Annotated in this window: 49 protein-coding genes and 1 pseudogene; 24 read left to right on the forward strand and 26 right to left on the reverse strand. The window is 70.4% G+C overall.

Going from position 1 to position 44,665, the window contains the following annotated elements; translation table 11 throughout:
- Positions 1 to 130: 130 nt before the first annotated feature.
- From M1L60_RS07350 to M1L60_RS07395, 11 genes are all read right to left on the reverse strand, one after another.
- On the reverse strand, positions 131 to 1,246 hold the full coding sequence (locus tag M1L60_RS07350) for an alpha/beta fold hydrolase (protein WP_253236548.1): 1,116 nt from the start codon (positions 1,244 to 1,246) through the stop codon (positions 131 to 133).
- A 149-nt stretch (positions 1,247 to 1,395) separates the two neighbouring features.
- Positions 1,396 to 2,580 carry a serine hydrolase domain-containing protein gene (locus tag M1L60_RS07355; RefSeq protein WP_253236549.1) on the reverse strand — a complete coding sequence of 395 codons (1,185 nt, stop codon included), beginning with the start codon at positions 2,578 to 2,580 and terminating at the stop codon, positions 1,396 to 1,398.
- On the reverse strand, positions 2,577 to 3,467 hold the full coding sequence (locus M1L60_RS07360; protein ID WP_253236550.1) for a hypothetical protein: 891 nt from the start codon (positions 3,465 to 3,467) through the stop codon (positions 2,577 to 2,579). Before M1L60_RS07360 ends, M1L60_RS07355 begins: the two co-directional genes overlap by 4 nt.
- Positions 3,468 to 3,599: 132 nt before the next feature.
- A complete protein-coding gene (locus M1L60_RS07365; RefSeq protein WP_253236551.1) occupies positions 3,600 to 4,472 on the reverse strand; it encodes a class I SAM-dependent methyltransferase in 873 nt (290 codons plus the stop codon).
- A gap of 72 nt (positions 4,473 to 4,544) precedes the next feature.
- Complete coding sequence (locus M1L60_RS07370; RefSeq protein WP_253236552.1) at positions 4,545 to 4,775, reverse strand: hypothetical protein; 231 nt, start codon at positions 4,773 to 4,775, stop codon at positions 4,545 to 4,547.
- Between the two features lie 111 nt (positions 4,776 to 4,886).
- Entirely contained in the window at positions 4,887 to 5,225 is a 339-nt protein-coding gene (locus tag M1L60_RS07375) for a helix-turn-helix domain-containing protein (protein WP_253236553.1), read from the reverse strand.
- A gap of 55 nt (positions 5,226 to 5,280) precedes the next feature.
- A complete protein-coding gene (locus M1L60_RS07380; protein ID WP_253236554.1) occupies positions 5,281 to 5,757 on the reverse strand; it encodes a GNAT family N-acetyltransferase in 477 nt (158 codons plus the stop codon).
- Positions 5,751 to 6,482, reverse strand: coding sequence for a 3-keto-5-aminohexanoate cleavage protein (locus tag M1L60_RS07385; protein ID WP_253236555.1), 732 nt, complete (start codon positions 6,480 to 6,482; stop codon positions 5,751 to 5,753). The genes M1L60_RS07380 and M1L60_RS07385 overlap by 7 nt, the downstream gene beginning before the upstream one ends.
- Positions 6,479 to 7,264, reverse strand: coding sequence for an isocitrate lyase/PEP mutase family protein (locus M1L60_RS07390; RefSeq protein WP_253236556.1), 786 nt, complete (start codon positions 7,262 to 7,264; stop codon positions 6,479 to 6,481). Before M1L60_RS07390 ends, M1L60_RS07385 begins: the two co-directional genes overlap by 4 nt.
- Complete coding sequence (locus M1L60_RS48230; protein WP_369077214.1) at positions 7,261 to 7,698, reverse strand: PIG-L deacetylase family protein; 438 nt, start codon at positions 7,696 to 7,698, stop codon at positions 7,261 to 7,263. The genes M1L60_RS07390 and M1L60_RS48230 overlap by 4 nt, the downstream gene beginning before the upstream one ends.
- A 64-nt stretch (positions 7,699 to 7,762) precedes the next feature.
- Positions 7,763 to 8,209, reverse strand: a complete 447-nt coding sequence (locus tag M1L60_RS07395) for a hypothetical protein (protein WP_253236557.1) — start codon at positions 8,207 to 8,209, stop codon at positions 7,763 to 7,765.
- Positions 8,210 to 8,262: 53 nt separating this feature from the next.
- Between M1L60_RS07395 and M1L60_RS07400 the strand changes: the two genes are divergently transcribed.
- The gene (locus tag M1L60_RS07400; protein WP_253236558.1) at positions 8,263 to 8,703 is read left to right on the forward strand and encodes a diguanylate cyclase domain-containing protein; all 441 of its coding nucleotides are present in this window, start codon (positions 8,263 to 8,265) and stop codon (positions 8,701 to 8,703) included.
- Here the strand turns inward: M1L60_RS07400 and M1L60_RS07405 are convergent.
- Positions 8,681 to 10,117: a nitroreductase family protein gene (locus M1L60_RS07405; RefSeq protein ID WP_253236559.1), complete on the reverse strand. Its 1,437-nt coding sequence runs from the start codon at positions 10,115 to 10,117 to the stop codon at positions 8,681 to 8,683. The two genes, M1L60_RS07400 and M1L60_RS07405, sit on opposite strands and share 23 nt — an antisense overlap.
- A gap of 63 nt (positions 10,118 to 10,180) precedes the next feature.
- On the opposite strand from M1L60_RS07405, the gene M1L60_RS07410 reads away from it, so the two are divergent.
- Complete coding sequence (locus M1L60_RS07410; RefSeq protein WP_253236560.1) at positions 10,181 to 10,582, forward strand: HIT family protein; 402 nt, start codon at positions 10,181 to 10,183, stop codon at positions 10,580 to 10,582.
- Between the two features lie 10 nt (positions 10,583 to 10,592).
- Here the strand turns inward: M1L60_RS07410 and M1L60_RS07415 are convergent, their stop codons facing one another.
- From M1L60_RS07415 to M1L60_RS07430, 4 genes are all read right to left on the reverse strand, one after another.
- Entirely contained in the window at positions 10,593 to 12,167 is a 1,575-nt protein-coding gene (locus tag M1L60_RS07415) for an MDR family MFS transporter (RefSeq protein WP_253236561.1), read from the reverse strand.
- Positions 12,164 to 12,778, reverse strand: coding sequence for a TetR/AcrR family transcriptional regulator (locus M1L60_RS07420; protein WP_253236562.1), 615 nt, complete (start codon positions 12,776 to 12,778; stop codon positions 12,164 to 12,166). Before M1L60_RS07420 ends, M1L60_RS07415 begins: the two co-directional genes overlap by 4 nt.
- Before the next feature lie 66 nt (positions 12,779 to 12,844).
- Entirely contained in the window at positions 12,845 to 13,378 is a 534-nt protein-coding gene (locus M1L60_RS07425; RefSeq protein WP_253236593.1) for a GNAT family N-acetyltransferase, read from the reverse strand.
- A gap of 13 nt (positions 13,379 to 13,391) precedes the next feature.
- Positions 13,392 to 13,964: a substrate-binding domain-containing protein gene (locus M1L60_RS07430; protein WP_253236563.1), complete on the reverse strand. Its 573-nt coding sequence runs from the start codon at positions 13,962 to 13,964 to the stop codon at positions 13,392 to 13,394.
- A 666-nt stretch (positions 13,965 to 14,630) separates the two neighbouring features.
- Between M1L60_RS07430 and M1L60_RS07435 the strand changes: the two genes are divergently transcribed.
- A complete protein-coding gene (locus M1L60_RS07435; protein ID WP_253236564.1) occupies positions 14,631 to 15,902 on the forward strand; it encodes an NHL repeat-containing protein in 1,272 nt (423 codons plus the stop codon).
- Between the two features lie 63 nt (positions 15,903 to 15,965).
- On the opposite strand, the gene M1L60_RS07440 is transcribed toward M1L60_RS07435, so the two are convergent.
- Positions 15,966 to 16,976, reverse strand: coding sequence for a hypothetical protein (locus M1L60_RS07440; RefSeq protein WP_253236565.1), 1,011 nt, complete (start codon positions 16,974 to 16,976; stop codon positions 15,966 to 15,968).
- Positions 16,977 to 17,092: 116 nt separating this feature from the next.
- On the opposite strand from M1L60_RS07440, the gene M1L60_RS07445 reads away from it, so the two are divergent.
- Genes M1L60_RS07445 through M1L60_RS07455 form a run of 3 tightly spaced genes read left to right on the forward strand, consistent with a single transcriptional unit; the run spans position 17,093 to position 18,099 of the window.
- On the forward strand, positions 17,093 to 17,305 hold the full coding sequence (locus M1L60_RS07445; RefSeq protein WP_253236566.1) for a VOC family protein: 213 nt from the start codon (positions 17,093 to 17,095) through the stop codon (positions 17,303 to 17,305).
- Positions 17,306 to 17,309: 4 nt separating this feature from the next.
- Entirely contained in the window at positions 17,310 to 17,489 is a 180-nt protein-coding gene (locus M1L60_RS07450) for a VOC family protein (protein WP_253236567.1), read from the forward strand.
- Positions 17,490 to 17,544: 55 nt separating this feature from the next.
- The gene (locus tag M1L60_RS07455; protein ID WP_253236568.1) at positions 17,545 to 18,099 is read left to right on the forward strand and encodes a P-loop NTPase family protein; all 555 of its coding nucleotides are present in this window, start codon (positions 17,545 to 17,547) and stop codon (positions 18,097 to 18,099) included.
- Positions 18,100 to 18,260: 161 nt separating this feature from the next.
- Here M1L60_RS07455 and M1L60_RS07460 read toward each other — a convergent pair.
- Positions 18,261 to 19,027, reverse strand: a pseudogene (locus M1L60_RS07460) (SAM-dependent methyltransferase).
- 94 nt (positions 19,028 to 19,121) lie between these two features.
- On the opposite strand from M1L60_RS07460, the gene M1L60_RS07465 reads away from it, so the two are divergent.
- Positions 19,122 to 19,511 carry a hypothetical protein gene (locus tag M1L60_RS07465; RefSeq protein ID WP_253236569.1) on the forward strand — a complete coding sequence of 130 codons (390 nt, stop codon included), beginning with the start codon at positions 19,122 to 19,124 and terminating at the stop codon, positions 19,509 to 19,511.
- 13 nt (positions 19,512 to 19,524) lie between these two features.
- On the opposite strand, the gene egtD is transcribed toward M1L60_RS07465, so the two are convergent.
- Genes egtD through egtA form a run of 4 tightly spaced genes read right to left on the reverse strand, consistent with a single transcriptional unit; the run spans position 19,525 to position 23,721 of the window.
- On the reverse strand, positions 19,525 to 20,484 hold the full coding sequence (gene egtD, locus M1L60_RS07470) for an L-histidine N(alpha)-methyltransferase (protein WP_253236570.1): 960 nt from the start codon (positions 20,482 to 20,484) through the stop codon (positions 19,525 to 19,527).
- Positions 20,481 to 21,224, reverse strand: a complete 744-nt coding sequence (gene egtC, locus M1L60_RS07475) for an ergothioneine biosynthesis protein EgtC (RefSeq protein ID WP_253236571.1) — start codon at positions 21,222 to 21,224, stop codon at positions 20,481 to 20,483. Before egtC ends, egtD begins: the two co-directional genes overlap by 4 nt.
- Positions 21,224 to 22,525, reverse strand: coding sequence for an ergothioneine biosynthesis protein EgtB (gene egtB / locus M1L60_RS07480; protein ID WP_253236572.1), 1,302 nt, complete (start codon positions 22,523 to 22,525; stop codon positions 21,224 to 21,226). Before egtB ends, egtC begins: the two co-directional genes overlap by 1 nt.
- Positions 22,522 to 23,721 carry an ergothioneine biosynthesis glutamate--cysteine ligase EgtA gene (egtA, locus tag M1L60_RS07485; RefSeq protein ID WP_253236573.1) on the reverse strand — a complete coding sequence of 400 codons (1,200 nt, stop codon included), beginning with the start codon at positions 23,719 to 23,721 and terminating at the stop codon, positions 22,522 to 22,524. The genes egtB and egtA overlap by 4 nt, the downstream gene beginning before the upstream one ends.
- 295 nt (positions 23,722 to 24,016) lie before the next feature.
- Here egtA and M1L60_RS07490 point away from each other — a divergent pair, with 295 nt between their 5' ends.
- From M1L60_RS07490 to M1L60_RS07515, 6 genes are all read left to right on the forward strand, one after another.
- Positions 24,017 to 25,270, forward strand: a complete 1,254-nt coding sequence (locus M1L60_RS07490) for a pyridoxal phosphate-dependent aminotransferase (RefSeq protein ID WP_253236574.1) — start codon at positions 24,017 to 24,019, stop codon at positions 25,268 to 25,270.
- Between the two features lie 134 nt (positions 25,271 to 25,404).
- Positions 25,405 to 25,617, forward strand: a complete 213-nt coding sequence (locus tag M1L60_RS07495; protein ID WP_253236575.1) for an SNARE-associated domain-containing protein — start codon at positions 25,405 to 25,407, stop codon at positions 25,615 to 25,617.
- 185 nt (positions 25,618 to 25,802) lie between these two features.
- A complete protein-coding gene (locus M1L60_RS07500; protein ID WP_253236576.1) occupies positions 25,803 to 26,732 on the forward strand; it encodes a diacylglycerol/lipid kinase family protein in 930 nt (309 codons plus the stop codon).
- A gap of 64 nt (positions 26,733 to 26,796) precedes the next feature.
- Positions 26,797 to 27,315 (forward strand): SigE family RNA polymerase sigma factor, encoded by a 519-nt coding sequence (locus tag M1L60_RS07505; RefSeq protein WP_253236577.1) that lies wholly within the window; start codon positions 26,797 to 26,799, stop codon positions 27,313 to 27,315.
- On the forward strand, positions 27,312 to 28,130 hold the full coding sequence (locus M1L60_RS07510) for a hypothetical protein (RefSeq protein WP_253236578.1): 819 nt from the start codon (positions 27,312 to 27,314) through the stop codon (positions 28,128 to 28,130). Before M1L60_RS07505 ends, M1L60_RS07510 begins: the two co-directional genes overlap by 4 nt.
- Entirely contained in the window at positions 28,127 to 29,188 is a 1,062-nt protein-coding gene (locus tag M1L60_RS07515; protein WP_253236579.1) for an amidoligase family protein, read from the forward strand. Before M1L60_RS07510 ends, M1L60_RS07515 begins: the two co-directional genes overlap by 4 nt.
- On the opposite strand, the gene M1L60_RS47730 is transcribed toward M1L60_RS07515, so the two are convergent.
- Positions 29,185 to 31,473, reverse strand: coding sequence for a putative bifunctional diguanylate cyclase/phosphodiesterase (locus M1L60_RS47730; RefSeq protein WP_308208434.1), 2,289 nt, complete (start codon positions 31,471 to 31,473; stop codon positions 29,185 to 29,187). The two genes, M1L60_RS07515 and M1L60_RS47730, sit on opposite strands and share 4 nt — an antisense overlap.
- A gap of 85 nt (positions 31,474 to 31,558) precedes the next feature.
- On the opposite strand from M1L60_RS47730, the gene M1L60_RS07525 reads away from it, so the two are divergent.
- The 3 genes from M1L60_RS07525 to M1L60_RS07535 all read left to right on the forward strand — a co-directional run bounded on the left by M1L60_RS07525 (position 31,559) and on the right by M1L60_RS07535 (position 34,130).
- The gene (locus tag M1L60_RS07525; RefSeq protein WP_253236580.1) at positions 31,559 to 32,176 is read left to right on the forward strand and encodes a class I SAM-dependent methyltransferase; all 618 of its coding nucleotides are present in this window, start codon (positions 31,559 to 31,561) and stop codon (positions 32,174 to 32,176) included.
- A gap of 24 nt (positions 32,177 to 32,200) precedes the next feature.
- On the forward strand, positions 32,201 to 33,196 hold the full coding sequence (locus M1L60_RS07530) for an LLM class flavin-dependent oxidoreductase (protein ID WP_253236581.1): 996 nt from the start codon (positions 32,201 to 32,203) through the stop codon (positions 33,194 to 33,196).
- A gap of 265 nt (positions 33,197 to 33,461) precedes the next feature.
- Positions 33,462 to 34,130, forward strand: a complete 669-nt coding sequence (locus M1L60_RS07535; protein WP_253236582.1) for a YceI family protein — start codon at positions 33,462 to 33,464, stop codon at positions 34,128 to 34,130.
- Positions 34,131 to 34,253: 123 nt separating this feature from the next.
- Here the strand turns inward: M1L60_RS07535 and M1L60_RS07540 are convergent, their stop codons facing one another.
- The gene (locus tag M1L60_RS07540) at positions 34,254 to 35,198 is read right to left on the reverse strand and encodes a GlxA family transcriptional regulator (RefSeq protein ID WP_253236583.1); all 945 of its coding nucleotides are present in this window, start codon (positions 35,196 to 35,198) and stop codon (positions 34,254 to 34,256) included.
- 86 nt (positions 35,199 to 35,284) lie between these two features.
- On the opposite strand from M1L60_RS07540, the gene M1L60_RS07545 reads away from it, so the two are divergent.
- The 6 genes from M1L60_RS07545 (at position 35,285) to M1L60_RS07570 (ending at position 39,885) form a co-directional block, all read left to right on the forward strand.
- The gene (locus M1L60_RS07545; protein ID WP_253236584.1) at positions 35,285 to 35,707 is read left to right on the forward strand and encodes a hypothetical protein; all 423 of its coding nucleotides are present in this window, start codon (positions 35,285 to 35,287) and stop codon (positions 35,705 to 35,707) included.
- 5 nt (positions 35,708 to 35,712) lie between these two features.
- The gene (locus tag M1L60_RS07550; RefSeq protein WP_253236595.1) at positions 35,713 to 35,979 is read left to right on the forward strand and encodes a DUF3817 domain-containing protein; all 267 of its coding nucleotides are present in this window, start codon (positions 35,713 to 35,715) and stop codon (positions 35,977 to 35,979) included.
- A gap of 321 nt (positions 35,980 to 36,300) precedes the next feature.
- Positions 36,301 to 37,818: a diguanylate cyclase domain-containing protein gene (locus M1L60_RS07555; RefSeq protein ID WP_253236585.1), complete on the forward strand. Its 1,518-nt coding sequence runs from the start codon at positions 36,301 to 36,303 to the stop codon at positions 37,816 to 37,818.
- A gap of 529 nt (positions 37,819 to 38,347) precedes the next feature.
- On the forward strand, positions 38,348 to 38,899 hold the full coding sequence (locus M1L60_RS07560; RefSeq protein WP_253236586.1) for a hypothetical protein: 552 nt from the start codon (positions 38,348 to 38,350) through the stop codon (positions 38,897 to 38,899).
- 142 nt (positions 38,900 to 39,041) lie between these two features.
- Entirely contained in the window at positions 39,042 to 39,485 is a 444-nt protein-coding gene (locus M1L60_RS07565; protein ID WP_253236587.1) for a VOC family protein, read from the forward strand.
- 58 nt (positions 39,486 to 39,543) lie between these two features.
- A complete protein-coding gene (locus M1L60_RS07570) occupies positions 39,544 to 39,885 on the forward strand; it encodes a DUF1330 domain-containing protein (RefSeq protein ID WP_253236588.1) in 342 nt (113 codons plus the stop codon).
- A gap of 1 nt (position 39,886) precedes the next feature.
- Here the strand turns inward: M1L60_RS07570 and M1L60_RS07575 are convergent, their stop codons facing one another.
- Entirely contained in the window at positions 39,887 to 41,503 is a 1,617-nt protein-coding gene (locus M1L60_RS07575; RefSeq protein ID WP_253236589.1) for a RecQ family ATP-dependent DNA helicase, read from the reverse strand.
- 102 nt (positions 41,504 to 41,605) lie between these two features.
- On the opposite strand from M1L60_RS07575, the gene M1L60_RS07580 reads away from it, so the two are divergent.
- Positions 41,606 to 41,791, forward strand: coding sequence for a Flp family type IVb pilin (locus tag M1L60_RS07580; RefSeq protein WP_253236590.1), 186 nt, complete (start codon positions 41,606 to 41,608; stop codon positions 41,789 to 41,791).
- 134 nt (positions 41,792 to 41,925) lie between these two features.
- The gene (fdhA, locus tag M1L60_RS07585; protein WP_253236591.1) at positions 41,926 to 43,167 is read left to right on the forward strand and encodes a formaldehyde dehydrogenase, glutathione-independent; all 1,242 of its coding nucleotides are present in this window, start codon (positions 41,926 to 41,928) and stop codon (positions 43,165 to 43,167) included.
- Positions 43,168 to 43,308: 141 nt separating this feature from the next.
- Here fdhA and M1L60_RS07590 read toward each other — a convergent pair whose 3' ends face one another.
- Entirely contained in the window at positions 43,309 to 44,541 is a 1,233-nt protein-coding gene (locus M1L60_RS07590) for a YndJ family transporter (protein WP_308208435.1), read from the reverse strand.
- Positions 44,542 to 44,665: the final 124 nt, after the last annotated feature.

Here is a 44,665-nt window from a genome sequence, read left to right on the forward strand (position 1 = left end):
GGCGGCGGGGCCGAGCGCCTGGAACCGGGTGCTGCCGGTCAGGTGAGGCGGCGGGGCCGAGCGCCTGGAACCGGGTGCTGCCGGTCAGGTGAGGCGGCGGGGCCGAGCGCCTGGAACCGGGTGGTGGCGGTCAGCTGAAGCGGCCCGTGATCCAGTCGGCGACGAGCGTCGTGCTCTGGAAGACTGCGCCGTCGTGGGTCGCGCCGTCGAGCTCGACGAACTGGACCGGTTGGTTGTACGCGCTGAGCTGGGTCAGCAGCGGCCCGGCGGTGATCACGTACGGGACCGCCTCGTCGGCCGTGCCCTGGATCAGCAGGATCGGCGCGCTCGGCGCCTTCTGGGCCGGGTTGGCGTACTTGGACAGCTTCGTGATCACCGACTGCGGCAGCGCCCCGCCGACCAGCAGCTCCGAGGCAGTCAGCGACTCGTACGCGGCCAGGATCTCGTTCAGGCAGCCGCTCTGGAGCACCCCGGTGCGCTGCCGGGCCGGCGCCGCGAGCAGCGTGTTCGGGTTGACCGTGGGGTCGACCGCCTGCAGCCCGTACAGCGCCATCACCAGGTAGCCCTGGGCCGGCGTGCCCGGGATCAGCGGCGCGAACAGGTCGGCGTTCGAGACCGGGGCGATCGCCGAGACCCCGCGCAGCGTCAGCGCGCCGTCGTACGAGGGCGCGAGCTCGTTGGCGAACAGCGCGCCCTGCCCACCCTGCGAGTGCCCGTCGATCACGTACTGCGGGCTCAGCGCGCTGTCCAGGTTGCGGGCGGCCTTGACGCTGTCGATCATCGAGCGCCCGGCGCTGGCCCCGACCAGGTACGGGTGGGCCTGCGGCGTGCCCAGCCCCGGGTAGTCGGGCGCGGCGACCGTCCAGCCCCGCTGCAGCAGCACGGCGATCGCGGCCCGCGCCTCGGGCCAGAACACGGCCTGACTGGCCGACGGCGCACATTGGTCGGCCAGCCCGGTCGTCCCGTGCCCCCACACGACCGTACGGTTCTTCTTGTTCGTCTTCGGCGTCAGAATCAGCCCGGTGGCGGTGATCGGCAGACCGCTCACGTTGGACGACACATACGAAATGCGCTTACCGTTCGCGAGCGGCGCCAATTCGGCCGGAAGGGTGGCCGTGGCGCTGGTCAGTACGACTCCCGCCAATACGGCGGCCCGGGCCGGCTTGACGGGCAGGAATACCGCCGAAATGGCCAGCAGAACGGCCAGAACGGACGCGAGAAAGTTCCTTCTCAGGGCAGGGTTCACCGATGGTTCCTTTCGAGGGTGAAAAACGCAGGCAGAATCGCTCGCGCCACCCGGGTGGGCGGCGCGAGACACCGTGCGAGGGGGTCAGAAACCGGCCGGACCTGGCCGCGAGGGGCCAGGTCCGGAAGACCGGTCTAATTCAGGGGGAGCTAGCGCGCCGTGGCGAAATGGTCGGCCACGCGGCGGAGGGCGGCGACGGTTTCGGCGTCACGGCGCTCGTCGTCCTGCGTGGGCCACGCGCTGCATTTCACGATGACGACCTCGGCCGTCGGATCGACGAAGAGATATTGTCCGTGCACGCCCAGGCCGGTGAAGGCGTGGTACGCCGACGGGCCGAGGGTCCACCACTGGTTGCCGTACCCGTAATGGGCGTACCCGCTGGGGCCGAGCGCGCCCACGGCGAGATGCGGGCGGTCGTCGCCGCGGCTGCGGCGCACCCACTCGCTGGGGGCGATCCGCTCGCCGTTGAACACGCCGTCGCCGGCCATCAGCAGGCCGACGCGGGCCACGTCACGGGCGGTGGCGTTGAGCGAGCCGCCACCGATCGCGGTGCGCGGGCGGCCGCGGGTGAGCCAGTAGTACGCGTCGCGTTCGCAGCCCAGCTTCTGCCAGAGCCGTTCCGAAGCGTACGCCGCAAGGGTCTGACCGGTGGCCGCCTCGAGCACCCAGCCCAAGATCTGGGTGTCGAAGGTGGAGTAGTTGAAGCGCTCACCAGCCGGCGCGGTCCGCGTTGCCGCGCGGACCACGTCGGCGATGTCGCCCCCTCCCATGATCGTCTGCTCGAAGCGTTTGATCCCGCTGTCGGACACCTCCCAGGTCTCCAGGTCGCCGACGCCGGTCGTCATGTCGAGCAGTTCGGCGATCGTGTTCTCCTCGTAGGCCGTACCGAGGAAGTCGGGGCGGTAGTCGGTGATCCGATCCTTCTCGCTGCCGATCGCCCCGTCGTGCAGGGCGATGCCGATCAGGATCGACGTGACCGACTTGGACAGCGAGAACAGCTGCATGCGGGAGCGCGGGCCGGTAAAGGCGCCGGGGTAGGTCTCGTGCACGATCGTGCCGCGGTGCAGCACTACGAACGCGGTGGTGTGGGTGTGGCGGTGCAGGTCGGCCAGGGTGTGGTCGTGGCCGTCGAACCGGTAGGTCAGGGGAAGCGGCTGGTTGTCGACGGGCAGGGGGATCGCGGTTCCCCCGCCGGCGACGCGTTCCGTCGGCATCAGCCAGTTCATGTGGGTGAAGGTCCACTCGTTGAACGGCCGGCGCATGATCAGATCGCCCTGCTTGTCCCACCAGGAGGGCTCCCGGCTGCCGGCGGGCCGCTCCGTGGTACTCGTCATGTTGGTCCCCCGTTATTGTTCTTGGCCGACCGGTTGAACAGTTCACGCAGCGTCAGGCCGGATGGTTCATCGATGGGCTCGAGGTAGGCGGCCATCAGGCCGAGCACACCCTTGCCGACCAGGTTCTCGGTCGGTCCGTGGTCGGCGATGTCCACACTCGGATCGCCCAGGTGCCGGACGGCCAGACCCTCCGTGACCGCGGCCAGCAGGTTGCTGAACTCCTGGATCGTGATGCCGGGGCGCAGCCGGTAGCCGCGCGCGGCGATCGTCTCCTCGTAGATCTTCATCCACGGCTCGAGGGCGCCCGCGTAGTTGTTGGCGATCGAGTTGCGGATGCCGTCGTTGCGGTGGGCCGTCGCCACCATGATCAGTTGCAGCTTGAACAGCGGCATGCGGCACAGCGCCATCAGCTCGTGGTAGCTGGACCGGTCGACCGCGTCGACGAAGCTCTCGTCGGTGGCCAGCCAGTCGCCGCGCGTCTCGACATCGGCCCCGTACTGCGGGTCGTAGTTGATCGCGTGCAGCATGAACGCGAGCAGGTCGTTGAGGTAGTCGTCGTGGCTGGCCCAGGTCGACCGGTAGGGACCGGCGCCTTTCTGCCGCAGGAACGGCAGCTCCAGCTCTTCCACCTCGGCCGAGAGCGCCCGCTCGGTCAGGAAGCTCAGGCCCGACCAGTACTGCTTGCGGCCGTCGCCGGTGGCGGTGGCGGGCCGCTGGGCGCCGAGGTTGCGCTCGATGAGGTTGGCGCCGGCCTTCAGGTACGACGCCACCTTGAGCGAGTTGACCAGGGCGGCCCGGGTCGACTCGCGCACTCCCTTGACGCGGGTCACGATCCCCGAGAAGTCCGCGCAGTACGGGTAGGGCAGATCCTTCTTGCCGTACGTCATGCAGGTGATTGTTGTCGGAATCCTCGGACCTTCAAGTGCGCACGTGCGTAGTACTCGCAGGCTAAGACTTCGGGCATTAAGCACGTACGTTCCGTGATTGCGGCGTCGCGCTGTGTGTATTTTCCCTGCTGGTCAGGGGCGCAGAGCGCGCAGATACGCGGTGGCGAGAGTACGCCGCGTAGGGGTACCTGACTGTGCAAGTTCCGTCATCCGCGTGTCGAGACGCTGACACTCCTCGTCGGACAGCGCCGCCCGCATCGCCTCGCCGTAGGTCGGCGCCAGCGGGTTGGGGGAGACGTTCTTGCGCGCTTCCCAGCCGCCGATCGGCTCGGCCGGCACGTCGAGCTGTGCCCGGTAGTCGACCTCGACGCCGTCGAACCCGGCCTCGGCCGCCCAGCGCAGCAGATCCCGTTCGTCGAAATCGGTCATCGGGTTCTCGCCCCGCCGCGCGCCGTCGCGATAAACGGCGACCACTTTGGCCAGCAGATCGGCCACCTCGGGATCGCGCAGCCCGAACAGGCTGTCCGGCCGGTGCTCGAGCAGAAAACGGTTGATCGGCTCGAAAATGGAGAGCCGGCCGCCCGGCCGCAGCACGCGGAAGAATTCGCGGAACGCCTGCGCCTTGTGCTCGCAGTAAATGAGCACCGAGCGGGTCGTCACAACGTCAACAGAATTGTCCGGCACGGCCGACAGATCCTCGGCCGGGGCATGCAGGAAACTGCACCGCTTGTCGTCACCGGCTCGTTTACGGCATTCCTCGAGTCCCGCCTCGGAGACGTCGCTGAAGATGACGTGCCCGTCCGGGCCGAGCCGGTCGAGGGCGCCGAACGCGATCAGGCCGGTGCCCGCGCCGACATCGAGCACCGTGTCGGTGGGCGCGAGCGCCGCCCGGTCGAGCACTTCTTCGCGAAAGACCTCCAGCGCGGTGGCGTGTTCCGCCCGCAGCGCGGCGTTGCCGCCGTCGCGGCGGGTCAGCAGCCACCGCGTCCACTCGTCCGAACCCATCGGATCACCGTAGGGCACGACATGTCTCGATGGGTGAGACATCCACCGGAGGCAATGCAAACGTGATCAGGCTCAGTAGGCCGAGCCCACCCAGTTCGCAGTCGGCCCGGCCCACGTCGGTCCGGCCCACGTCGGCCCGGCCCAGTCCGTCCCGGGCGCGCGGTCCCAGTTCGTGCCGGCCACCACCGTCACGCCCTTGCCGGCGACGGCCCCGCCGCTCACCCCGGTGCTGAACAGCACCGCGCCGAACATGGCGGCCCCGGCCCCCAGCGTGATCAGGCCACGGCGTACGAATCGGTTCATGGTGGTGCCCCCGTTCTCCGTCGAAGTGCGCCCGACCGGGACGCAGACCCAGCCTGCCGCCGGCCCGGCACGCGGACCAGCGGCAACACCAGCCGGGAACATCCCGGGACGTCAGCGCCGCCCGAGCGCCCACCCGACCGCCCCCGACGCCGCCACCAGCGCGCAGACGCCCACCACCGGCCCGTACCGCCGCTCGGGTTTCTCGGTCACGACCGGCCACCGCGACTGCCGGCGGGTCCGCCGCGCACCCTCCCAGAGCCGCCGCAACTCGACGTGATCCCCACCGCCGAGGTCGGCCAGCGTCGCCACCACTTCCCACGGCGGCAACGCCTGCCCGGTGAAGTAGCGGGACAGCGACGAGTCGCTGACATGCACCTTCAAACTGAGTTCCCGCAGCGTGAGCCCCGCCTCGTTGCGCAGCCGCCGCAGTTCGACCACAAATGCGTCCATCGCGATTCCTTCCCCCGAATGTGCCGCGATGGCGTCCATTGTGGGGGCCGACACGTCAGCGCGACAGCTCGAGGACGTGCCGGACGCAGGGTTGCCCGCCGCGTTCGACCGGGCCGGTCTCGACGAACCCCGTGGCCCGCAGGACGGCCCGGGAGGCCCCGTTGCGCACCTCGGCGTCCGCGGTGAGCCGGTCGAGGCGGTACTCGGCCCGGGCCAGGGCGATCACCCGCCGTACGCCCTCTTTGGCCAGCCCACGGCCCGCGACCGCCTCGGCCGTCCGGAACCCCAGCTCGGCCGCGCCCTCGGCCACGTCGACCAGGTTGAACCGCCCGGCCACGCGACCGTCATCGTCGATCAGCACGTGGAAACAGCAGTCGGACTCCGCCAGGAGCGCGGCGTGCCGTTCCGCGAAGTGCACGAAGTAATCGTCGCCGCGATCCCGCACCGAGCGGGCGAAATAGGCCCGGTTCTCGATCTCGAACCGCAACACCGCCGGCCCGTGCTCCTCGGTCAGCCTCTGCAGGGTCAGCACCGAAGCTCGACCGCGGCTCGGACGAGGTCGGCGTTCGAGGTGGCTGTGGTGCCGTCGGGTAGGAGGATCGAGTCCTCGAAGCCGACGCGGGTGTCGTGGCCGCGGCGGAAGGCGTCGCGGACCAGGGGCCACGTCCAGTCGTTCATGCCGTGGGTCAGGCGGGGGCAGGTCGAGCCGGCCTCGTCGAGCAGGTCGTTGACCCGCTGGGCCACGGCCTCGGGCGGGCCCTCGAGGAAGTAGGGTTCGCCGTTGTCGAGTTCGATGCTGACCCGGGCCGCGTGCGGCAGCAGGCCCGAGGCCAGCAGCGCGGGCAGCTCGGCCGGTGACCACAGGCCCACGTCGATGCCGATGCCGACGTCGAGCATGGCCCGCATGACCTCGGCGAACCCGTCCTCGGACAGGTTCACGGTGGCCACGTCGACGCCCTCCCACTCGCGGATCATCGCGATCCGGTCGGCCAGTTCGGGCACGATCCAGGCGCCGGTGGTGAGGCCGACCTCGACCGGGCCGTCGGCCACCTCGCGGATCCGGCGGCACGTCTCGTTCACCACCACCGGGTCGAGCGTCTCGGCCCCCGACTCGTCGCGTACGTGCAGGTGGACACCGGTGGCGCCGGCGGCGAAGCACTCGCGCACCTCGTCGACCACCTCGTCGAGCGACACCGGCATGGCCGGGTGCACATCCTTGCCGTACGGGCCGTTCGGCGTCACCTGCAGCACGCTCATGAGCCTAGACTCGTGCTCCGGGGTTCGCTCGCGGCCAGCGCGGTGAAGGCCGCCCACGGCATGCGGTCGACCTCGTCGGCCGTGCCGTCCTCGGCGATCGCGCGGTAGGCCTGCGACGCAGCCCGGACCGCGGCCAGCAACGCCGCCAGCGGGTGCAGGATCAGGCGTACGCCCAGGACCGCGAGCTCGTCATCGGCCAGGGCCGGTGCGGCGGGTCCGGCTTCGCTGCGCGACAACACCAACGGCACCCCGGGGAGCGCGGCCTTCAGGCGAAAAAGTTCCTCCGGCGTACGAATCCCGGCCGGCAACACCGCGTCCGCGCCCCCTTCCGCGTAGGCCCGGCAGCGCTCGACCGTCGCTTCGAGCCCACCCTTCCCGTACGCCGTGGTCCGCGCGACCACCGCCACGTCCGGCGCCTGCCGGGCCATCGCCCGGACGTGCCCGCCGTCGTGATCGCTCAGCACCACCGCCGTGATCCCGGCCCGCTGGTAGGCCAGAGCCGTCCACGCCGCGTCCCGTGGCGATTCGAACCCGGCCCCCGCGTCAGCCATCAGCGGCACCCCGCCGAGCACCGGCCCCAGTGTGGCCGCCCGGTCGGCGATCTGGGTGGCCGGCACGAACTCGACGTCCGGCCGCCCCATCGTCACGGCGGCCACCGCGTTCTTCGAGAGGTACACCGCCCGATGCCCCGCGTGCACGGCGAGCGTCGCGCTCAGCGGATCGTGAACCCCCGGCACGTGGGTCACCCGGTCGGCGGCGAGCAGCTCTCGAAAGGCGTTCATGAACAACTATTTAACGCGCCCCCGCCACCCGCTCGACGAACGCCTCGTCCCCGACCCACTCGGCGTACCGCTGCCGCCCCATCATCCCGATCAGCGCGGCCGTCTGACTCCGCTGCGCGGCCAGGGCCCGTACTTTGCGATCGGTGGTTTCGGGGTCGAGTCAGCGCGGCCAGCTTGCCGACGGCCTCGGCCACCGGCACGTCCGCGCAGCCACCGTCGGCGTAGTCGAGCCAGTGGTGCTCGCCCACGCCCAGAATCGCCAGGCAGCGGTCGAGCTCCCCGGACCGCCGCGGCTCGGAACAGGTAGCGGTCACGCACACCACCCGCTGCCCCCGCCCGGCCGCCATCGTCATGATCCCGCCGGACAGATAGGCCTCGTCGTCCGGGTGGGCCCAGATGCCCAGGATCGTCCCTAACTCATGTATCTCAACCATGCCTGTCAGCGTCAGTGACGTCGCTTGCTGCCTTCTTGCCGTCCGCTTACCCAGGCGGCCACGATCAGCAGGACGGCGCAGCCGGCCAGAGCCGGGCCGACGTCGGCGACCGCGGCGATCGCCAGGCCACAGACGATGGTGCCCGCATAGTCGGCCTGGGCCAGCAGCGAATGGACCGTACGGCTGGGGTGGCCTTGCGGTTGACCCGGATCGTGGCGAAGCTGCGGGTCAGCGGCAGCGCCCCCGCCGCCACCAGCACGGCCACGCTGCCGCCGACAGCGCCGGGCGCGGCCGCCAACCCGACGACACCGGCGGCGGCGACCAGACAGGCGACCTGGTAGCCGCGCCGGACCGTACCGGGCTCACTGACGCGGCCCTGGACCAGGCGCAACGCCAGCACGCCGCCCAGGCACATGATCACACCCAGCCCGGTGAACCACAGCACCGGATCGAGCCCGGGCGCGAGATCGACCAGGCGCAGCGGATAGAGCCGCCCGAAGGCGCCGGTCACGCCCTTCGGCCCGACTCCTCAAGTCGGGGCCGCCGCGCCCGATCTTGCGGGCCATGAACATCCGGAGCCGGCGCTTTCGTCGGGCCGCGACGCGAGCGCTGGCCACCGGCCACCACACGGCCGTGGTCGTCATCGACGTCGTGCAGCCTGTGCCCGCCCAGTTCCCGCGGATCCTTCGCGGCTGCGTCCCGCCGTCGGGCCGGGTGGGGCGGCTGGCCGACGACGAGTTCGCCGTGCTGCTCAGCCATCTCGCGTTCCCCGACCAGGCGTACGACGTGGCCGGCAACATCGCCGCGGCGCTGAGCCCGATCATCGTGAACGGCCGGCTCGTCCCGCTCGCGGCGGCCATCGGCGTCGCCGTCTCGGCCCCGGGCGAGCTGACCGCCGGCGAGCTCGTCGACCGGGCCCGGCAGGCCATGCGCCGCGCTCAGCAGGTCGGCCCGCAGACCCGCTGGGCCGTCTGGCAGGAAGTCAGTCCACCATCCGCGGCATGACCGTGCGCACGTCCACCGGCGTGCCCGGCCCGCCACCGGCCCGCGACTGATACTCCGGCACGCCCACGCACGTGAACAGCAGCGTCACCAGGTCTCCGGGTTCGTGCAACAGCGCCGGCACCTCGGAATCCAGGAACGTCATGCCGGTGGCGCTCGCCCCCACCGCGTACGCGGCCAGGTGCAGACGCCCCTCGACGAGCCCGGCCGCGAGTTGCGCTGTCCGGTAACCCCGATCGTCGAGCTCTCCGCCGGGGACGGCGCCGATCACTACGTACGCCGCCTCGGCCGACAAGGACTGGCCGAGCGAGACCCGTTCCAGCTCCGAGCGCAGCTCGCCGACGACGACCGGATTCGCCAGGTCGGGCCAGCGGTAGATGCCCGGCTCGACCCCGTCGACGCCGTGCACGGCCACCCAGTGCGGCACGTCGATGCCGCGCAGCGCGACCGCCATCGGCCAGTCCAGCGCCTCCCGCGGCAGCGACCTCGCCCGGTCCATGCGCCGCTGCGAGCCCCGCCGGCGAACCACGGCATCCAGCGTTTCGCCCGACCCGGGCGCGGCCACCTCGTCCCCGATCGGCCACGGCTCGCCCAGCACGGTGCCGTCACCGGCCCGCTGAGCGGCAGTCACCAGCGGAAACTCGACCGGCGGCAACTCGCCCGGCGCCGCGGGGCCCGAGGCCTCGACAGCCGGAGCGCCCGCCCCGAACGTCAGCAACGCCAAGGGGAACTCGTGCACGCCGTCGGCCCCGACCAGATCCCGGACGGCCTGGTCGGGAAAATCGGTGCGCAGACGCGGATCCCACCCGGCCGAAGCAGCTGCCGCCTCCAACTGGGACAGCAAGGTGCCGCCGTCCCAGTACAGGTGGCGGAAGCCGCGCTCGGCGTACCGCCACCCGGTGCGCCACGGCACACCGGTCACCACGAGGGTGGTCGCCTCACCCCGCGCGGCCGGTCCGACCCGCACGAGCGCGTGCGCCACCGGGTCGTACCAGTGAACGCCGTCCTCGACCCCCGCGACCCCGCGCGTCACGGCGTACACCTCGAGCGGGAACCGCGCCCCGGCCGACCCGGACGCACGGAAGAACGCCCGCCGCCCGTTACGCTCCGAAGTGCGCACGACCCCCGCGCCGAGGAAGAGCACCCGCCCCAGCTGGGCCGCGTCCAGCGGCTGGGCCGGGAAGACCTTTCCCGACAGTACGGCCGCCGCCGGCACCCCCGGATCCGGGAGTTCCCGCGGCAGGGCAAGAACGGGAAGCCCCGCCGGATAATCCTTCACCATCGGCGGCAGCGTCGCCCGGTCGTTGGGCGTCAGATCGTGCCGGACCCGGGGATCGTCCGCGGGAACGTCCCACTCGCGGTCAGGCGAGTACGAAGTGAGCACGTGCAGCAGGCCGGCGCCGGATTCGAGGTCCACATCCACACTCTGCCAGTCCGCACGTCTTAGGGTGGGTCCCGAACCCGACCGGAAAGGCAGACGATGGCCACCATCTTCACCCAGATCATCAACGGCGACATTCCCGGACGCATGGTCTGGACGGACGACCGTGTGGCCGCGTTCCTCACGATCGCTCCGCTGACGGCCGGCCACACGCTCGTGGTCCCGCGCGACGAGATCGACGACTGGACCCAGCTGCCGCCCGACCTGCTCACCCACGTGATGACGGTGAGCCACCGCATCGGCGCCGCGCTCAAGAAAGCCTACGAGTCCCCGCGCGTGGGCCTGGTGATCGCCGGCTTCGAGGTCCCCCACGCCCACGTACACGTGTTCCCGGCCTGGGAAATGGCCGACTTCGACTTCGCCCGCGTCGACCCGGACGTCCCACCCGCCCGCCTCGACGACGACCAGAAGCGCATTCTGGCCGCCCTCGAGGAGGAGTGAGCCGAGCGCGTCAGTGCGTCAGGCCCGCGGCCTCGCGGGCGGCGCGTTCGTCGCCGCTGACGGTGTGCAGGGGCTTTTCCTTGATGAAGAGCACCGCGAGCAGGGCGAGGGCGGCGATCGGCGCGCCGATCAGGAACAGCTCCGCGGTCGCCTGGCCGTAGATGTCGGCCACGATGGCGCGGACCGGCTCGGGCAGGGCGGAGACGTCGGGTACCTCGTGGGTGCCGCCGCCGGCCGTTCCGGCGCCGGGCAGTTTCTCGGCGAACAGCGTGGTCACCTTGGACGCGAGCACCGCGCCCAGGGCGCTGACGCCGATGGTGCCGCCCATGCTGCGGAAGAACGTCAAGGTCGAGGTGGCCGCGCCCAGTTCGGCCGCCGGCACGTCGTTCTGGGCGGCCAGCACCAGGTTCTGCATGAGCATGCCGACGCCGACGCCGAGGACCAGCATCCAGGCCGACAGGACGACGATGTCGGTGTCGGCGCCGATGGTGCTCAGCAGCAGCATGCCCGCGGTCATGAAGATGCCGCCGGCGACCAGGTAGATCTTCCACTTGCCGGTCTTGGTGATGAGCGCGCCGGCCACCGTCGACGAGACGAGCAGGCCGAAGATCAGCGGCAGGCTCATCAGGCCGGCCACGGTCGGGGACTTGCCCAGCGCGATCTGGAAGTACTGGCTCAGGAAGACCGTGCCGCCGAACATGGCCACGCCGACCAGGGTGCTGGCCACGGTGGTCAGGGTGACCGTGCGGTTGCGGAAGATGCCCAGCGGGATGATCGGCTCTTTCGCCTTCGACTCCACCAGCACGGCCAGGGCGAGCAGCACCAGGCCGCCGACGACGAAGGCCGCGGTCTGCCACGACGCCCAGTCGAAGCGGTTGCCGGCCAGCGTCGACCAGATCAGCAGGTCGCTGACGCCCGCGGTGATGAGGAAGGCGCCCAGCCAGTCGATCTCGACCTTCTTGCGTACGGTCGGCAGGCTCAGCGTCCGCTGCAGCAGGAAGATGGCGGCCAGCGAGAACGGCACGCCGATGAAGAAGCACCAGCGCCAGCCCAGCCACGAGGTGTCCACGAGCACGCCGCCGATGAGCGGGCCGGCGACCGTGGCGACACCGAACACGGCGCCGAAGATGCCGGCGTAGCGGCCCATCTCGCGCGGCGGGATCATCGCGGCCATCACGATCGTGGCCAGCGCGGTCATGCCGCCCGCGCCGACGCCCTGGATGACGCGGCTGACGATGAGCACCTCGACATTGGGGGTCAGGCCGGCGATCAGTGAGCCGGCCACGAACAGGCCCAGGGAGAGCTGGATGAGCAGCTTCTTGTTGTAGAGGTCGGCCATCTTGCCCCACAGCGGCACGGTCGCCGTCATGGCCAGCAGTTCGGCGGTGACGATCCAGGTGTAGATCGACTGGGTGCCGTTGAGGTCGGCGATGATGCGCGGCAGCGCGTTGGAGACGACCGTGCCGGCCAGGATGCTGACGAACAGGCCCATCATCAGGCCGGACAGCGCCTGGATGACCTGGCGCGGTGTCATCCGCCCGGCCGGCTGGTCGGTCTCGGTGAGGTTGGAGGTGTCTGCGCTCATCGGTGGTCCTTGCTGGTGGGGCGGGGGTCGGAAAGTCCGTGCGCGAGCAGGTCGAACGCGTCGCGGACGAGCTCGGTGAGGCGGGCCCGCCCGTCCGAGGCGGCCCAGCGCATCAAGGAGACGCGCACGGCGGCCCCGGTCACCGCGGCGGCGAGGGCGGCGTCGGTGCCGGACCGGGCCGCGATCGCGTCCGCCAGGTCCTGCTCGTGCTGGGCGGACCGGCTGATCAGCCCGGTGACCAGCGCCGGGTTGTTCGCCATGACCCGGCACCGCACCAGCCAGAGCTCGCCGTCGGCCTCGATAGCCTCCAGGTCGGGCGTGATCGCCTGCAGCACGGCGGGAACGGCCGGCACGTCCGCCGGCACGGCCCGCAGGCGTTCCAGGACGTCGTGGTTGTCGACGAACTGGTCGCCGACGATCGCCTCGTCCTTGGTCGCGAAGTAGTTGAAGAACGTCCGGGGCGACACGTCGGCCGCGGCCGCGATGTCCTCGACGGTCACATGGTCGAGGCCCCGGTCGTCCACGAGGCGCAGGGCCGCCGCGATCAAAGCATCTTTGGTCTGCTGCTTCTTACGATCACGGCGGCCCGGCGGAGCCGTCTCAGGGAGCATGCACCGACCGTACGGATTTCTTGCAGTGCATGCAAAGTTTTAGACACTGCAAGATCGTGTCATACGTCACGACAGGCGGTCGAAGGGGGCGGCGTAGGTGAAGCGGCCGGTCCGGCCGTCGTACTGGGTGAGGGTTCGGACCTGGAAGTAGTCGCCCCAGGAAGGGTCCGGCGCGGTTATACCCAGCGGCGAGGCGGGGGCGAAGCCGAAACGACCGTAGAAGGCGGGTTCGCCCACGAGCGCGATCAGGGACTCGCCGAGCGCGTCCGCCGCGCCCAGAACGGCGTGCATCAGGGCGGTGCCGACGCCCGCTCGCTGCCGCTGGGGGTCGACGCTCACGGGCCCGAGGCCCAGCGCCGGCCGGCCGTCGACATGGGCCCGGGTCGCGAGCACGTGGCCGATCACGCGGTTGTCCTCGACCGCGACCAGCGACAGCTGCGGAATCCAGCCGCCGTCGGCGCGCAACCACGAGACCAGGGTCGCCTCGCCCGGGTCTCCACCCGGCTCCACCGGTGGGGCGCTGTGCTCGATGCCGCGGAACGCGGCGGCCGTGACCGCCCGGATCGCTTCGGCATCGTCGGGAAGCTCGCGTCGAATCATCACTCCGGAACGATTACAGGTCCGGCCTGATCCTGGTACTCGATTCGCGCGGGACGAGGCGGGGGTGGATCACCGGCCGGGCCAACCGTTCGCCGGTGGTGATGCGTTCGGCCAGCATCCCGAAGCCGGCCCGGCCCAGCTCCACGAAGTCCATCCAGACTGTCGACAGGGGCGGGGCGAAGTGGCGGGCGTCCGGCATGTCGTCGATGCCGACGATCGAGTAGTCGGCCGGCGCGACGAGGCCCCGGCCCCGCAGGGCGTTCATGAAGCCCGGGGCCATCTGGTCGTTGCCGCTGAAGACGGCCGTGAAGTCGCCGGGGTCGACGACGGCGCCGGCCCGGAAGCCGGACTCGGCCGACCAGTCGCCGCGCACTATCGGCAGCGGCGCGGCGGCCACCTCGGCCAGGGCGTCGTGGTAGCCGTTCTCCCGGTCCACGGTCTCGTTGATCCGCTCGGGGCCCGCGATGTGCAGGGTCCGCCGGTGGCCCAGCTCGATCAGCTGCCGCGTGGCCAGGAGTGCCGCCTCGTAGGAGTCGACCGTCGCCGAGTCGGCGTTGGGCCAGGCGTGACCGGAGAGGATGACCACGCACCGTCTCCCAGACCCGGTGCAGGACGTCCTCGATGCCGGGATGCGGGGACGAGATGAGGATGCCGTCGACCCGGGCCGAGAGGAACCGGTCGAGCGCCTTGTGGACCTCGCCGGGCGCGTCGGCGTCGGCCGGTCGGTAGTCGACCCAGCTGGTGAACAGCGCGTAACCGGCGTCGTGGGCCGCCTCGTTGAGGCCGTGGGCGATCGACCACGTGCCGTACACCGATCGGCGGGGTCGGCTACGGCGGCATCGACCCCGCCTGACATGCGCCCGGACTGGGAGACCTTCATCGGCCCACGCGGTTTGAGCGTCCCCGGCCGACTGGCCATCGTCTACCAGGAAGCCGGCGGCTGGCTCCCGATGATGCAGGACACGGGCACCCCGTCCACCTACCGCATCGTCGACCCACGGACCGGCGATGTCCGCGCCACCGGCCGCCCCGAACCGGGCGAAGCCCTCGAAGCCGACCCCACTGGTGAGCCCCGCGTCATCATCTTCCACGACGGGGCGTCCCCCCCCCCCCCCCCGGCCGGCGGAATGGAGGCAATGACTTTGTTGGCGGATCGTGGGGACGGGCGGGCGCGGGGCTCGGTCAGCGGGTGAGACTGACGACGCGACACCGCGTGGTCCACCGTGGACGACGGGGACGGGAGGTGGTCGCCATGCTCGTGCGGGGTTTGCTGACCGGAGTGCTGATCGCCGGGGCGCTGGCCGCGCCGGCCGGCGCCGCCGTCCGTGGTCCGGTGCTCGACCCGTCGTTCGGCTCGGGCGGCTGGGTCACGGCCGAGTACGGCGGCGGTGACTACGTCCGCGACCTCGCCCTGCAGCCCGACGGCAAGATCATCGCGGTCGGCAACGGCAACGAGGGCTACTTCCTGATCGAGCGGCGCCGGGCCGACGGCGCGCTCGACGAGTCGTTCGGCACGGCCGGCGTCGTGGTCACCGACGTCGACCCCGACTCGTTCTGGGACGACCCGGCCGCGATGACGCTGCAGGCCGGCGGGCGCATCCTGGTCGCCGGCACGGTGTCGCGGGCCGGATTCTCGGCACTGGCGCTGGTCCGCTACCTGTCCGACGGCAGCATCGACACCTCGTTCGGCACCGACGGGCGGCTCTTCCCGGCGCTGGGCGACGCCGTCTACGGCACCCGGCCCGCCGGCCTGACCCAGCAGCCCGACGGCAAGATCGTGCTGGGCCTGAGCGCGGCCACCAACGACGGCAGCGACCCGCCCGTCCTGCTGCGGCTGCGACCCGACGGCACCCCCGACCCCACGTTCGGCGCCGGCGGCGTGGTCCGCACCGACCTCGGCCCGAACGAGTTCGAGTCGGTCACCACGGTGGCCGTGGCCCCCGACGGCGACATCGTCGTGGCCGGCGCCAGCAGCTACTGGAGCACGCTGCCCGAACCCACGGCCGACGTGCTGCTGGCCCGCTTCACCCCACGCGGCCGCCTGGACACGTCGTTCGGCTCCAGCGGCCGGGTGATCCGCGACCTGACCGGCCCGCAGGGCATCGACGGCTCGTCCGGCCTGGCCATCGGCCGCGACGGTCGCATCCTGCAGACCGTCTGGACCCAGCAGGACGACGTCCGCCGCGACGGCCTGCTGCGCTACCTGCCAGACGGCAAGCCCGACCGGTCCTTGGGCCGCAACGCCTTCACGTACGTGTCCGGCCCCACCACGTCCCCCGTGCTCCGCCCGAACGGGCGCATCGTCACCACCGGCTCGGCCGACGGCAACATCGTGGTCGCCCAGTACCGCGCCAACGGCTCCCTCGACCCATCCTTCGGCACCGGCGGCGTCGTCACCACCGACCTCGGCGGCACCGACCGCGGCACAGTCCTGAAGATCCAGCCCAACGGCCGCCTCCTGATCGGCGGCAGCGGCAGCGTCCCGGGCGGCGACGCCTTCGCCCTGGTCCGCTACCGCCCGTAACACCCACCGAGCCCGCTCCGGGGCAGCGACCCCGCCAGGCCGCCGCCTCGGAGCGCCCATGCGTCAGGGCCGGACCGTCACCACCGGGGTCTGGGCGGTGCTGCCCTCGAAGAAGTCGGCGAGGCCGGTGTTGTGGAGCAGGAAGTAGCCGGTGCGCTGGGCCGTGGCTTCGACGCGGAAGGTGCCGTCGGGGGCCAGGACCGGGTAGTGGGTGCCGAGGCAGCCGGTGTCGTCGCAGTCGGCCAGGATGTACAGGTCCGAGTTGGTCGGGGCCGGCACCCAGCCGGTGGCCGAGCGCCGCTCGACCTTGCCGGTGAGCGTGATGGTCTCACCCGCGCGGACGCGCCGCTTGTCCGGCCGGATGGTGGCCCTGGTCGGCTGCTTGGTCACTGTCACCGACCCGTTCACGTACGGGGCCGCGCGCGTGTAGGGCGCGCCTTCGCCGTACGAGAATTCCATGGTGTTGATGGTGCCGGCCATCGTGAAGTGCGCCTCGAACGCGCCGTCCGGCCCGGTCACGATCGGGTCGTCGGACGACATGTGGACCCAGGCCTGGACGGTGGCGCCGGGGATCGGCCGCAGCTCACCGGTGCCCGGCTGGCGCCCGAGCACCTTGCCGGTGACCGTGATGTCCCGGTGGTCGTAGTCGATCGTCGGCGGCGTGACCTCGAGGGCGTGGACCTCAGCTACCACAAAGTAGCGGAAGAAGTCGGAGTGCCGGGTGACCTCGCCGTCCACGTCGGTGACCGCCACTTCGGCGTCGTAGTCGCCCGGCGCCATGACCACCGGGCTGGACGTCGTGTAGAGCTGGCGCGTCGGGAACGGCGCCTCCCCGGTGTGGTCGAAGGCGTCCACCGACCCGCCCACCTGGCCGTTCTCCCGGTTGACGAAGTCGATGTGGATCGAAGCCACCGGCTCCTCGCTGTCGATGCTGACATCGACGACACCCGGATTGAGATGGTTGTTGCCGATGAGGATCTGGCCGACCCCGGCCGCCTGCGCGATGCCGGGCGTGCCTGCCGCGACCAGCGCGGTCGCGAGAACGCTCGCTACAACTAACGACAGTCTTCTCATAGTTGCCTTCCCCCGTAATGGAACGAAGGGTGACTGTATCGACGACATTCAACCCCGCGTGATCGTGCTCCCCGCGTTTCGGCCGCGTCGTGAATGATCGACGGATGCGGCTTCGGATGGAACTGTTCGTCGAGGACCTGGATGTCAGCGTCAGCTTCTACCGCGAGGTGCTCGGATTCCAGGTGAGCCGACGGGCCGAGCGTTACGTGAGCTTGCGCCGAGGCATCGTCGTGCTCGGCCTCGGTCCCACGGCGAAAATTACCCGAGCGGACGGACGGCCCGGGCTTCTCCAGGCAACGGCTCAGCGGCGACAAGGGCGTCGGCGTTGAGATCGTGCTGGAGCTGGACAGTTTGGATGAGCTGCGTGCACTTCATGAACACTGCCGCCGGCACGCGACGGTCAGCGACGAGTTGAGGCTGCGGCCGTGGGGCCTGCATGACTTCCGGCTCGACGACCCCGACGGCTACTACCTACGGATCACTCACGGCAACGCAGCAGCCGAAGAGCGCTGACATCCATCTGTATAAACCGGTCGCGGGCCGGTGCGAGCGATGGTGAAGTCCCGGTATGAATCGGGTTCTGATCACCGGGTTGGCCGGCGCCGGTAAGACGAGTCTGGCTCGACGTCTGTCGGTGGCGACCGGTGCTCCGTGGCATTCGCTCGATGATCTCTACTACGGTCCGGGTCTCGTAATGGCGACGACCTTTCCGGCCGCCATCGAAGAGATCACCGCCGGAGACCGTTGGATCTTCGACTCGGGTGGGCCGCCGCCGGTGGATCCCGTTCGCGTGCGTCTGCGGGAGCTCTTGTGGTCGCGCGCCGACACCGTGCTGTGGCTTGACTACTCCCAACCTGTCGTTCTCTGGCGCGCCGCCACCCGGTCGTTGCGCCGCATGGTCACCCGTGAGCGGCTCTGGCACGGCTACCGCGACACGCCGGCGCAGTGGCTCCGTGCGGACCATCCCGTTCGCCGCGCCTGGTCGGCGCACCGCCGTCGCCGCCAGGAGATTGCGGCCCGCATCGCTGAACCGGCGCGCCATGCCTTGACCGTCCACCGTTTACACCGGCCGGACGAGACCGAGGCCTTCATGCGACGACTACGCCTTGAGCCCCGGGGTTAGGGCGTATCTGGCGGATCACGCGGGGCTGCGGCGTGGCCCAGCCCGCGCCTGACGGCGTCCGCAGGGCGGTCCAATACCGGTCTTGTATTGGGCCGCTCTGCGGCCGACGCCAGCCACGACCTGGACCTCGCCTCGCTCCCACGTGATCCGCCAGATACGCCCTAGGGTTTTCGGCCGACGGCGCCGTACTGGTCGATGTCGGGACGGTCGTCGTCCGGGTGCCAGCGGGTCACCGGGACCAGGCCGGGGTCGACCAGTTCCAAGCCGTCGAAGAGGCTCGCCAAGCGGTCCGGGCCGCGCAGGTAGTAGGGGAGGGCTGCGGACTCGTTCCAGATGCGGCGGCCTCGGCCACCTCGGGGGTGGTGTCGGTGCTGTCGCAGATGGCCAGGTAGCTGCCGGAGGGAACCGCCGCCATGGCCGTACGTGTAAGGTTCTGGGCCACCGCGTCGTCCTTGATGTGGCCGAGAACGCCCATGAACAGCACAGCCACAGGCTGTTCGAAGTCGAGCGTACGCCCGGCCTCCCGCAGGACATGAGCCATGTTCTCGAGGCTGGCGTCGAGGTAGACCGTTTCGCCCCGCGGATGGCTGGTCAGCAGCGCGCGACCCTGCGACACGACCAGCGGGTCGTTGTCGACGTAGACGATGCGGCTCTCCGGCGCCACGGACTGCGCGACCTCGTGCGTGTTGTCAGCGGTGGGCAGGCCCGCGCCGAGGTCGAGGAACTGCCGGATACCGGCCTCACCGGCCAGCCACCGCACCACCCGGGTGAGGTAGGCGCGGCTGAGCCGGGCGTTCTCGGCCAGAGCGGGCTGGCCGACCAGGACCCGGTCGCCGACCACCCGATCGACAGCGAAGTTGTCCGTGCCGCCGAGCAGGTAGTTCCAGATCCGTGCAGTGTGCGGAACAGACGGTTCGTCACCGGTCACGCCGACAGCCTAACCGACAACAGGTCCGATCAGGACGGTCGTGAGGTCGCCTGCTGGTACACTGGCCGCGCGAAGTTCGGCTAGGGTCGCGCCGATGAGCGAGATGTACTCGTGGCGTTCTCGACCGCCGTACTCCGTCGTGGTGGCGTGTGTGCTCATCGGTGTCGGCTGCGTGCTGCTGTTCGTCCGGTTGGTCCTGGACGGGGGCAACGACAAGGTCAGCGGGGCCGAATGGGTGATCGGGTCGCTGATCATCTGTGCCGCGGTCGGTGCCTCGTTCATCATCAAGATCCTGCGGCAGTCCCGGCGGATCGCCTACCTCGCCATGATCCTGGCCGGGTCTCAGGTGCTCCTCGCGCCGGCCGAGTGGAGCTACGACCACTCCGTCTCGGCCGGGAGCGTGGTCGGAGCGGTGACCGGCGGCGCGATCACCGTCCTGTTGGCACTACCTCGGTCCCGCGCGTGGCTCAAGCCGGTGGATTGACCACGAGCAGCGGTCAGGCCACCGCCTGGGCCAGCGAGAGGGCGAAACGGGCCTCGGGGTCGGTCCACCACTGGCTCAGGGCGAAGCCGGCCTCGGTCAGCTCTTTCTCGACGCCCTCGCGGCGGAACTTGGCCGAGATCTCGGTGCGGATCTCCTCGCCCGAGGCGAATTCGACCACCAGGTCGAGCGCGGGGATCGTCACCCGCATGGGCCAGCGGGCCCGCAGGCGCATCTCGATCCATTCCTGGTCGGCGTTCCACAGGGCCACGTGGGCGAAGCCGTCGACGTCGAAGTCGGCCTGCAGGTGGTGGTTGAGCACGCGCAGCACGTTCCGGTTGAACTCGGCGGTGACTCCGGCCGCGTCGTCGTAGGCCGGGACCAGTACGCGGGGGCTCTTGACCAGGTCGGTGCCGAGCAGCAGGTGTTCGCCGGGGCGCAGGACGCCGCGCACGTCGGCCAGGAAGCGGGCCCGCTCGGCCGGCTCGAAGTTGCCGATCGTGCCGCCCAGGAAAGCGACCAGGCGGTGGTCGGCGCCGGGCAGGAAGCCCAGATGCCGGGTGATGTCGCCGACGATGCCGTGCACCGGCAGGGCCGGAAAGTCGAGGGCGATCCGGGTCGCGGCCGCTTCCAGCGCGCTGGGGGAGACGTCCATCGGCACGAACCGGGTCGGATGCAGGGCTTCGAGCAGCAGGCGGGTCTTGGTGGAGTAGCCCGACCCGAGCTCGATCAGCGTGCGGGCGCCCGTGTCCCGGGCGATCTCGGCGGCCCGCTCGGTGAGGATCGCCCGCTCGGCCCGGGTCGGGTAGTACTCGGGCAATTCTGTGATCTGTTCGAACAGTTCGCTGCCGTGGGCGTCGTAGAACCACTTCGGCGGCAGCCGTTTCGGGCTCGCGGTGAGGCCGGCGACCACGTCGGCGCGCAGCGTGCGCTCCTGGTCGTCGGCGTCGAGATGGACTTCGAGCGGGGTGGTCATGCTTCTCCTAGGGGGAGCGTCCGTACGGCGCCGGGCTCGGCGATCAGCAACGTGCGGTCGGGAACCGGCTGCCAGGCCGGGTCGGCGTCCAGCGGCTCGGAGCTGACCAGCACCGAGTCGCGGGTGCGCTGGATCGACAGGGCATGGCCGACGATGGTGGCCACTATGGTGCGGCCGTCGGTCAGCAGCAGGTTGAGCCGGGACGTGGGGGCCGCGGTCAGTACGTCGGCCACCGTGTCGGCGACGGCTTCGGCCGGGGTGGCGCCGTGGCGCAGGCGGTGGCGGACCAGGGCCCACAGCAAGGCCGCGTCGGTCGGGGCGTCGAGCGTCATCAGGTCGGTGGTCGGCAGCGCGGCGGCGAGCTTCTCGACCGAGGCCGGCCAGCCCGCCACGACCCCGTTGTGGCTGAACAACCACAGCCCGTCGGCGAAGGGCGCGGCCGCGTCTGCTGTCACGGGCATGCCCACGGTGGCGCTGCGGACGGCGGCCAGCACCACACCCGCCCGCACCGAGCGGGCCAGCGCGGGCAGATAGGGATCGCCCCACAGCGGGGTGGCCCGGCGGTAGCGTACCGGCCCGTCGGCCGTGAGCCAGCCGACCCCGAAACCGTCCGCGTTGATCGTGCCGCCGCCGCGCATGTCGCGGGGCGCCCACGACTGGTGCGACAGCGAGTGCGGCGGCTCGAACAGCAGGCGCGACAACGGGATCGGCGGCCCCAGGTAGGCCAGGTGACGGCACATCAGGCGTCCCGGGCGCAGCGGAAGCCGGTGAAGATCTGCCGCCGGATCGGGTAGTCCCAGTTGCGGAACGTGCCCCGCACGGCCGACGCGTCGGTGCCGAACGAGCCGCCGCGCAGCACCTTGTAGTCGGGGCCGAAGAAGACCTCGGAGTATTCGCGGTAGGGGAACGCGGCGAAGCCGGGATAGCCGTGGAAGTCGCTGGACGTCCACTCCCACACGTCGCCGATCAGCTGGTGCACCCCGAGCGGCGAGGCCCCGTCGGGGAACGCCCCCGCCGCGGACGGCCGCAGGAAACGCTGGCCCAGGTTGGCGTGCCGCGACTCGACGGCCGCATCGCCCCACGGGTACCGGCGGGAACGGCCGGTCGCCGGGTCCCAGCGGGCCGCCTTCTCCCACTCGGCCTCGGTCGGCAGCCGCTTGCCGGCCCATTTCGCGTACGCCGAGGCCTCGTGGAAGCCGACGTGGACGACTGGCTCGTCGGCCACGACGGGCGCGGTGCGCCCGAACGTGGTGGCCGCGAACGAGGAGCCGTCCCGCTGCCAGTGCGCCGGCCCGGTCAGCCCGGCTTCCTGTCGGTGATCCCAGCCCGCGGCTGTCCACCAGCGTGGGTCGTCGTAACCGCCGGCTTCGATGAAAGCGGCGTACGCCCCGTTCGTCACCGCGGCCCGATCGATGTGGAAGGGCGCCACGAAGACCTGGTGTGCGGGCCGCTCGTTGTCGAGGGCCCACGCCTCGGTGTCGGTCCCCATGGTGAACGGCCCGCCCGGAACGAGGACCTCACCGGTGACGACCGACGCCGGGGCCGGTGGTGGAGCCGCCGAGAGGACCGGCGGGCCGGAACGCAGCTGGTGGGTGGCCAGCATGGTCTCGTCGTGCTGCTGCTCGTGCTGCACGATCATGCCGAACGCGAAACCGTCGGCGACCAGCCGGCGGCCCTGGTCGAGGCGGGCCCGGTCGAGCACGTCGAGCGCCTTGTCGCGCACCTGGGCCACGTAACGCCGGGCTTCGGCCGGGTTGAGCAGCGGCAGGGCTCGCCGGTCGCGGCGGGCGTGCTTGAACGCGTCGTACAGCTCGTCGATGTCCTGCCGCACCGCCGCGCGCCCGCCGACGTCGCGGACGAGCCACAGCTCTTCCTGGTTGCCGACATGGGCGAGATCCCACACGAGCGGGGACATCAGCGGTGAGTGCTGGGCGACCAGATCGTCGTCGTCGACGGCCTCGGTGAGCCGGGTGCTGCGCTCGCGCGCGCGGAGCAGTTCGGCGGCGACGCGGTCACGCAGCCGCTCGGTTTCGATGGTCATCGCAACTTCCGTTCGATCGTCTCGGTGACCCCGCGGTCGAACGAGCCGCGGCGCTGGGCCAGCTCGAGGACGGCGTGGGCGGTGCGGCGCAGCGCGGGGTCGGCCAGCCCGTGGCGCCAGGCCGAGACCCAGCAGTCGGCCGTGGGGAGGGCCAGGTCGAGGGCGGCGCTGGTGGTGGCCGGGTCGGCCAGCAGGGTGTCGAGCACGGCGACCGGGGCGAACCAGTCGTCGCCGGCCTGGGCGTCGAGATAGCGCACCTCGAGATAGCCCCGCGGGCGCACCGGCGGGAACAGGGTGCTCAGGTGGTAATCGAGGTCGGCCACGGTCAGCGGCAGGGGCAGCGCGCCGCGGACCCAGTCGCCCAGGGTGGCGCCGGTCGGCGCGTCCCAGCAGTCGCCGTCGCGCCGGACGCAGGTGAGCGGTGCGGCGAGGGCGTACCGCACCCAGTCGCCGGCCGGGTCGGCCGAGACACCGACCGGGTGGGTGAGCCGGGGGTCCATGGCCCACCAGGCGGCCATGCGGGCGGACGCCAGACCGGTGTCGCGCCCCGCGTGGAAGCGTGAGTTGGCGAACGCGGCCAGCAGCGGTGGGCCCAGGGCCGAGACGGCGGCCCAGCGCAGGGCCAGATCGGCCGAGGCGCCGGCGTCGAGGCAGACCTGGAGGCCGGCCGTGCTGCACATCATGACCCGGCCGTCGCCGCCGCGTTCGTCGAATGACTGCTCCATGGCGTCGTAGCGCGGGGTGCGGACCAGGCGCCGGGGCGCGCGATGGGGGTCGATGCCGTGCTCGCCGAGGGACAGGCCCTCCGCTTCGAGCAGAACGGTCAGATGGGCCCGATCGGTGGCGATGGCCGTTTGCAGCGCGCTCGCGGAGGCGAAGGGTGCGGACGAGATCTCGACCTGGCCGCCGGGTTCGACAGTGACGGTGCCGCCGGCGGGGAGGGGGAGGGGCGGGTGGGGTGAGCCCAGGGTCTGCGGGGTGTACGCGCCGAGCGCCTGGCGCAGCGTCTCGACCGACAGCGGCGCCGAGGGCGCCGCGGTGTTGTGGACGGTCCATTCCAGTTCCGCGCCGATCAGCGCCGGGGGACCGGTCTTGAAGCAGATGGCCCGGATCCGCGCCTCCACCTCGCTCTGGGTGTGGAGGACGGCCGCCGTGTCGGCGTCACCTTCCGCCAGCATCCGCATGCTCTTGGTCATGGCCCGAACCTACGGCCGGGGTCCGACATTTTTCGGGTGACCCGACGGCCGGTCCACCGTGTACCGCCGACAAGCAGGGAGTTCCCCAGGGAGTGATCTGGGTCACTTGAAAATGGGAAGCGTTTCACTTGATCAAGGCGAGGAGTTAAGCGGCACCTAAGACGGGCGAACAAGCCTTCACCTGCGTAAACGTTGATTCCTTGGAGAATCCTGAACCCTTCATCGATCGGCTTCGTACCTTCTGGCGCGCGTCCCGGCGGAGTGTCGCGCACACCGGTGGAGTTAAGGAGTCTCGATGGCGGGGACCGGAATCGACACCTCGATCCTGCACAAGGGCGCCCACAGCGCGTCCTACTTCGACCTGGCCCGGGCGGCGGGCGAGGGCGTGGAGATCGTGGACTTCTGCATTCCCTGCAACCCGTACTTCCCCACGCCGGAGATGTTCGACGAGCTCAGCCGCGACCTCAGGAACATCCTGAAGTACTACCCGAGCGACTCGGCCAGCATCACCAAGAAGCTGAGCAGCGTGCTCGGCCTGCACCCGCAGACCGTGGCCATGGCCAACGGCTCGACCGAGCTGATCACCTGGATCGACCACCTGCTCATCAAGGAGAGCGTGGCCATCCCGATCCCGACCTTCGGCCGCTGGACCGACCAGCCGCTCGAGACCGGCAAGCGGGTCGACATGTTCCCGCTCCAGGAGCGCGACGGCTTCCGGCTCAACCTCGATGATTACGTACGGTTCATTCGCGATCGTGGCTCCCGGGTGGCCGTGGTGTGCAACGTGAACAACCCCGACGGCTGCTACCTGCCCCGGCGCGACGTCATCCGGTTCATGGACATGCTGGGCGACCTCGACCTGGTCGTCATCGACGAGTCGTTCATCGACTTCTCCGACGTGGAACAGTATCCGTCGGTGGGCCCGGACGCGGTGATCCGCTCCAATGCGGTCGTACTGAAAAGCCTGGGTAAGAACTTCGGCCTGCACGGCATCCGCTTCGGCTATCTGATGGCCAACCCCGCCATCGCCGGCAAGATCGGCAAGGCCCTGCCCAAGTGGAACCTCAACTCGCTGGCCGAGAAGGTCGTCTTCATGATCCAGGAACACGAGGAGGAGTACGAGGACAGCCTGCGCCTGCTCAGCCGCGACCGCCGGTCCATGGCCGGTGAGCTGGCGCGCATCCCGGGCCTGACCGTCTTCCCCTCGCAGGGCAACTTCATCCTGGTCAAGCTGCCCACCGAATGGTCGGGCACGGCGCTGCGCGACTACCTGGTGGCCAACCACGGCGTCTACACCCGCGAGTGCGGCAACAAGCTGGGCATGACCAGCCAGTTCATGCGGCTCGTGGTGCGACCGGGGCGGGACGTCGACCGCCTCATCGACGGCATGATGGACTACGGTCGGCAGTTCCGGGTCCGGTCGTACGAAGAGCCGGCCGAGCCTCGCCGCGGCTGGGACGCCCCGCGCGAGGACGCCCCCGACAACCTGATCCAGTACCCGTCGCGCCGCTCCGGCGAGTACACGGCCCGTCGTGCCGCCAATGCGTAGGTGGTGCGTGGTGCGCCGGCCGCACCGATGGGCACGGTCACGCCGGCCGATCAGCCCTCGACGCCGCCGTAAATGACCTCTGCGCGTCGACCGCTGTACATGTCCGCGTTCGGTTCGTGGCCGATCGTGAGCGCATGCCGCACTACTTCGACGCGGTCGCCGCGAGCCCCTCGATCCTCGCGGTCGTCTTCGTCGTAGCCGGGCTCGACGCCCTGCTGCCGTTCATGCCGAGCGAGTCGACCGTGCTCGCCTGCGGGGTCGCCGCCGCGAGCACCGGCCGGCCCCACGTGGCGCTGCTCATCCTGGTCGCCGCGGCCGGCGCGTGGCTGGGCGACGTGGTGTCGTAGCACCCTGTTCGAGGACCACCCGCTGCTCGGCTTCCTGGCTGCAGGCGCGGCCGCCCTGGTCGTCATGGCGATCGCGGTAACGATCCAGCGCGCGATCGACACTTCTCTTCGACGTGCCCGCGGCGCCGGTGAGGACCAGGCCGTCGAAGCGGGGAGCAGCACTCTGACCCGATAGGCTCGTGCGGGTGCGTACGAAAGAGCAGTTGACCGAGGACATCCGTGACGACAAGCGCGCGGTGCTGGTGGTCAACACTCATTCGCGGCGGGGCCGGCTGCTGTACGAGGCGGCCCGCGAGCGGCTCGTCGGGGCCGGGTTCACGCTGCTCGGCGCGTGTGCCGTCGACCGCCCGCGTGAGCTCCCGCGGATCCTGGCCGAGGGCCTGGCCAAGCGGCCCGACCTGCTCATCGCGGGCGGCGGCGACGGCACGATCAGCACCGCGGCCCGGCTGCTGGCCCATCAGGACGTCGCGCTCGGGCTGCTTCCCCTGGGCACCACCAACAACTTCGCCCGTACCGCGCACACCCCGCTCGATCTCGCCGAGGCGGTCGAGGTGCTGGTCAAGGGCAAGGTCATCGATCTCGACCTGGGGCTGGCGGGCGACGAGCCGTTCACCAACCACGTCGGGATCGGGCTGTCGGCCGAGGTGATGCTCAAGGCGCCGCGTCCGCTCAAGCGGCTGCTCGGGCGCTACGCCTACCCGCTGACCGCGTTGGGGCTGCTCACCCGGCACGAGCCACTGCGCATCACCGTACGGACGGCCGGGCGCAGCCACGACTTCCGGAGCCACCAGGTGTACGTGGCCAACGGCGGGCACCACGCCGGCCGGCCCATCGCCGGGGACGCGGACGCCGACGACCGGCTCCTGGTGGCGTACACGGTGGGTGGTCCTTCGCGGCGTGAGCTGCTGGTCGAGACCGCTCGCAACGCCGCCAAGGGCCCCACGCGTACGCTGCGGGAAGAGCCTTTCCTGGCCGTCGACGAGCTGTGGCTCGAGACCGACCGCCCGGCCCGGGTCGAGGTCGACGGCGAGCCCGGCGGCAGCACGCCGATGCGCATCGGGCTGGCCGCGAACGCGCTGCGGGTGATGGCCCCGATCGACGCGCCGGACCGCTGATCCGGCGCGAAAATTAATTCCGGCACGACTGCACAGACTGGGCACGGGGGGCGTCGTAGTGGTTGTGACCTTCGAGCAATTCGCGATGGCCCGGCTTCCGAGTCTCCTGCGCTACGCGGTCGTCCTCACCGGCGACCGCGATCTGGCCCAGGACGTCGTTCAGGAGGTGCTGGCCCGGGCGCAAGTCCGATGGCGGCGGATCAACGAGGCGGACTCGCCCGAGGCGTACGTGCGGCGCATGGTGCTCAACGAGTACCTGTCGTGGCGGCGCAGCTGGGCCGTCCGCCACGTGCATTCGGTCGGTGAACGGCTCATCGAGCTGGACGACGCGCGGGGTGGGGTTCGTGACCACGCCGAGGGTGTCGTGATGGCCGACGTGCTGTGGCGGCGGCTGGCCACCCTGGGGCGCAAGCAACGGGCGGTGCTGGTGCTGCGCTACTACGAGCAGCTGGACGACGACCAGATCGCCGATCTGCTGGGCTGTTCCCAGGCGACGGTGCGCAGCCACGCGTCGAGGGCATTGAAAACGCTCCGGCTCTCACCGGAGCTCATGGAACGCATTCCCGCCGAGGAGAAGTCGTGACCGACCGCGATCAGCTGCGCGAGGCCTTTGAGACCCAGGAACACAACACCCCCGACCCCTCCGCGGTGTACGCCCGCGTGCAGGAACTCTCCCAGAAGTACAAGCGGCGCCGGCGGGGCGCGCAGATCGCCGCCGGTGGCGTCCTCGGCGCCGGTCTGATCGCCGGGGCCATCAACCTGCCCTCGTTCCTGCCCGCGAGCAACGCGGTCAGCAACACCTCCGCCGGTGTCCCGGCCGCGGCCCCGGCCGTGAGCGCGAGCGCCGACCCCGAGGACACCCGGCAGGAGCAGCTCGAGGCCTACTCCGAGGCCGGTTTCGGCTACGACGACGCCGGTCGCCTGGCCAAGATCTGGAAGCTGAGCGACGACAACCGGCTCGAGGTCAAGGCCGAGGCGGGCCGCCGCCTGCTGCTCGGCGAGACGCTGCCGATCAAGCCGACGCCGGACGCCCCGGTCGAGGAAGAGACGATCAACCCGCAGGACGAGGCGCGGTTCGCCGCGTTCTTCAACGCCGGTTACACCTACACCGAGGCCGAGAAGCTGGCCAAGATCTGGAAGATCGCCGACCCCTCCGACGCCAAGCTCGAGGCCGGGAAGCGCCTGCTCGCCGGGCAGGAACTGCCGGTCAAGCCGACTCCCGAGGGCGTGGCGGCCGGGCTCGAGGCCAAGCGGGTCAGCAAGTTCTTCGACTCCGGCTACGACGTCGACGACGCGGTCAAGCTGGCCAAGACCTGGAACCTGAAGGACGCCTATTCGGCCAAGGTCGAGGGTGGCAAGCGCCTGCTGGCCGGCGAGACCCTTCCGATCCAGCCGTGACCGCCCGGTTGCGCCGGCGTATCGGCTTCGAGATCGAGCTGATGGCGCCGGGGGGCGCCAGCCGGCGCAGCCTGGCCGACGACCTGGCCGCCCGTTGTGGCGGCCGGGTCCGCCCGGTCTGGCACCGCGACAGTGAGCCGTCGCTGGTGCCCGGGCTGGGCAAGTTCCTCAACCTGACGCTGGGCTTCGCGGTCGACCGGCCGGACGGAAGCCCGCTGTGCACCCTGGTCGACGACATCACCCTGATCGACGGCCTGGACCCGCGGACCCCGGCCGCACCCGGCTGGTTCCGCGTGCTCAGCGACGAACCCCGGCTGCTGAGCCTGCTGGCCGAGCAGTGCGACCCGGCGGCTTCGCTCGACGTCGTGCTCGATACGGCGGCCTCGCTGTGGGGCACCAAGGCCGAGCGGATCGGCGACGTGTACCGGCTCGACGATCCCGACGGGGGAACGATCGCGCTGGCCGCGCCGGCCGGTTCCGAGCGCGAGCGGCCGTGCGAGATCGTGACGCCGCCGCTGGCCGCGGGGCATGCCGAGGCGCTCGAGGCGCTGCTCGGCCCGGCCCGTGAGCTCGGCTTCACCGTTCCGGTCGAGGCCGCCGTACACCTGCACTTCGACGGTGCCTCGTTCCGGGGCCCGCTGGCCCTGGCCAACGTGGTGCGCCTGTTCGCCGGTTGGCGTGAGCCGTTGCGGGCGTTGCTGCAGACCAATCCGGCCTGCCGTCGCCTCGCCCCGCTGCCCGGGCCGCTGGTGGCCGCCACCACCGGCCGGCCCGGGTGGGACGAGCTGCGTGCCGCGGCCAAGGAGGGCGGGCTCACCAAGTTCTTCGACATCAACCTGACCCAGCTGTTCGCCGAGCACCCGATCCGCGACACGATCGAGGTCCGCATCCTGCCCGGCGCGATCACCACGAGCGAGATCGTCGACCGGGCCGCCCTGGTCGAGCTGCTGCTGGAACGCTGCCTGTTCTCGTCGTCGCTGCCCGCGCCCGACCCCGACCCGGCCGAGGCCGTGGAGCAGTTGATGCACTTCGCGGCCGAGGCGCTCGCCCGCCGCTAGACCCCGACAGTCGTCTCGGCGGCCAGCCGGATGGCGGCGGCCGGGGCCGGTCCCGGACGGCCGAACAGCCAGCCCTGGCCGCGGTCGCAGCCCAGGGTGCGCAGCAGCTCGGCGTGATGCGCGGTCTCGACCCCTTCGGCGACGGTGGTCAGGCCCAGGCTGCGGGCCAGGTCGACCACGGCCCGCACGAGCGCGGCCTGCTGGGCGTCGGTCGGATCGTCCGGCATGAAGGACTTGTCGATCTTCAAGATGTCGATCGGGAGGTCGCGCAGGTAGGCCAGCGACGAGTACCCGGTGCCGAAGTCGTCGATCGCCACCCGGACGCCGTCGGCCCGCAGCTCGGACAGGTGGGCCAGGGTCAGCTCGGTCTGCGCGCCCGAACGCACCAGCACCCCCTCGGTGATCTCGATGGTCAGCGCGTTCGGGGGCAAGCCGCTGTCGGCCAGGGCCTGGCGGACCACAGCGGCGAAGGACGGCTCGGCCAGCTGGCGGGGTGAGACGTTGACGGCGATCGTCGTGCCGTAGCGGCGGTGCCAGGGCGCGGCCTCGGCACAGGCCCGGCGCAGCACCCACTCGCCCAGGCCGACGATCAGCCCGCTGTCCTCGGCGGCCGGGATGAACTGGTCGGGCCCGACCGGCGCCTGCTCGGGCGGGGTCCACCGCACCAGCGCCTCGAAGCCGATCGAGACGCCCGAGCGCAGCGCGACGATCGGCTGGTAGTGCACGGTGAACTCGTCGGCGTCGAGCGCGGCCCGCAGCCGCTCGACCATGCGGATGCGCTCGGCCTGTTCGCGCCGCAGCCGGGGATCGAACAGCTCGTAGCGGTCCTTACCGGCGGCCTTGGCCGCGTACAGGGCCAGGTCGGCGTCGCTCAGCAGCTCGTCGGCCCCGGCCCGGGCCTCCAACCGGCGTACGCCGATGCTGCCCGTGACGTGCAAGGTGTGCCCGGTGACCTCGACCGGGCGGCGCAACGTGGCCAGCACCGCGTCGGCCCGGGCCTTGACCTCGGCGGCCCCCGCGGCCGGCAGCAGCATCGCGAACTCGTCCCCGCCCGGACGGGCCAGCGTCTCACCCGGGCCGAGCAGCCGCCGCAGCCGGTCGGCCACGGTCACCAGCAGCTGGTCGCCGATCGTGTGCCCGAGGCGGTCGTTGACGTCCTTGAAGCCGTCCAGGTCGAGCAGCATCAGCGCGCCCCGGCTCTCGCCGGCCGCCGAGACCAGGGCCAGCTGCTCCTCGAGCAGACTGCGGTGGGGGAGCCCGGTCAGCGAGTCGTGCAGGGCCTGGTGGCGCATCGAGTCCTGCAGGGCGGCCTGTTCGGCCAGGGATCGGCCCAGCGTGGCCGCCTGGTTCTCGGCCAGCCGGGTGGCCAGGGCCATGCGGACCACCAGCAGCACCGACACGGCGGCGGTCAGGACGATCGGGACGATGAGGTCGAACTGGTGGAGTTCGGTGTCCCGGCGTACGGCGTACACCGTGGCCAAGGGGCCGAGCAGCACCAGCACCACATGCAGCGTGAGCATGCGCCAGGTGCTCACCGTCGCCTCCGGCCGGGGCTCGGCCGGGGCAGTGCCCGGATGCAGGGCGGCCGCCCCGATCAGGACGTACGCGCCGATGAACGCGCCCACGCTGAGCGTCATCGACCCCTCGACCGTCTCGGCCCGCGCCACCTGCAGGAAGTACCGCACGTCGGAGGTGGCCATCATCGCGATGGCACCCAGCACGATCAGGTGCGGCCGCGACAGTGTGGCCTGCACGACGATCAGGCGGATGGCCATCCCGGTCACCAGAGCATCGAGGAACGGGTAGGCGACGACGGCCGGGTTCGACAACGGGACGGGGTTGTCCATGACGTACGGGTCGTAAAGCAGCACCCAGGCCAGCACGGTGCCGGTGCACAGCACGACGCCGGTCTCGGTGATCCCGGCCCACCGCGAGGTTCCTGAGCGTTGGGCCAGCAGGGCGAGGCCGGCCGCCAGCGGGGGATAGGAGCACAGGAAGACGGCGTCGTTCAAGGTCAGGCTCGGAGTCACCAGGGCATCCGGTGCGACCGCCCACACGGCGCACGCCGTCGTCCCGGTCCCGGCCGCGACGGCGAACAGGGTCCACGCGCTGGTCCGGGCCGGGCGGTGGATCCGTACGCCGGTCACCACGGCGGCCACCGCGCCCAGGCCGACCAGGGCGTAGACGAGCAGTTCACCGGTCATGCCGAAGACGAACCCGGCCACGCCGATCACCAGCGCCGCGGCGACCAGCCACCAGCACCACCAGCGGCGGTCGCCGTTCACATCTCCACCTTTCGGGCAAGGACCCGTCATAGGCCCCATCGGCAGAATGCGGTGTTTGCCAAGCGGTCCGGTAAGTTCTGGTCGCGTGGCACGAGCTCTCGACGACGCGCAACCCCCGGCCGATTCCGTCTCGCTGGATTACTTCGAAGGCCTTTACATGGCCAAGGACGATCCCTGGGACTTGGCCACCAAGTGGCACGACCGCCGCAAGTACGCGGTGACGGTGGCCAGCCTGCCGCGGGAGCACTATCGCCGCTGTTACGAGCCGGGTGCCTCGGTCGGCCTGCTCACGGCCCTGCTGGCGCCGCGGTGCGACGAGATCCTGGCCGTCGATTCGGTCGATTCCGCCGTCGAGCAGGCTCGTTCGCTTCTGGGCGAGTTCCCGAACGTACGGGTGGAGCGGGCCAACCTGCCGGCCGAGCTCCCGGACGGGACGTTCGACCTGATCGTCGTCGGGGACCTGCTGTACTACTTCAACGCGGCCGACCTCGACGCCACCCTGCACGGGCTGGTCGAGCGGCTGGAGCCGGGCGGCGACCTGGTCGGCGTGCACTTCCGCGACCGGGTCAACGGCGGCAACTACGACGGGTTCCAGGCGCACGAGGCGCTGGCCGCCCGGCCGGGCCTCGAGCGGGTCGTCCACCACGAGGACGAGTGGTTCCTGCTCGATGTGTTCCGGCGCACAGCCCCCGTGTCGATGTAAGGACCGCGGAGTAGCTTCGGTCCCATGGTGACCGCGCTCTCGATCCTCGACCTCGCCCCCATCAGCAGCGGGCAGACCGCGCTCGAGAGCTTCGAGGCCAGCGTCGCGCTGGCCCGGGCGGCCGAACGTACGGGCTACGAGCGCGTCTGGTATGCCGAGCACCACAACATGCCCAGCATCGCGTCCTCGGCGACCAGCGTGGTGATCGGCTACGTGGCCGCCCACACCGAGCGCATCCGGCTCGGGTCGGGCGGCATCATGCTGCCCAACCACTCGCCGCTGGTGATCGCCGAACAGTTCGGCACGCTGGCCACGATGTACCCCGGCCGGATCGACCTGGGTCTGGGCCGCGCCCCGGGCACCGACCAGAACACGATGCTGGCGCTGCGCCGCGACAACAGCTCGGCCGACTCGTTCCCGCAGGATGTGCTCGAGCTCAACGGCTACCTCACCGGTCACTCCCGGGTGCCCGGCGTCCAGTCCGTGCCCCGGCCGACGTCGGCGGTGCCGCTCTACATCCTCGGGTCGTCACTGTTCGGGGCTCAGCTCGCGGCTCAGCTCGGGTTGCCGTACGCGTTCGCCTCGCATTTCGCCCCGGACGCGCTGCACCAGGCGGTCACGGTCTATCGTGAGACGTTCCGCCCGTCCGAGCAACTGGCCACGCCGTACGTGATCGCCGGGGTCAACGTGTTCGCGGCCGACGACACGGCGACCGCGGAAAAGCAGCGCACCCAGGCCTACCGCGCCCGCACCCGGGCCATGATCAGCCGGGGCGCCCGCGGGTCGAACTTCACCGACGCCGAGATCGACGCGTTCCTGGCCTCCCCGGCCGGGGCCGGGCTGTCCAACATGACCCGGTACACGGCGGTCGGCACGGCCGGCGAGGTCCGGGAGTACCTCGAGAAGTTCGCCGAGGAGGCCGGGGCCGACGAGCTCATCACGGCCCACCATGCGTCTTCCGTGGCCGATCGGGTGCACTCGGTGGAACTTACCGGCGAAATCATGCGGGTGTCGAAATAGCTTTTGGGACGCGGTGGCCATCGTCACCCTGTCGGATTTGTTTCATTCTCCGAAACACTGAGTCACCAGTATTCGAGAAATGTGATTCCGATCGCCGTATAAATCGGTCGTCAGGGGACGATCGTGACGGTGTTGCAGGCCACTGAGCTGCCCGTCCGTACCCTGAGTGGCGGTGCGGGCAGCGCGCCCGGCTTTTCTCCGCCTAAGATCCTTTGAATTCGGAGAATGCATCGTGTGGGACAGGGTCGAGGGGTGAAGCGAAGTTATGGTCGACCGACCGATCCGGGAGTGGAACGGCCTGACCATTCCCGACGCGGGTGTGTACAAATTGGACGATGCCCATAAGCGGCTCGGATTCCTGGCCCAGCACATGATGGTGAGCCCGGTCCGGGGCGAGTTCGCCCGCGGCAACGCCACCATCTTCGTGGCCGAGGACCCGATGCGCTCGACGGTGACGGCCACCATCGACACCACCAGCCTCACCACGCACAACGCCGACCGCGACACCCACCTGTCGAGCGCCGACTTCCTCGACGTCGAGCGGTACCCGGTGATCACGTTCCGCAGCACCGGTGTGCAGTGGCAGCAGAACAACGACGAGATCTTCCTGTGGGCGCGGCTGCGCAACAACCCGCTGTCCCGCCGGCCCAACGCGGCGTCGCTGCCCGCGGCCCGGCCCAGCGGCAAGTTCGTGGTGAACGGCCTGCTGACGATCCGCGACGTGACCCGCCCGATCGATCTGAACGTCGAGTACGGCGGGGCGCGGCGCGACCCGTACGACCGGGACATCTTCGGCTTCAGCGCAACGGCCGACTTCGAACGCGAGGACTTCGGGCTGGTCTGGAACGTTCTGCTCGAGAGCGGCGGCTTCCTGGTCGGCAAGAGCGTCCGCATCGAGATCGCCGGCGAGGCCATCCTCGAGACGGCGGGCTGACCTCCAGCGGGTTCGGGGCCCGCCCGCCGTGCGCGATTCGCTGCACGTTCGCCCGGCCCGCCTTGGCCTCGCCGCCTCGGGCTTTCGCCAGGCCTGCCTTGGCCGAGCGTGGCGGGCTGAGCTTTAGCGCGATCTGAAGCTGCGGCGGTAGCTGTGCGGGCTTGTGCCGACGACGCGCTTGAAGCGGTCGCGGAAGGCGGTCGGTGAGCCGAAGCCGACCTGCGAGCCGATCCGGTCGACAGCGTGGGTGGTCGTCTCGAGCAGGTGCTGAGCGCGGCGGATGCGGGCCAGGTGCAACCACTGCAGCGGCGTGGTGCCGGTCTGCTCACGGAAGCGCCGATTCAGCGTACGAGTGCTCATCCCGGCCCGGCCCGCGATCGCCTCCAGCGTCAGGTCGCGCCCGGCATTGTCGTCGAGCCAGCGCAGCAACGGTTCCAGCTCCGAGCCGCGGGGCGCCGGCGGCTGCTCGGGCACGATGAACTGGGCCTGGCCACCCTCCCGCTCCAGCGGCATCACCGACAGCCGGGCCGCCTGCGCCGCCACGACCGAACCATGATCGCGGCGGAGCAGGTGCAGACAGAGGTCGAGCCCCGCCGCCGCACCGGCCGAGGTGAGGAACTGCCCCTCGTCGACGTACAGAACGCCCGGGTCGAGCTCGACCGCCGGGAACATCGCCCGGAACTGATCGGCCCCGAGCCAGTGGGTGGTCGCCCGCCGCCCGTCGAGCAGCCCGGTCGCGGCCAGCACGAACGCGCCGGCACAGATCGACGCGATCCGGGCGCCGCGACTCGCGGCCGTCCGCAGTGCGGTCAAAACCTCTTCCGGTACGGGCCGGCCGGCGCCGTGGCACCCGGGCAGCACGATCGTGCCGGCGGTCTCGAGCGCCTCCAATCCGTGGTCAGCCCGCACGGTGAAGGCTTGAGCGCTGACCTCAGGCGTAGGAGCACACACGCGTACGTCGTAGGGCCGCGCGCCGTCAGGCAGGCGCACCCGCCCGAAGACTTCGAGCGGCGTAGCGAGGTCGAAGGCGACAACGTTGTCGAGCGCGAGCACGGCGACCTGATGCATGCCGGCAAGTCTATGGCGAAAATCCGTTGACCTATGGCATTCGAGCCACTTCCGGATCAAAAAGGGTGCCCATACGGTCGGTGACCGTGACAAAAGTGCTTCTCTCACTCCATGTGCTGGCGGCGATCGTGGCCATCGGCCCGGTCACCGTGGCGGCCAGCATGTTCCCCGCCGCCGTACGCCGGTCCGACCTCGACCAGATGCGCACCCTGAACCGCATCTGCCGCGTCTACGCCTTGGTCGGACTGACGGTTCCGGTGCTGGGCCTGGCCACCGGCGCCTCCCTGGGCGTGCTGACCGACGCCTGGCTACTCGTCTCGATCGTCCTGACCGTGTTGGCCGCGGTAGTGCTCGCCTACTCGATCCTGCCGGCCCAGGCCGCCGCCCTGTGGTCCCGAGACCCGGTGGACGCCACCCGCCTGGGCATGACCTCCGGCATCTTCAACCTGCTCTGGGCCACAGTCGTAGTCCTGATGATCGTCCGCCCCGGCTCAACAACAGGCGCGTGACAACGATGATGCTGCTACGCGTGGCCGCCCGCACAGAACTGATCTCCCTGCTCGCCCTGCTGGCAAACCTCGCCACAGTGCACGTCCCCTGGATCCCCACGCTGCTCGGCCCCCTGCACGGCTGCGCCTACCTACTGGTGATCGGCGCAACGGTGGCGGCCACCCACCGAACCCGCGCCCGCTTGCTCGCCGTGGTGCCAGGCATCGGTGGGTTGCTGGCGCTGCGATCGATACGCCTCGACCAGCTTCGCGCCAAAAATCTGCACGTTTGAACTGCAACCGATCAGACGCACGCACGAGTGCGCGTTTGAATGGCTCGCTGACCGCTGGGCTGCTCGTTTTCGACGCGCGAGTGCACGGGAGTGCGCGTTGCGATCCGAGGATGGTCGGAGGTTGGCGCTTTGAGCGCTGCGAACTGAGCGTTTGAGCGTGAGTGCTGCTTGTTTGTTGCGCGGTCATGGCGCGTACGTAATGGGGGGGTCTCGGAGTGACGCGCGTCGCCGGGCGGGGGTGATTCCTCAACCGGGCGTGGGGTTTGTCGATACGGAGCGTCATGGGTCGCCGTGGCCCGTGTTGACCGGAGGGAGCCCTACGTGGCCGACTCCGTGCCGGACCCGGGCAAGTTGCGCCGCGATCCCTTGCTGTTGACCTTCGTGGGCTGGACCGGGGTCGTGGCGCTGCTGTTCTTCCTGCTCGACGGGCATCCGGAATGGCAGGCGCGGGTGTTCTGGGCGGGTCAGCCGCCGATGGACGTGGCCCTCGCGATCTGCTCCTGGCGGGTGGCGCGGCTGGCCACCGGTGCGGTGCGGCGGTTCTGGCTGGTGCTCGCCGCGGTCGGCATGTTGTTCGCGATCGGGGACACCTGTCAGACAATCCTTACCTTCACCCCGGGCACCTGGACGACGACCGGCGGCTCGGTGCAGACCGTGTGCTTCGGCATCGGGCTGACCTCGGTGGTGGTGGCGATGCTGGCCCACCCGCATCCGACCCGGTCCGGGCGGGAACGTCTCGGTTTCTGGCTCGACTCGGCGACCGTGCTGGCGGCCGGTGGTGTCGTTGCGTGGTGTCTGCTGGCTACGCCCGGTGAGTATTCGCAGCCCCAGTTGCTGGCCGTGATCGCCGCGACGGGCGTGAGCATCACGGCCGCGTTCGCCGCGATCAAGATGATCCTCAGCGGCAACGCGCCCATGCACACGGCGGCCGCCATCCCCATGATCGGCTCAGCCGTCGTGATGAGCATCGGCCTGTTCCTCTCGCCGGAAACGGACACCGCGGTATCTCCGTTCGTCTACCTGGTGTGCTTCCTCCCCACCCTGCTGATCAACAGCGGTCCGCGCATCCAGCTGTTCCTGGCCGGCGCCGACCGTACGAACGCTTTCGGCCAGCGCCGTCGCAAGCCCTACAGCCTCCTGCCGTACGGGGCCATGGTCGTCGCCTTCGGTGCGTTGATCGTGGTGCTACCGGGTGGCGTGAACGCCCGGTTGTGGGGCGTGGTGGCCGGGCTCGTGCTGATCTGCGGCCTGGTCGCGGCCCGGCAGCTGGTGGCGTTCCACGACAACTCCGCGCTGATCGACCAGTTGCGCGAACACGAGATACGGCTGCGGCACCAGGCACACTTCGACGGATTGACCGGACTGGCCAACCGCACCCACTTCCACGACCAGGTCGCGCACGCCTTGTCCACACCGACAGCCAGGGTGTCGGTTTTGCTGGTCGACTTGGACGGCTTCAAGTCCGTGAACGACACGATGGGCCACGCGGCCGGCGACGCCCTGCTGTTGGCGGTGGCCGACCGTCTGCGCGCTTCGATCCGCGCCACCGACCTGCCCGCCCGCCTGGGCGGAGACGAATTCGCCGTGCTCCTGCCGGACTGCACCGCCGCCGAAGCCTCCCAAACGGCCGAACGCATCCTCGCGGCCCTGACCGTCCCCGAACAGATCGAAGGCATTCCCGTACGGGCCGCCGCGAGCATCGGCGTAGCCGACGCCACCCCCGGCTCCGACGTGACGTCCTTGCTGCGCGACGCCGACCTGGCCATGTACACCGCCAAGCGCCAGGGCACCAACACCTGGCTACGCCACGCCCCCGAAATGACTCACACCCCGAGCTGAAGCCGCCGCTTGCCGCGCTCCGGCTCGTTCTCAGCGGCAATTTCGCCACCGCTTTCCACATCGCTCGCCTCGTAGCGCCGCCCGCCCTCCCAAACACTCCGTCGCGCGAGCGGCGGTCTCGCGCTGCCTGTTGAAACAACGGTTGTCGTCGCACGCTGGTTGTTGCTCGCGCCGCCTGCTGCGGGCGCAACTGCTGCTCGCGCCGCTCATGTGCTCGCGCCTCCTGCTGCGGGCGTGCTGGCTGTCGCACGCGCCGCCTATGTGCCCACGCTGCTTGTTGCTCACGCTGCCTGTTGCGGGCGCCCGCTGCTGCTCGCGCCGCCTTGTGTCCGCGCCGCCTTTTACGCGCGACGCCTGTTGCGGGAGTTGTTTGCTGCACGTGCTACCTGGCGGGCGCTGCCTATGTGCTCGCGGTGCTCTTTGCATCGCGCCGACTGTGGACCGCGAACTCGGTTGCACTCGGTGTTTGCTGCTTACGTGGTTGTAGTGGGGGCAGGGTGTTCTGGGCGTAATGGTTAGGATCTTTTGCATGCCTGGTGATGTGGTTATTCCGGACAGCTACTCGGATCTGTGGGGGGCCGATCGGGGGCGGCAGAACGCTGCTTACGAGTCTCTGATGGCTACGACCGAGCAATCCGTGCCGTGGGCCGGGGCTGTGTGGGATGACGTCGTGGGGCATTTGGCTGATCGCGACAATCACAACCGGGCCATCGCGGGGCAGTTGCTTTGTAATTTGGCGGCGCATGAGTCCAGCGACCGGGTTCTGGGTGACCTGCCGGCCCTGATCGTGGTGACCAAGGATCCTCGGTTCGTCACGGCTCGGCACACGCTGCGGTCGCTTTGGAAGATCGGGTTGGCAGGGGAGAAGCAGCGGGCTGGGCTGCTCGAGACCCTCCGCGTGCGTTACCGCGACAGCTTTGATGAGAAGAACGGCACGCTCGTGCGTAGCGACCTCGTCGAGTCGTTGCGGCGGCTGCATGACGCGGTGCCCGACGAGGCCGTGAGCGAGCTTGCTCAGGAGTTCATCGCCGCTGAGCCGGAGGAGAAGTATCGCAAGAAGTACGCCAAGTTCTGGCGGTAGCGCGCAACAGGCTCGCGGCACCGAGGCGCACAGAATGGGGGTGGACGCGGCGACTCTCGTCGATCGTTCCCACGTGGGTCTTTGGCGTCGTAGGGCCGCTCGATCGATTCGTCCGATCGAAAGAGGGACGTAGGGTGGGGGTATGGGACAAGGATTGGTGCCATACCTGTGCTGCCCCGACGCCGCTTCGGCGATCGATTTTTATGTTTCCGTGTTCGGAGCGGTCGAAGTTCAACGCTGGACCGCCGACGACGGGCGGATCGGCCACGCCGAGTTGAGTCTGGCCGGCGAGACGTTGTTTCTCGCCGATGAGCATCCGGAGATCGGGGTCCGCGGTCCGCGGGCGTACGGTGGCACGCCGGTCGCCCTCGTGCTCAGCGTTCCCGACGCCGACCTGACCGTGGCCGCGGCCGTAAAGGCGGGGGCCACCGTCGAGCGGCCGGTGGTCGCGCAGGACGACGGGTCGCGGGCGGGGTGGATCTTCGATCCGTTCGGGCACCGGTGGAATCTGCACACGCCGGGCGACACGGCGACCGTCGAGCAGGTGCAGGATCGGGTCGGCGACAAATACACGATCACCGAGTGAGGGCGGCTTTACCTCCGGGGTAATCGACCGGCTTTCCGTGGGCGGGCACAGTCGGGGTATGACTGCTTACGCCTTGGCTCATCTGCGTACTCCGAGCACGCACGACGACATTTTTGTGTACATCGAGCAGATCCAGGACACCATGGATCCGTACGGTGGGAAGTTCCTCTCGCATGGGCCCGAAGTTGAGGTCATGGAGGGGGAGTGGCCTGGAACCGTGGTTCTGCTCGAGTTTCCCGACCTCCAAAAAGCGCGGGCATGGTACGCCTCGGACGCCTATCAGCGCATTCTGCCGCTGCGCACCCGGCACATCGAAGGGGACACGCTGATCTTCGCCGGGGTCGGCCCCGACTACGATTCGCGGGCCACGGCGGCCCTGCTCCGGGCCGCAGCAGCCTGAATCAGTCGATGGTGAGCAGCCCGTTGCTGAGCACGGCCGGCGTCAGATGGCGATAGCCGACCGAATCGAACAGCACCGACAATTCGTGGTCGTCGCGGGCCAGCAACAAACCGGAACCCCAGTATTTGTGGGTCACCCGGGTGCCGTCGCCGGTGGTCGGTGACCACGACGGGCCCGGGGGCGCTGCGGCCGCATCGTTGTCGCAATTGCCGCACGGGGCGGCGAAATGCTCGCCGAAATACGCCAGCAGCTCGGCCCGGCGGCACTGGGTGGTCTCCGCGTAGTGGCGGGCCGTGTCGATCTGGCTGGCCAGAATGGTCTGGCGGCGGTCGCCGGAGGCCAGCACGGCAGCGCGGGCCGAATGCGGCACAGGCACGCTGACTGTCACTTCGTCGTGGCCGGACGGGGTCAGGAAATGCCGCTCGATCAGCTCGGCCGCGACCCGCTGGGCGGCGGCGTGGCTGACCCCGGCCGCCTGGGCCACGTCGGCCAGCTTCACCTTTCCGCGGGCGGTTTCCAGCTGGTCGACCACGGCCGTCACCGTGTCGGCGGGCACCTTGGCGCGGGCCGCCAGCAGGCGCGGGATCCGCATGGCCCGGCTGTCGTGCACCAGCACCGCCACCCCGGGCCGGCCGTCGCGACCGGCCCGCCCCACCTCTTGGTAGTACTCGTCGAGACTGCCGGGAACGCCCGCGTGCACCACCGTACGGATATCGGGTTTGTCGATGCCCATGCCGAAGGCGCTGGTGGCGACGACGATGTCGAGCTCGCCGGCGAAGAAAGCGTCCTGGATGCGGCTGCGTTCGGCCGCCGGCACGCCGGCGTGATAGGCGGCCACCTTGTACGAATCCCGCCGCAACCGTTCGGCCAAATCCTCGCAATGGGCGTGGGTCAACGCATACACGAGCGCCGGCGTCTCGTGGGCGAGCATCACTTCGACCGTACGATCCTCGAGGGCCAGCGCCTCCGGCCGGTCGGGGCGGGTCAGGCGGGCCGACAGGGTCAGGTTCGGCCGGTCGAAGCCGGCCACGATGACCGTGGGATCGGTCATGCGCAACCGGCGGGTGATGTCGGCCTGCACGGGCGGGGCCGCGGTGGCGGTCAACGCGAGCACCGGCGGCCGCCCGAGCGAGTCGGCCACGTCGGCCAGCCGCAGATAGTCGGGGCGGAAGTCGTGGCCCCACTGGCTGATCAGGTGGGCCTCGTCGACCGCTATCAGCGTCACCGCACGCTTGCTGCCGCTGATAGCGCCAAGGGTCTCGTCGTTGGCCAGTTGCTCCGGGCCGAGCAGCACGAAGTCGGTCTCGCCGTCGCGCACGGCGGCCAGCGCCTCGACCCGTTCGGCGTGCCGCAGGCTCGAATTCAGCATGCGGGCCGCCACATCGCGGGCGGTGAGCGAGCGCAACTGGTCGCGTTGCAGAGCCACCAGCGGCGAGACGACGACCGTCAGACCGCCGCGGGCCAGGCCGGCCACCTGGTAGATCGCGCTCTTGCCGCTGCCGGTCGGCAGCACGGCCAGAGTGTCCCGGCCGGAGGCGGCCACGGTTGCGGTTTCTTCCTGTACGGGCCGGAGCGGGAATCCGAGCACCGACTCGGAGATGGCGTTGACGTCAGACACCCGGCAAGTGTGGCACCGGCAACTGGCCTGCACCCGATTGGCGCTTTCGTGGGGGCCGGGCGGGCCGATAGGAGGCTCGAACACCACAGACGGGGGACTGAGATGAACCACATCGCCGCATATATCCAAGCCATTCTGACCCGCGACGACGAGGGGGCCACCGCCGTCGAGTACGGGCTTCTGGTCTCGCTCGTGGCCGTCGTGATCATCGTCGGCGCCACCACGTTCGGTCAGCAGATCAGCGACCTGTTCGGGGCCGTGGCCGGCAAGATCAAGCTCCCGACCTGATGGCTGATGCGGGGGATGTCGGTATCGACCTCTTTCGCCACTACTCGGGGTTCTGTTTCGGCTGCCGTCCGTGAAACATGGCGTTCATGGCGGCGTCACATCCCCCGCCGCCGGTCCGACGATGGGAGGCAACGATGCCAGCCAATCGCGCGGTGGTCTACGAGGGCCCCGGCACGGTCGAGGTCCATGACATCGACTACCCGACGTACGAGCTGAAGGACGGCCCGGGCGTCAACAAACTCAACATCGGCCGCAAAGTGCCGCACGGCGCCATCCTCAAGACGGTCGCCACCAACATCTGCGGCAGCGACCAGCACATGGTGCGCGGGCGCACCACCGCTCCGCAGGGTCTCGTGCTCGGGCACGAAATCACCGGCGAGGTCGTCGACGTCGGTCCCGGCGTCGAGTTCATCAAGGTCGGCGACGTGTGCTCGGTGCCGTTCAACATCGCCTGCGGGCGCTGCCGCAACTGCAAGGAAGGCAAGACCGGCATCTGCCTGAACGTCAACCCCGACCGTCCCGGCTCGGCCTACGGGTACGTGGACATGGGCGGCTGGGTCGGCGGGCAGGCCGACTACGTGCTGGTGCCGTACGCCGACTGGAACCTGCTCAAGTTCCCCGACCGCGACCAGGCCATCGAGAAGGCGCTCGACCTGGCCATGCTGGCCGACATCTTCCCCACCGGCTACCACGGGTGCGTGTCCGCGGGCGTGACGAGCGGTTCCACCGTGTACATCGCCGGCGCGGGACCGGTCGGCCTGGCGGCGGCCACGTCCGCATGGCTGCTCGGCGCCTCGGTCGTCATCGTCGGCGACCTCAACGAGGAGCGCCTGGCCCAGGCCCGCAGCTTCGGCTGCGAGACCGTGAACGTGGCCCAGGGCGACCCGATCGAGCAGATCTCCCGGATCCTCGGCAACGACGCGTCGGCGATCGGCGAGCCGCTGGTCGACTCCGCGGTCGACGCGGTCGGCTTCGAGGCCCGCGGTCACGGCGAGAACGCCGACGTCGAACAGCCGGCGACGGTGCTGAACTCGTTGATGCAGCTGACCCGCGCGGGCGGCGCCATCGGCATCCCCGGCCTGTACGTCACCGGTGACCCGGGCGGCGTCGACGACGCGGCCAAGGTGGGATCGCTGTCGCTGCGCCTCGGGCTGGGCTGGGCCAAGTCGCACTCGTTCGTGACCGGCCAGTGCCCGGTCATGAAGTACAACCGCAACCTGATGATGGCCATCCTGCACGACCGGGTGCAGATCGCGAAGAACGTCAACGCCGTGGCCATCCCGCTCGAACAGGCCCCGCAGGGCTACCAGGAGTTCGACCAGGGTGCGGCCAAGAAGTACGTCCTCGACCCGCACGGCATGATCGGCAAGCGCTGATCCCGCTCTTCGTCCACGGCCCTCGCCCAGGCAACACGGGCGGGGGCCGCTGTTCGTGCCGGCGGTTATTCGGTACGCCGACCGCGAACCGGCCACGGGCCGGGTGATCCGGCTGGATGGCAGTGGCGTCGGCTCCCTGGCCTACGAAGCGCTCGTGCGGCTCAGCTCGGGCGGGACCACTGTGGCCGGCTCGGCGGAACGCAACGCGGCGGCGCACCGCGCGATGAACAGTCGCTGAGCGACCGGCACCAGGGGCCCCGCGAGCCGGGCAATCAGCAGTACGGGTTGCGAGCGCACGGTCACCTCGAAGCGCACGGCCCCGTCGGGTGCGAGCAGCACACTGAAACTCTCGTCCCCGGCGAACGTGTGCCCGGGCAAAGCGACATAGTGCATTGTCGTACGATCGGACTGTCGGACAACCTCGTCCACCACGCACGGTTCGGGCACGCGCAGCCGGCCGAACCCGAGCGACGAGAGCATGCGCAGACCGGGCGTGGCCGGGGGAGTGGCCGGGTCGACCCAGGCCCCCGAGCGGCGGTGCATGTCCCAGGTGAGCAACGCGGTCGAGGCCGCCTCGAAGCGGTCGCGGCCGGTGCCGATCCGGTGCGACCAGGTGTGCTGCGACCAGGACTGGTCACGCGTGGCCCAGGCCACGACGAGCGCGGTCAGGACGGCGGCCGCATTGAGCACGCCGTGGGTCAGCACCATCCAGGTCAGCCCGAGGTGGGGAATGTCGGTGACCTGCCCGGCCGCGTAGAGCAGGGCCAGCGCCATCGTCACCAGGCTGAGCGCGAACAGCCGGCGGGCACCCCGCCCGGCGTGGGTCGCGAGGGCCAGCCAGAGACCCGCGGTGAGCACACCGGCCCCGACCAGCTCGACGACGTCGCCCGGCGTGCCGCCGATGAGGAAGCCGATCCCCACCACCGCCACGCCGACCGGGGCCAGCAGGCGGTAGCGGGCCTTGGCCAGCGCCAGCAACAGAAGCGCGCCGAAGCCGGCCACGTGGAAGTGGGCCGCAGTCAACCCGAGAACGCCGGCCGCGAAGCCGAGCAGGGCCACCCCCGCTCGCTCGGCAGCGAGCCCCGCCGCAGCCACGGGCAGACAGGCCGCCGCGAAGGCCACCAGCCTTTCCCGCCGCAGCAACACCGGCACACCCAGGCAGGCCACCAGATAGGGCAGGCAGAGCAGCCCCGCGAGCACCCCACGCGGCAGCATGAGCGCGACCACGGCCGGCAACGCCACCACCGGCCACCACCGCGACAGCCGCCGCCCGCGATCGAGTGCACTGAGTCGTCGCTCGCCTGCCGCCAGGCCCGGCTGCTCTTCAGGGACGGCTCCGCCAGGGAGGCGCGTCCCCCGGTGGATATCGCCCACGCCTGCAGGCCACGCATCCAGGTTGCGGTTGCTTGCGCCGCGTGGCTGTGGTTCGTGGTTGCGGTTGCGGTTGCTTGCGCCGCGTGGCTGTGGTTCGTGGTTGCGGTTGCGGTTGCTTGCGCCG

Origin of the sequence: Paractinoplanes aksuensis, from assembly GCF_024137025.1 — a bacterium.
Lineage (GTDB): Bacteria > Actinomycetota > Actinomycetes > Mycobacteriales > Micromonosporaceae > Actinoplanes > Actinoplanes aksuensis.

Excerpts from the sequence above, each read along its gene's own strand:
- M1L60_RS07355 (WP_253236549.1), bottom strand. The coding sequence starts at position 2,580 with ATGACGAGTACCACGGAGCGGCCCGCCGGCAGCCGGGAGCCCTCCTGG.
- M1L60_RS07360 (WP_253236550.1), bottom strand. The coding sequence starts at position 3,467 with ATGACGTACGGCAAGAAGGATCTGCCCTACCCGTACTGCGCGGACTTC.
- M1L60_RS07365 (WP_253236551.1), bottom strand. The coding sequence starts at position 4,472 with ATGGGTTCGGACGAGTGGACGCGGTGGCTGCTGACCCGCCGCGACGGC.
- M1L60_RS07370 (WP_253236552.1), bottom strand. The coding sequence starts at position 4,775 with ATGAACCGATTCGTACGCCGTGGCCTGATCACGCTGGGGGCCGGGGCC.
- M1L60_RS07375 (WP_253236553.1), bottom strand. The coding sequence starts at position 5,225 with ATGGACGCATTTGTGGTCGAACTGCGGCGGCTGCGCAACGAGGCGGGG.
- M1L60_RS07385 (WP_253236555.1), bottom strand. The coding sequence starts at position 6,482 with ATGAGCGTGCTGCAGGTGACGCCGAACGGCCCGTACGGCAAGGATGTG.
- M1L60_RS07390 (WP_253236556.1), bottom strand. The coding sequence starts at position 7,264 with ATGAACGCCTTTCGAGAGCTGCTCGCCGCCGACCGGGTGACCCACGTG.
- M1L60_RS48230 (WP_369077214.1), bottom strand. The coding sequence starts at position 7,698 with ATGGTTGAGATACATGAGTTAGGGACGATCCTGGGCATCTGGGCCCAC.
- M1L60_RS07400 (WP_253236558.1), top strand. The coding sequence starts at position 8,263 with ATGAACATCCGGAGCCGGCGCTTTCGTCGGGCCGCGACGCGAGCGCTG.
- M1L60_RS07410 (WP_253236560.1), top strand. The coding sequence starts at position 10,181 with ATGGCCACCATCTTCACCCAGATCATCAACGGCGACATTCCCGGACGC.
- M1L60_RS07415 (WP_253236561.1), bottom strand. The coding sequence starts at position 12,167 with ATGAGCGCAGACACCTCCAACCTCACCGAGACCGACCAGCCGGCCGGG.
- M1L60_RS07420 (WP_253236562.1), bottom strand. The coding sequence starts at position 12,778 with ATGCTCCCTGAGACGGCTCCGCCGGGCCGCCGTGATCGTAAGAAGCAG.
- M1L60_RS07425 (WP_253236593.1), bottom strand. The coding sequence starts at position 13,378 with ATGATTCGACGCGAGCTTCCCGACGATGCCGAAGCGATCCGGGCGGTC.
- M1L60_RS07435 (WP_253236564.1), top strand. The coding sequence starts at position 14,631 with ATGCTCGTGCGGGGTTTGCTGACCGGAGTGCTGATCGCCGGGGCGCTG.
- M1L60_RS07440 (WP_253236565.1), bottom strand. The coding sequence starts at position 16,976 with ATGAGAAGACTGTCGTTAGTTGTAGCGAGCGTTCTCGCGACCGCGCTG.
- M1L60_RS07445 (WP_253236566.1), top strand. The coding sequence starts at position 17,093 with ATGGAACTGTTCGTCGAGGACCTGGATGTCAGCGTCAGCTTCTACCGC.
- M1L60_RS07455 (WP_253236568.1), top strand. The coding sequence starts at position 17,545 with ATGAATCGGGTTCTGATCACCGGGTTGGCCGGCGCCGGTAAGACGAGT.
- M1L60_RS07465 (WP_253236569.1), top strand. The coding sequence starts at position 19,122 with ATGAGCGAGATGTACTCGTGGCGTTCTCGACCGCCGTACTCCGTCGTG.
- egtD (WP_253236570.1), bottom strand. The coding sequence starts at position 20,484 with ATGACCACCCCGCTCGAAGTCCATCTCGACGCCGACGACCAGGAGCGC.
- egtC (WP_253236571.1), bottom strand. The coding sequence starts at position 21,224 with ATGTGCCGTCACCTGGCCTACCTGGGGCCGCCGATCCCGTTGTCGCGC.
- egtB (WP_253236572.1), bottom strand. The coding sequence starts at position 22,525 with ATGACCATCGAAACCGAGCGGCTGCGTGACCGCGTCGCCGCCGAACTG.
- egtA (WP_253236573.1), bottom strand. The coding sequence starts at position 23,721 with ATGACCAAGAGCATGCGGATGCTGGCGGAAGGTGACGCCGACACGGCG.
- M1L60_RS07490 (WP_253236574.1), top strand. The coding sequence starts at position 24,017 with ATGGCGGGGACCGGAATCGACACCTCGATCCTGCACAAGGGCGCCCAC.
- M1L60_RS07495 (WP_253236575.1), top strand. The coding sequence starts at position 25,405 with ATGCCGCACTACTTCGACGCGGTCGCCGCGAGCCCCTCGATCCTCGCG.
- M1L60_RS07530 (WP_253236581.1), top strand. The coding sequence starts at position 32,201 with ATGGTGACCGCGCTCTCGATCCTCGACCTCGCCCCCATCAGCAGCGGG.
- M1L60_RS07535 (WP_253236582.1), top strand. The coding sequence starts at position 33,462 with ATGGTCGACCGACCGATCCGGGAGTGGAACGGCCTGACCATTCCCGAC.
- M1L60_RS07540 (WP_253236583.1), bottom strand. The coding sequence starts at position 35,198 with ATGCATCAGGTCGCCGTGCTCGCGCTCGACAACGTTGTCGCCTTCGAC.
- M1L60_RS07550 (WP_253236595.1), top strand. The coding sequence starts at position 35,713 with ATGATGCTGCTACGCGTGGCCGCCCGCACAGAACTGATCTCCCTGCTC.
- M1L60_RS07560 (WP_253236586.1), top strand. The coding sequence starts at position 38,348 with ATGCCTGGTGATGTGGTTATTCCGGACAGCTACTCGGATCTGTGGGGG.
- M1L60_RS07565 (WP_253236587.1), top strand. The coding sequence starts at position 39,042 with ATGGGACAAGGATTGGTGCCATACCTGTGCTGCCCCGACGCCGCTTCG.
- M1L60_RS07570 (WP_253236588.1), top strand. The coding sequence starts at position 39,544 with ATGACTGCTTACGCCTTGGCTCATCTGCGTACTCCGAGCACGCACGAC.
- M1L60_RS07580 (WP_253236590.1), top strand. The coding sequence starts at position 41,606 with ATGAACCACATCGCCGCATATATCCAAGCCATTCTGACCCGCGACGAC.
- fdhA (WP_253236591.1), top strand. The coding sequence starts at position 41,926 with ATGCCAGCCAATCGCGCGGTGGTCTACGAGGGCCCCGGCACGGTCGAG.